The organism is Mycobacterium sp. UM_CSW, from assembly GCF_000455205.1.
Taxonomy (GTDB): Bacteria; Actinomycetota; Actinomycetes; order Mycobacteriales; family Mycobacteriaceae; genus Mycobacterium.
In genome coordinates this window covers 57,264-99,570 of record NZ_AUWQ01000035.1, presented here as the reverse complement: position 1 = coordinate 99,570, position 42,307 = coordinate 57,264, and the positions used below count along the sequence as shown (strand labels likewise).

Annotated in this window: 37 protein-coding genes (1 of these 37 running past the window's edge); 17 read left to right on the top strand and 20 right to left on the bottom strand. The window is 64.3% G+C overall.

The features are described from left to right. The first annotated feature begins 163 nt into the window (after nucleotides 1–163). On the top strand, nucleotides 164–1,618 hold the full coding sequence (locus N415_RS14400; protein WP_068182745.1) for a serine/threonine-protein kinase: 1,455 nt from the start codon (nucleotides 164–166) through the stop codon (nucleotides 1,616–1,618). Here N415_RS14400 and N415_RS14395 read toward each other — a convergent pair. The 3 genes from N415_RS14395 to N415_RS14385 form a co-directional block, all read right to left on the bottom strand. Beyond that, nucleotides 1,615–2,994 (bottom strand): FAD-binding oxidoreductase, encoded by a 1,380-nt coding sequence (locus N415_RS14395; RefSeq protein ID WP_068182741.1) that lies wholly within the window; start codon nucleotides 2,992–2,994, stop codon nucleotides 1,615–1,617. The genes N415_RS14400 and N415_RS14395 overlap by 4 nt on opposite strands. Nucleotides 2,995–3,235: 241 nt before the next feature. Further along, nucleotides 3,236–3,478, bottom strand: coding sequence for a DUF6400 family protein (locus tag N415_RS14390; protein WP_068182737.1), 243 nt, complete (start codon nucleotides 3,476–3,478; stop codon nucleotides 3,236–3,238). A gap of 234 nt (nucleotides 3,479–3,712) precedes the next feature. Next, nucleotides 3,713–4,399 carry a cupin domain-containing protein gene (locus N415_RS14385; protein ID WP_068182734.1) on the bottom strand — a complete coding sequence of 229 codons (687 nt, stop codon included), beginning with the start codon at nucleotides 4,397–4,399 and terminating at the stop codon, nucleotides 3,713–3,715. 195 nt (nucleotides 4,400–4,594) lie between these two features. Here N415_RS14385 and N415_RS14380 point away from each other — a divergent pair, with 195 nt between their 5' ends. The 3 genes from N415_RS14380 to N415_RS14370 are packed head-to-tail and all read left to right on the top strand — an operon-like array spanning nucleotide 4,595 to nucleotide 6,842. Next, nucleotides 4,595–5,488 carry an NAD(P)-dependent oxidoreductase gene (locus N415_RS14380; RefSeq protein ID WP_068182731.1) on the top strand — a complete coding sequence of 298 codons (894 nt, stop codon included), beginning with the start codon at nucleotides 4,595–4,597 and terminating at the stop codon, nucleotides 5,486–5,488. 19 nt (nucleotides 5,489–5,507) lie between these two features. Continuing rightward, entirely contained in the window at nucleotides 5,508–6,281 is a 774-nt protein-coding gene (locus N415_RS14375; protein WP_068182728.1) for an SDR family oxidoreductase, read from the top strand. 24 nt (nucleotides 6,282–6,305) lie between these two features. Continuing rightward, complete coding sequence (locus N415_RS14370; protein WP_068182724.1) at nucleotides 6,306–6,842, top strand: VOC family protein; 537 nt, start codon at nucleotides 6,306–6,308, stop codon at nucleotides 6,840–6,842. 71 nt (nucleotides 6,843–6,913) lie between these two features. On the opposite strand, the gene N415_RS14365 is transcribed toward N415_RS14370, so the two are convergent. Beyond that, nucleotides 6,914–7,768 carry a phytanoyl-CoA dioxygenase family protein gene (locus N415_RS14365; RefSeq protein ID WP_068182720.1) on the bottom strand — a complete coding sequence of 285 codons (855 nt, stop codon included), beginning with the start codon at nucleotides 7,766–7,768 and terminating at the stop codon, nucleotides 6,914–6,916. Between the two features lie 125 nt (nucleotides 7,769–7,893). Between N415_RS14365 and N415_RS14360 the strand changes: the two genes are divergently transcribed. Then, nucleotides 7,894–9,303 (top strand): CehA/McbA family metallohydrolase, encoded by a 1,410-nt coding sequence (locus N415_RS14360; RefSeq protein ID WP_068182716.1) that lies wholly within the window; start codon nucleotides 7,894–7,896, stop codon nucleotides 9,301–9,303. On the opposite strand, the gene N415_RS14355 is transcribed toward N415_RS14360, so the two are convergent. Together N415_RS14355 and N415_RS14350 are read right to left on the bottom strand one after the other, a co-directional pair. Continuing rightward, nucleotides 9,287–10,108: a phosphotransferase gene (locus N415_RS14355; protein ID WP_161630309.1), complete on the bottom strand. Its 822-nt coding sequence runs from the start codon at nucleotides 10,106–10,108 to the stop codon at nucleotides 9,287–9,289. The genes N415_RS14360 and N415_RS14355 overlap by 17 nt on opposite strands. Before the next feature lie 25 nt (nucleotides 10,109–10,133). Continuing rightward, on the bottom strand, nucleotides 10,134–11,405 hold the full coding sequence (locus tag N415_RS14350) for a cytochrome P450 (protein WP_068182783.1): 1,272 nt from the start codon (nucleotides 11,403–11,405) through the stop codon (nucleotides 10,134–10,136). Nucleotides 11,406–11,492: 87 nt separating this feature from the next. On the opposite strand from N415_RS14350, the gene N415_RS14345 reads away from it, so the two are divergent. The 3 genes from N415_RS14345 to N415_RS30710 all read left to right on the top strand — a co-directional run bounded on the left by N415_RS14345 (nucleotide 11,493) and on the right by N415_RS30710 (nucleotide 14,229). After that, nucleotides 11,493–11,945, top strand: coding sequence for a VOC family protein (locus tag N415_RS14345; RefSeq protein WP_068182706.1), 453 nt, complete (start codon nucleotides 11,493–11,495; stop codon nucleotides 11,943–11,945). 400 nt (nucleotides 11,946–12,345) lie between these two features. After that, on the top strand, nucleotides 12,346–13,371 hold the full coding sequence (locus tag N415_RS14340) for an AAA family ATPase (RefSeq protein WP_068182705.1): 1,026 nt from the start codon (nucleotides 12,346–12,348) through the stop codon (nucleotides 13,369–13,371). After that, entirely contained in the window at nucleotides 13,372–14,229 is an 858-nt protein-coding gene (locus tag N415_RS30710; RefSeq protein ID WP_081665251.1) for an SIR2 family protein, read from the top strand. Nucleotides 14,230–14,683: 454 nt separating this feature from the next. Here N415_RS30710 and N415_RS14335 read toward each other — a convergent pair whose 3' ends face one another. From N415_RS14335 to N415_RS14325, 3 genes are read right to left on the bottom strand one after another with little or no spacing between them, the layout of a single operon-like run. Beyond that, entirely contained in the window at nucleotides 14,684–18,007 is a 3,324-nt protein-coding gene (locus N415_RS14335; protein WP_193376452.1) for a Swt1 family HEPN domain-containing protein, read from the bottom strand. A gap of 1 nt (nucleotide 18,008) precedes the next feature. After that, a complete protein-coding gene (locus tag N415_RS14330) occupies nucleotides 18,009–20,810 on the bottom strand; it encodes a DUF1156 domain-containing protein (protein ID WP_068182697.1) in 2,802 nt (933 codons plus the stop codon). After that, complete coding sequence (locus N415_RS14325; protein ID WP_068182696.1) at nucleotides 20,810–24,220, bottom strand: helicase-related protein; 3,411 nt, start codon at nucleotides 24,218–24,220, stop codon at nucleotides 20,810–20,812. Before N415_RS14325 ends, N415_RS14330 begins: the two co-directional genes overlap by 1 nt. Before the next feature lie 125 nt (nucleotides 24,221–24,345). On the opposite strand from N415_RS14325, the gene N415_RS14320 reads away from it, so the two are divergent. After that, nucleotides 24,346–26,985 carry a DEAD/DEAH box helicase gene (locus tag N415_RS14320; RefSeq protein ID WP_068182694.1) on the top strand — a complete coding sequence of 880 codons (2,640 nt, stop codon included), beginning with the start codon at nucleotides 24,346–24,348 and terminating at the stop codon, nucleotides 26,983–26,985. 24 nt (nucleotides 26,986–27,009) lie between these two features. Here the strand turns inward: N415_RS14320 and N415_RS30705 are convergent, their stop codons facing one another. Beyond that, the gene (locus N415_RS30705) at nucleotides 27,010–27,894 is read right to left on the bottom strand and encodes an HNH endonuclease (protein WP_081665250.1); all 885 of its coding nucleotides are present in this window, start codon (nucleotides 27,892–27,894) and stop codon (nucleotides 27,010–27,012) included. A 118-nt stretch (nucleotides 27,895–28,012) separates the two neighbouring features. Here N415_RS30705 and N415_RS14310 point away from each other — a divergent pair, with 118 nt between their 5' ends. Continuing rightward, entirely contained in the window at nucleotides 28,013–29,233 is a 1,221-nt protein-coding gene (locus tag N415_RS14310; RefSeq protein WP_239645550.1) for an endonuclease/exonuclease/phosphatase family protein, read from the top strand. A gap of 111 nt (nucleotides 29,234–29,344) precedes the next feature. Then, complete coding sequence (locus tag N415_RS14305; RefSeq protein ID WP_081665249.1) at nucleotides 29,345–30,304, top strand: SMP-30/gluconolactonase/LRE family protein; 960 nt, start codon at nucleotides 29,345–29,347, stop codon at nucleotides 30,302–30,304. Here the strand turns inward: N415_RS14305 and N415_RS14300 are convergent. The 3 genes from N415_RS14300 to N415_RS14290 all read right to left on the bottom strand — a co-directional run bounded on the left by N415_RS14300 (nucleotide 30,301) and on the right by N415_RS14290 (nucleotide 33,437). Then, nucleotides 30,301–31,149 (bottom strand): SDR family oxidoreductase, encoded by an 849-nt coding sequence (locus tag N415_RS14300; RefSeq protein ID WP_068182678.1) that lies wholly within the window; start codon nucleotides 31,147–31,149, stop codon nucleotides 30,301–30,303. The genes N415_RS14305 and N415_RS14300 overlap by 4 nt on opposite strands. 124 nt (nucleotides 31,150–31,273) lie before the next feature. Next, nucleotides 31,274–32,074, bottom strand: a complete 801-nt coding sequence (locus N415_RS14295) for an alpha/beta hydrolase (protein ID WP_204366825.1) — start codon at nucleotides 32,072–32,074, stop codon at nucleotides 31,274–31,276. 115 nt (nucleotides 32,075–32,189) lie between these two features. Further along, on the bottom strand, nucleotides 32,190–33,437 hold the full coding sequence (locus N415_RS14290) for a hypothetical protein (protein WP_068182672.1): 1,248 nt from the start codon (nucleotides 33,435–33,437) through the stop codon (nucleotides 32,190–32,192). Nucleotides 33,438–33,665: 228 nt separating this feature from the next. On the opposite strand from N415_RS14290, the gene N415_RS14285 reads away from it, so the two are divergent. From N415_RS14285 to N415_RS14270, 4 genes are all read left to right on the top strand, one after another. After that, nucleotides 33,666–34,490 carry a DUF3060 domain-containing protein gene (locus N415_RS14285; RefSeq protein ID WP_068182670.1) on the top strand — a complete coding sequence of 275 codons (825 nt, stop codon included), beginning with the start codon at nucleotides 33,666–33,668 and terminating at the stop codon, nucleotides 34,488–34,490. A gap of 284 nt (nucleotides 34,491–34,774) precedes the next feature. Then, complete coding sequence (locus N415_RS14280) at nucleotides 34,775–35,224, top strand: DUF5994 family protein (protein ID WP_068182668.1); 450 nt, start codon at nucleotides 34,775–34,777, stop codon at nucleotides 35,222–35,224. A 33-nt stretch (nucleotides 35,225–35,257) separates the two neighbouring features. After that, nucleotides 35,258–35,890, top strand: coding sequence for a TetR/AcrR family transcriptional regulator (locus N415_RS14275; RefSeq protein WP_068182667.1), 633 nt, complete (start codon nucleotides 35,258–35,260; stop codon nucleotides 35,888–35,890). Continuing rightward, a complete protein-coding gene (locus tag N415_RS14270; protein WP_068182665.1) occupies nucleotides 35,887–36,543 on the top strand; it encodes an enoyl-CoA hydratase-related protein in 657 nt (218 codons plus the stop codon). Before N415_RS14275 ends, N415_RS14270 begins: the two co-directional genes overlap by 4 nt. 3 nt (nucleotides 36,544–36,546) lie before the next feature. On the opposite strand, the gene N415_RS33230 is transcribed toward N415_RS14270, so the two are convergent. Both N415_RS33230 and N415_RS14260 read right to left on the bottom strand, forming a co-directional pair. Continuing rightward, nucleotides 36,547–36,912, bottom strand: coding sequence for a ClpX C4-type zinc finger protein (locus N415_RS33230; RefSeq protein WP_068182661.1), 366 nt, complete (start codon nucleotides 36,910–36,912; stop codon nucleotides 36,547–36,549). 98 nt (nucleotides 36,913–37,010) lie between these two features. Further along, the gene (locus N415_RS14260; protein ID WP_068182658.1) at nucleotides 37,011–37,874 is read right to left on the bottom strand and encodes an alpha/beta hydrolase; all 864 of its coding nucleotides are present in this window, start codon (nucleotides 37,872–37,874) and stop codon (nucleotides 37,011–37,013) included. A gap of 215 nt (nucleotides 37,875–38,089) precedes the next feature. Between N415_RS14260 and N415_RS14255 the strand changes: the two genes are divergently transcribed. Then, nucleotides 38,090–38,851: an Rv3717 family N-acetylmuramoyl-L-alanine amidase gene (locus N415_RS14255; RefSeq protein ID WP_068182655.1), complete on the top strand. Its 762-nt coding sequence runs from the start codon at nucleotides 38,090–38,092 to the stop codon at nucleotides 38,849–38,851. A 4-nt stretch (nucleotides 38,852–38,855) separates the two neighbouring features. Here the strand turns inward: N415_RS14255 and N415_RS14250 are convergent, their stop codons facing one another. From N415_RS14250 to N415_RS14235, 4 genes are all read right to left on the bottom strand, one after another. After that, nucleotides 38,856–39,584, bottom strand: coding sequence for a cutinase family protein (locus N415_RS14250; protein WP_068182652.1), 729 nt, complete (start codon nucleotides 39,582–39,584; stop codon nucleotides 38,856–38,858). An 85-nt stretch (nucleotides 39,585–39,669) separates the two neighbouring features. Further along, on the bottom strand, nucleotides 39,670–40,551 hold the full coding sequence (locus tag N415_RS14245; RefSeq protein WP_068182649.1) for an alpha/beta hydrolase: 882 nt from the start codon (nucleotides 40,549–40,551) through the stop codon (nucleotides 39,670–39,672). Further along, nucleotides 40,551–40,880: a DUF202 domain-containing protein gene (locus N415_RS14240; protein ID WP_068182647.1), complete on the bottom strand. Its 330-nt coding sequence runs from the start codon at nucleotides 40,878–40,880 to the stop codon at nucleotides 40,551–40,553. Before N415_RS14240 ends, N415_RS14245 begins: the two co-directional genes overlap by 1 nt. Beyond that, complete coding sequence (locus N415_RS14235; protein WP_068182645.1) at nucleotides 40,877–41,230, bottom strand: DUF202 domain-containing protein; 354 nt, start codon at nucleotides 41,228–41,230, stop codon at nucleotides 40,877–40,879. The genes N415_RS14240 and N415_RS14235 overlap by 4 nt, the downstream gene beginning before the upstream one ends. Nucleotides 41,231–41,288: 58 nt before the next feature. Between N415_RS14235 and N415_RS14230 the strand changes: the two genes are divergently transcribed. Then, complete coding sequence (locus N415_RS14230) at nucleotides 41,289–41,996, top strand: haloacid dehalogenase type II (RefSeq protein WP_081665247.1); 708 nt, start codon at nucleotides 41,289–41,291, stop codon at nucleotides 41,994–41,996. An 8-nt stretch (nucleotides 41,997–42,004) separates the two neighbouring features. Here N415_RS14230 and N415_RS14225 read toward each other — a convergent pair whose 3' ends face one another. Then, nucleotides 42,005–42,307: the 3' portion of an ester cyclase gene (locus N415_RS14225; RefSeq protein WP_068182643.1), read on the bottom strand. Its footprint extends 237 nt past the window's final position; the window shows 303 of its 540 coding nt (coding positions 238–540); its start codon lies off the right edge, out of view; it ends in the stop codon at nucleotides 42,005–42,007.

Genomic DNA, 42,307 nt, shown 5'->3' with positions numbered 1-42,307 from the left:
CCTCTGTGCCCGCCTCAGAGCGACAAAATTCCGAGGGCGCCGTCGGTTGTCGCTACGAGGCGGGCAGTTTGGCATATCCCTGACTTCTTGTGACTCGAGCCGGCGCCGTTATCTGCACGCTCGATGTGGGAATCCTCCTGCAGGCCGAGCGAAAGGATGTCGATTGTTTACGCCGTATCGTCGCTCGCGCGTCGGCACTCGGTTCGGGCCCTACGAGCTGCGATCACTGATCGGCGCGGGCGGAATGGGCGAGGTGTACCGGGCCTACGACACGCGCAAGGGCCGGATGGTCGCGCTCAAGCTGTTGCGCCCCGAGATGGCGGCGGATCCGGGTTTCCAGCAGCGCTTTCGGCGCGAATCCCAGCTGGCGGCGCGAGTGCAGGAACCGCACGTCATCCCGGTGCACGACTTCGGCGAAATCGACGGGGTGCTGTTCATCGACATGCGCCTGGTCGATGGGGGCAGCCTGAAGGATCTGCTTCGCGAGCGGGGCCCGCTCGATCCCGGGCAGGCGGCGGCGATCACGGCGCAGGTGGCGGCCGCGCTGGACGCCGCCCATGCCGAGGGCCTGGTGCATCGCGACGTGAAGCCGGAGAACGTGCTGCTCACCCGCGACAACTTCGCCTACCTGGTCGACTTCGGCCTCGCGCAGGCGCACGGCGATCCGAGCCTGACGGCGGGCGGACCGTTGATCGGGTCGTGTGCCTACATGGCGCCCGAACGATTCGACGGCGGCCCGGTGGGACCGCAGACCGACGTCTACTCGCTGGCGTGCGTGCTCTACGAGTGCCTCACGGGTCAAGCGCCGTTCGAGGGCGCGGAGATCCCGGCGCTGATCACCGCGCACCTGCAGATGCCGCCGCCCCGGCCGAGCATCATGCGCCGGGGCATCGATAAGGCGCTCGACGGCGTCATCGCCCGCGGGATGGCCAAGGACCCGGCCGCGCGGTTCTCCTCCGCGGGTGAACTGGCGACTGCGGCGTTCGGGCTCACGCCGTCGACCCCGGAGCCGTCGCCCTCGCGCACCCGGGCGTTCTCGACGGTCTACCCCAACCCGGACGACACCGGTTACAGCCCATATCCGCCGCCGGCGCCGGAGCCGCCGCGGACGGGCAATTCGGTTCTCCGGCGGGCACCCGTCCTCGTCGCCGGGGCGGCGGCGGCCGTGTTGATTGTCGCGGCGGTCATCGCGGTGACGCTTGTTCTCTTCGGCGGCACGCGCAACAGTGCATCCCCTCAAACGACGGCGCCCCCGACCCCATCGACGACGAAGACGCCGTCGCTGTCGCAGCCCGTCCAGGGTGCCGACGGCCTGGGCTTCGTCGGTGAGACGGCGCGGTGCGACCCGGGCAATCCGCCGGCCCTGGTGGTGCGGACCGCCCAGTCGCTCGCGGTGGTGTGCCAAACCGCGCCCGGCAATTTCTACTACCGGGGCGAGCGCATCCGCGACGGCGCCCACATCGAGCTGACCGACGCGGTGCGGTCATCCGACGGGTTCGACGTCACCAATCCGGAAAACGGGGTTCGCTACGAGGTGCGCCCGGAGCGGCTTCGGATCATCAGCAACGGTCACGTCGACTCGTCGGAGCCGGTGCTGCAATACGCAAGCGCCACTTAGGGTTCGGCGAACAGCACGTCGGGGTTGAGGATGCCCGCCGGGTCGAAGCTGTGCTTGATGCGGCGCATGAGATCGACCTTGACCGGGTCTTCGAGCTGCAGGAAGTACGGGGTCTTGGCGCGGCCGAGGCCGTGTTCGCCGGAGATCGCGCCCCCCAATTCCATTGCCAGCGCGAGGATGTCGGTCATCAGCTGCTTCTTTTTCGCCGGGTCTTTGCAGATGATGGCCAGGTGCACGTTGCCGTCGCCGGCGTGCCCGCAACCGGCCGCCGCGCCGCCCGCGGTCGCCGCCAGTTCGCGCGCGGCGGCGAGGAACTTCGGCATCGCCGAGCGCGGCACGACCGTGTCGATGATGTCGTCGGCGCCGATCGCCTTGGCGGTCCAGAACGCCTTTTCGCGCGCCTCGATCAGCTTGCGCGCCGAAATCCCTTCCAGCACATAGGCGTCGACGGCGCCCAGCTCGACCACCAGCTCGCCGGCTCGCTCGACGTCCTCGTCGAGCCTTTCTGCGGTGCGGTTCTCAAGTGCCACAACGAGATACGCCTGGCAGCTGTCGCGGACGTTGTCGGGGACACCAAGCTCCAGGTTCTGGGTGTGGACGAGCGCGGCCATCGTCATGTTGTCGATGTATTCGACGATGTAGGGCGCCAGCCCGCTGGCGAGGACCTGGGGCACCGCCTCCATGACCTGGTCGAAGTCGGCGAACGGGGCGAGCACGGTGGCGGCGTGGTCGAGGCGCGGGTGCAGCTTGACCGTCACCGCGGTGGCCAGGGCCAGGGTGCCTTCGGAGCCGACGATTAGCTGGGTCAGGTCGTAGCCGGTGGAGACCTTGGCGATCTTGCCGCCGGTGCGGATGATCTCGCCGGTGGGCAGCACCGCCTGCAGGCCGAGCACGTTGTGGCGGGCGATGCCGTACTTGACCGCGCGCATCCCGCCGGCGTTGGTGCCGACGTTGCCGCCGACGCTGGAGGACAGCTCGCCCGGGTGCACCATGTAGCTCAGCCCGGAGTCGACGGTCGCGGCGTCCAGTTCGGTCAGCGTGACGCCGGGTTGGACGACGGCGACCTGGTTGGTGGTGTCGACCTCGAGGATCGCGTTCATCCGCTCGAAGGAGATCAGCAGCCCGTCTTCGCGCGGGATCGCCGCGCCGGAAAGGCCGCTGCCGGAGCCGCGGGCTGTCACCGGGATTTTGTTCTCGCTCGCGGCCTTGAGCAGCCGCGAAACCTCTTCGGCAGTGGCCGGTTTGGCGACATATGCCGGCTTCTGCGGCGCCGACGTCAACACCTCGTCGTGCCAATAGTCTTCGGGGATCGCGTCGCCCGTCAGCAGGTTGTGCTCGCCGACGATTTCGGCGAACCGCGCCGTCATATCGCTCATCGCTGGCCTCACCTTCCAAGGTGCCGGACAGCGATTCACTCTAATAGGCGGTTACCGGGTATCGGCGGACCAGAGGTGACCGCAGGTGGGGCACTGCAGATGGACCACCCAGGCGCGGTTGCTCAGCAGATACTGCCAGTGGTTCGTGCAGTTGCGGGGGCCGCGGCAGTCGTCGCAGTGCCTGGCGTGATCGCACTGCGGGCAGGGCAGCCAGGCGCGTCGGCCGCGGTCGGCGTGGGGATCAATCGGTAACACGGTTCGCCGCCCGATCCGGGAGAACTCCCGCGTCGACAAGCTCGTCGTAGATCCGCTGCTGGTCGTCGTCCAGCCCGCTGTACAGCAGGTCCCAGGCGCGCTCTTCCTCCGCGAGCACCTGAACGGGATCCCAGTCGCCATCGATCGCCTCGAGAACCGCCGCGCGCCGACGCGCTTCGTCGAGCGTCAGGTCATATTGGTACGCGAAATCGCCTCGTTTTTTGGACATGGGTCTCCCACAAATTGGAATTATGATTCCGGCGCTGGCGCCGGTGCACTGGCCGATCGGGCCGAGAGGTTTCGGAGAGACTAACCGGACGCGACGGGTCCGGAAACTTGAACGCGAGCCAGATCACACCCGTCCGCGTCGCCTGTGGGGTCGCAGCTGGGCGTTTCCGGTGTCGCTGTGCACAACATCACACTCGCGCGGGCGGCGGGTAGTACCCGCGCAGACGCGGACGCCTCACCTCGTGGGAGTGTGCACGACGACGGATAAAACGCGGGCGATTTCGGTTGTGCGATTGCGGTATTGGTGTGGCGTCGCGGGGTCGAAGGCCAGCGAGTCGCCCTCATGCAGTTGCAGGGTGTCGAAGCCGATGACGGCTTCCAGCTCTCCCTGCAGAACATAAAGATATTCGCGGCCGTCGTGACGTACGGCCTGACCACCGTCGCTGGATTGGCCACCGGGGGCGTAGATCACCTCGAGAAAGTCGACCCGGTCGTCGTGCGTGAGTGTGAGTCGCTCCCAGCGGACCCCCGTCGAGAGTTCGATGACGCTGCGATCGCCGGCTCGTTGCACGATCCCCGCTCCGTTGGCGCCGCTGGCGCGACCCCATTGGTGGAACGCAGAGGGTGGGGCCGCGAATGCATCGCCTACCGCCGACGATGTGTGCGGGGAATTTAGCGGGTCGCCGGCGCCGAACAGGAAGTCCAGCGAGATGCCCAGCTCGTTGGCCAGTGCGTAGACGACGCTGGCGGACGGTGTCGTCACTCCGCGTTCCACCTGCGAGATCAGGCTCGCTGAGCAGCCGGCCCGGCGCGCCAGTTCCCGCACTGAGATGCCCCGCGCATTGCGGAGCTGCCGAAGCCGCGGGCCGAGGCCCGTTGCGCCCTCGGCTACGTGAGGCGTTGATCCGTCTTCTTTCACCATTGCTCCGAACGTCCGCTAAATTGTACACCTCAGGGTACACAACAGCGGCCATAGTCCGCGCGAAATGTGCCGTCAGCACCAGAAAGTCGCGTTTGGCACAGCATCATCAACCGACGTAGTGTGCATTATGCTGCACAGTTGCGTACTGTAAAACAGACAAGCACGACAGCAACTGACGAGGAGTTGAGGGCAAGCATGGATCCTGACATTCGGATCGGTTGGCTGGGCACCGGCCGATTGGGGAGTGCTCTGGCGGCCCGCCCGATCTCGAGTGGCGCCGCAGTGACCGTCTGGAATCGGACGGCATCGAAAACCGCGCCGCTGGTGAACCTGGGCGCCTCCCACGCGGACACGCTGGGCGCGTTGGGCCGCTGCGACCTGGTGTTCGTCACCGTGATGTCTTCACCAGATCTTCTGGCCGTCGCACTCGGCCCCGATGGGTTGTTGAGCAGCCAGCCCGCGCCGCGCATCATCGTGAATTGTTCAACGGTGTCCGCCGAGGCCGCCGCCGAGGTCAGAACCGAGGCCGCACGCCACAACGTCGGGTTTCTGTCTGCACCCGTCAGCGGCAACCCGGACGCGATTGCCGGTGGATCCGGATCCATCGTCGCTTCGGGCCCAGCGGAGGTCTTCGATGCCGCGCTGCCCTATCTGGAGGCGATCGCATCCGCGGTGACCTACGCCGGTACGGGCGAGGAGGCGCTACTGGTCAAGCTGGCCCATAACTTGTTGGTGGGCATCATCACCCAAGCGTTGGCCGAGGCGACGACTCTGACGGAGAAGGGGGGCGTGGCACCCTCGATGTTTCTCGATTTCGTCGACGGCTCAGTGCTGGGCTCGAAGTTGATTTCGGCCAAGGGCAAAGCGATTCGCGCCCGCGACTACGAACCCACCTTCACCACCGCGGGCATGCGCAAAGACTTCGATCTTGGGCTGGCGGCGGCACGGGCGCTGGAGGTTCCGATGCCGATCGCCGCGAGCACCCACCAACTGCTCCAGACCGCAATCGGCAACGGATACGGCGAGTCTGACTATGTCGCGCTGTACGCGATGGCGGCCCACGGCGCCGGACTTGCCACCGGCTCGTAACCCGAAGGGAGAACTGATCATGAACGAGGAAGCAGTCAATTCGCCTGGTGGCGTTGCCATTGCGGGGGCGCGCGCATTGGTGACCGGGGCTAACCGGGGTCTCGGGAAGGCGTTCGTGCAAGGGCTGCTCGACCGGGGCGCGGCCCGCGTTTACGCGGCGGCACGAAATCCTGACGCGGTCGACTTCGACGATGCCCGGGTCATTCCGATCGGCCTGGACATCACTAACTCGGATGACATCCGACGCGCGGCATCCGGGTGCCCAGACGTCACAGTGCTGATCAACAACGCCGGGGCGATGCTGCGAAGTCCGCTGCTAGCCTCGCCGGACCTGAGCGCGGCGCGCAGCGAGATGGAAACCAATTACTTTGGCACACTGGCGATGTGCCGCGCATTCGCACCCGTGCTTGCCCGTCAAGGCGGCGGCGCGCTGGTCAACATGCTGTCGATCGCCAGTTGGTTCGCCAATCCGTTCAACGGTTCTTACGGGGCGTCGAAATCTGCCGAGTGGGCCCTGACCAACGCGATTCGCGTCGAGCTGCGCGCGCAGGGAACCCTCGTCGTCGGCGTGCACGCGGGGTGGATCGACACCGACATGGCGGACTCCGTGGCGGAAGCGAAGCTTTCACCCGGCGACGTCGCTTCCCAGACGCTGGCTGCGATTCAGCACGGTGACGAGGAGGTGCTGACCGACGACAGGACCCGGCGCGTCAAGGCGTCGCTGCCCCACGACCTCGCTTCGCTGTACCCCGACGTTCAAAAACGCTGGGACGCCGGCGATGTGCCCTGGTGACTACTCAGGCGAAAGGAATCACTGATGTCGCTCGAACCAATGGCCGGCCTTGCCATCAATCATGTGGGGGTGACCGTCCCTGATATCAACGCGGCTATTGACTGGTATGAGGCAGTCTTCGGCTTCCGCTGCATCATGGGCCCGCGCGAGCTTGACTCCGGCGGACACCCAGAGGCCGCCGGGGTGTTCGGCAGTCGGTTTCGCCGAGCCTGGCAGGCGCATCTGCTGAGCGCGAATTCGGTTGGTATCGAGCTCTTCCAGTTCGTTGACCCGCCCACGCGCGGACCGCGGTCGTCGGAGGAGTCGATGCCCTGGCTCGATCGCGGCCTGTGGCACTTGTGCATCACTCACCCGGACGTCGCGGGCATGGTCGACCGCATCGTCGACCGGGGCGGCACGTTGCTGGCGGCGCCGTACCATTTCGTGCCCGGCCGGCCCTGGATGCTGGCGTACACCACCGATCCGTGGGGCACCGTGCTCGAGGTGATGAGCCACAGCTACGCCGAGGCGTTCAGCAATTGGCCTCAGCCGGGGCAGTTGTCGCCACCCACGCTCATGTGACCGCCGTGCCTAGCGCTGTTCGACGTGCCGGCTCAGGGTGGCGATCGTGCGGCCGCTCTGTCCAGAGCGTCTCATGGCTGATCCAGCAACCGGATGGGGTGCAGGCCGTCGACGGCGCCGACGAACGGCGGGTGGATGCTGTAGCCGATCATGCGTTGCAGGTCGGGTGAGAGCGTTCGCGCTATGTCGCGCGGGATCGACAGCGTGAAGGCCTCCATCGGGCGTAGCCAGGGTTGGCAGTATTGGGCCGTGATGGCAAGCCGTGAGCGGTCGGTCGTGTTGGCGCCGCCGCCGTGCCACAGGGTTCCGACGAAGAAGACGCACGAGCCGGCGGGCATGACGACGGGCAGCGCGGGATCGTCCGGGCCGGGCGGACGCCTGCCCCAGCGGTGACTGCCGGGCAGCACCACGGTGGCGCCGTTGTCGGCGGTGAAGTCGTCGATCGCCCAGATTGTCGCGGCGGCCAGGGGATCCCGCGGCCGCGGAATCGGGTAGAACCCGTCGTCGTGGTGGGGCAGCTGCGGCGACTCGCCGGGTTGAATGTTGATGGCCTGCAACGCCGAAAGCAGGTAGTTGGCCATCAGCAGTCGATCGAGCACCGCGAGCACCCGTGGATGGTCGGCGAGCCGGTCGCACACGCGGGTTCGGCTCAGCACGCTGTAGATGCGCTGGGTGCGGCGTCCTTCGAAGGAGTTGCGTCCGGTGTGTGCGAGCCAGGGGGTGACTTCGTCGCGGATGCGCCGGCATTCGTCGGGGCTGAGCAGGTTTTCCCAGATGACGTAGCCGTCGCGGTCGAGGGCGGCCATGTCGGCGTCGACGATCGCGGGGTCGACGGACGCGCCGCCGCTCGCTGTCCACTTGTGCCGGCCCGCTAAATCGCTTTTGAGGTCGTCCAGCGTCTTGACGGGTTCGTCGTCGATGCTCATACCCCGACCCTGAACCCAACTTGGCCACTGGTCAAGTAATCGACGGCGGGCGTTCGCGTCGAAGTAACGGGTGGTTACTCCTTGGTGCGGGATGCTGGCCGTGTACCGAAAAGGGGAGGACGGCCGTGAGCATCGCGACCGAGCAGCGCGAGGGCCAGGCGATCCACCTGTCGTTTTCTGGCCGGTTCGGGTTCGGCATCGACCAGTGGGCCTATCTGCCGTTCGAGGTGCCGTTGGGCGTGCAGCGAATCCGGGTCAGCACGTCGCATGACCGGTTTGCGGTGGGCGGGCCGATCCGAAATGTGTTGGATCTGGGCATGTTTGGGCCCGCGGGCCACGAGCTGGGCAATGCGGCCGGATTCCGCGGATGGTCCGGCGGTGCCCGCGACGGCTTCGTGATCTCCGCCGGCCACGCCACGCCGGGTTACCTGGCGGGCCGCATCGAGCCGGGCCTGTGGGCGGTCGCGCTCGGTCCGGTGGTGCTGAGCCCGTGGGGGATGGCCTGGGAGGCGCGCGTCACGCTGGAACGCGGGCAGTCCGGCCCGGAAAGCGGGCCGATGATCGCGTATCCGGCCCCGGCCGTCGGCCGGGCGGGCTGGTATCGCGGGGACCTGCACCTGCACACCGTGCACTCCGACGGCCAACGCCATCCGGGTGAGCTGGTGGCGGCAGCTCGCGACAGCGGGCTGGACTTCATCGTCTCCACCGACCACAACACCAATTCCGCCAACCGGGTATGGCCGGCGTGCCGCACCGGCGGGTTGTTGGTGATTCCCGGCGAGGAGGTCACGACGAGGCACGGGCACTGGCTGGCGGTGGGGCTGCCGCCGGGTGGCTGGGTTGATTGGCGATACGCGCCGCGCGACGGGGTGTTCCCGCGTTTTGCGGGTGAGGTTCGCTCGGCCGGCGGGCTCGTTATCGCCGCGCATCCGGCCGCGCCGGTGCCGGGGTCGTTGTGGGAGTTCGGTTTTGAGCACGTCGACGGTCTCGAGGTGTGGAACGGCCGGTGGAACCTCGACGACGAAGTGTCGCTTCGCATTTGGCAGCGGCTGCTGTGCGAGGGCCGGCGAGCGGTGGCGGTCAGTGGCAGCGACTCGCACACGCATCAGCAGCCGGTTGGTTCGCCTCAGACGGTCGTGTACGCGCGCGGACTTTCGACGCCGGCGCTTTTGGATGGGTTGCGTCGGGGCCGGTCTTACATCGCCCGATCACGTGCTGTCACAGTTGAACTCACGGCGTCGTGCCGCGGCCGGGACGCGGGTATTGGCGAGACGCTGCCGGTGCCGCCTGGGGCCCCGGTCACCGTCACGGCGATGGTCACCGGGGCCGCCGGGACGACCGCCGCGTTGATCACCGCGGAGGGTTGCGTCGGCCGGGTCGCCGTGACCGGGTCGGCGCGGACCATGCTGCGGTGGGAAATCGACGCGGCGTCGGCGCGCTTCGCGCGGCTGGAAATTCGCGAGGCGCAGCGGCGCCCGCTCGGCACGATGGTCGCGCTGACGAATCCCGTGTGGCTGGCTACGTCGCCGCTTTGAGGTAGTTCATGGCGCCCCGCAGGGTCGCGTCGACATTGTGCCCGTGCCGGTTTGCGACGTTGGCGTCGACAAGCATCCACAGCGCTTGGTAGAGCGAAAGGCGCCAATCTTCGGTGGTGGCGCCGTAGCCGTCGAGCAGGAGTACGAGCGACGACGCGGGGGAGCGGTGCGCGAACCGGGCGATGTCGAACCACGGATCGGCGACGAGCGCGTCGCCCCAATCGATCACGCCGGCGAGCCGCCCGTCGTCGACCAGGATGTGTGCGGCCTTGAGGTCGCCGTGGCATAGCACCCCGGTCGCGTTAGTGCCGAGCGTGTCGGCGTGCTCGTCGATCGCGGATTCGGCGGCGTCGGCCACATCGGGTGCCAGTTTCCTTGTGTTGTCGCAGATGGCTTTTAGGAAGCTCGGCCACGACGGGTGCTTGAGCGATCCTTCTGACAGCCAGCCGAAGCCCGACAATGTCACGCCGTGCAGGCGGCGCAGGTTGGCGGCGACCTGGTCGAACGCGGGATCTTGGGCGGAGATGGGCCGGCCCGGCACGCGGCTCATCATCAGTGCGTTTACCCCGGTGTCGAGGCGAGCGAAGCGGAGGATCGCCGGGGCGGCGCAACCCGCGTCCGCGGCCTGCGCGCACGCCCACGCCTCCGCGCGCAGTGCCGCGTGGTTCGTCGACGCCTTCACGATGAGGCGCTCGTCGACTTCATAGACGGTGTTGCCTGGGAAGGCGTCGAGCTTGACGATGTGGCTAGGCGACGGCCCAGTTCGCTGGTTACGAAATCCACGATGTCCTGCATTTGGCCTCATGGTCATCATGACGGCCACGCGCAAGTCATTTACCGGGACGCGACGTGCCCGTGCTCTCTCCAGGGGTAAAGGTGACGGGCAGCTTGGCAAGGCCGGTCATGCTCGGGTTGCCCAGGTATTGGTGGACGTTCTGGACGTCGACTTGGTAGTCGGGGATGCGGTCGAGCACCGCCTTGACCATCACCTCGGACATCAGGCGCGCCAGGTGCGAGCCGATGCAGCGGTGCGGCCCGAGCCCAAAGGCGAGGTGGCGGTTGGGTGTTCGGTCCAGGATGATCTCGTCGGGTCGGTCGAATTCCTGCTCGTCGTGGTTGGCGGAGAGCCAGCTGATGACGACGCGGTCGTTTTTTCGCAGGTGTTGGCCGTTGAGCTCGACGTCTTTCGTGACGGTGCGGCTCAGGGTTTGGTTGACCGAGAAGTAGCGCAGGAATTCGTCGGTGGCGGTGCGGTAAAGCTCGGGGTGGTTGATGAGTTGTTGGCGCAGCTGCGGGTGGGTGCCCAGGTGCAGCAGGGTCAGCGCAGTCTGCGAGGTGGTGGTGTCGACGCCGCCGGCGATGAGGTTCCAGAGGATGTTGAGTAGCTGTTCGTCGGTGAGGCGCTGGCCGTCGAATTCGAACTGGATGAGGAAGCTGGTCAGGTCGTCTGTCGGGCTGCCGCGCCGGGTGGCCGCGAATTCGATGACTTCTTGCATCATGGCGGGGACTTGGGCGATGGCGTCGAGGTACTCGGGGCTGTCCTGGGGGATGGCCATCATGGAGTGGAAGACGTTGGCGTAGAGGTGCCAGTTGTCGTAGGGCAGGCCCATCAGCTTCATGGTGAGGATGGCCGGGACCGGGCTGGCGTAGTCGAGGACGAGGTCCATCTGCCCGTCGGCGATTTTCTGGTCGAGGAACTCATGCGCCTTTTGTTCCATGAACGGCTTCAGTTTCTGGACGGCTCCGGGGGACAAGAACGGGGCCAGCGCGTGCCGTAGGGCCAGGTGATAGGGACCGTCGATCTCGCCGATGCCCAGGGCCGGGTGGCCTTCGGGCCGGGGGACGCCCATCTCGCCCTGGTAGTCGACGCCGTCGTCGGCGTTGGGCTCGTATTTGTGGGCGAAGGTATCGCCGTCGCGGGCAGCCTGGCTCACCGCGGCATAGCTGCTGAGGAACCAGAATCCGTCGTAGTTCGTGTTCCAGGCGACCGGGCACTTTTGCCGCAGGTCGGCGTTGATGGCCAGTTCGTCGAGGTTGAATTCGTCGGAGTGATGGTCGAAGTCGACTACCGCGTCGTCGGTGACGTCGGGACGGGTTGTCATCTGGAAGTCCTCCACCGCGACGAGAGCTCGGCTATCTGCACTATCTTTGCATTATTACGCGCTTGGGTTCCGTCGAGAAAGGCCGCGATGAGTAGTCACCGGACGACCTTCAACCATGTCGGATTGTGTGTCTCCGATCGCGAGCGGTCGCGGCGGTTCTACGAGGGCGTGCTCGGGTTTCAGTTCTGGTGGGAGCTTGATCCCCCCGACGGACCCACCGCCCAGCTGGTGCAGCTTCCTGAGCCGCTCGGGGTGCACGCAACCTACTTGGTGCGCGACGGCTTTGTGCTCGAACTCATGGACTATTCGAAGCGTCAAGTTCACGCCGGGTCGGAACGCGTCATGGATCAGATTGGGCTGACCCACATCTCGTTTTCGGTGTCCGATCTTCCTGGCGCGTTGAAGAAGGTCGAGGAGTTCGGGGGAGCGGTGGTCAAGGAGACGGTGACCGAGGCGATGGCGATGATCCGGGATCCGGACGGGCAGCTGTTGGAGCTGCTTTCGGGTGGGTGGCTTGCGGCACTGCCGCTACGGTCGTAGCGGTGGTCAATCCTTGGCAGCCTGACCGGTGGTCACGCCGGGCGCGTGTGACACGGTGATAATGCCGATCGGCCCGGCGGCGACGGCGCTGCGCGCCGATACGACGACTTCCTTCGAAGGAAAGCGACATTTCCCGGCGCCAGTTTGGGCTGTCTGAGGAAAGCCGTTGGGCGTTGAAGCCGTAGCGTCGCATCCGCGCGCAGACCGGCCGACTAACTTCTTTCTGCGTAGTCGGTAGCCATGGCTCTCGGGAGCCCACGACACGCGGCCTGTTGCTTCAGTTTGCCGTCGGGTGCACGCTATGCTCCGCCAACGACACTGCTAGAGACGCGACCGCCCCGCTCGGGCGACCGAACAGAAATAGTCGCGGACGCGAGGAATGCTAGAGGAATAGCAATTGATGAAAAGCGTGGTCTTTTTTAATAATAAGGGCGGCGTCGGAAAGACCACTCTTGCTTGTAACGTTGCCTCGCACCTGTCTCGGGTTCGAGGCCTTCGTGTTCTTCTGGTCGACTGCGACCCGCAGTGCAATACCACTCAGCTTGTACTGGATAACGATCAATGGGTCGAAATGTACTGGAACGGGCAGGCATCCGCCCAGCCGACAATAAACGACATAGTTCGTCCGATCGAACTTGGCGACTCGGACATAGAGCTCGATGTCGAACCAGTAAAATCCTCACTCAACCGCTTCCGGGTGGACTTGATGCCTGGTCATCCGAGGATGTCCATAATTGAGGACTTGCTAAGCCGGTCTTGGAGCGAGGCTGCGGGAGGGGACATCGGAGGAATCCGTCGCTCGAATTGGGTTAAGTTTCTAATTCGTGAGTATAAAAAGCGGTATGACCTCATTTTCTTTGATGTAGGACCGAGCTTAGGTTCATTGAACAGAACTGTGCTGATCGGAGCGGACTTTTTTGTAACGCCGATGGGCGCAGACATTTTCTCAATCGTTGGCATTAGGAATATTGCAGAGTGGCTGCGCAATTGGAAAGGCGTATACACCACAGGTATTGAGTTGTGTCAAGGAAGGCACCCCGGAGCGCTCGAAAAGTTCGGAATTTCGACCGAATCCGCATCGGCAGCAATGTTTGTCGGATATACCGTCCAGCAGTATATTACGAAGTCGAAAAAAGGCGTCCGCAGGCCAACTCTTGCTTTTGAACGGATCCTCTCCGAGATCCCGGACGAAGTTGCCAACAGTTTGGGTGAGTTCATGCCCGCCGAACTGGACATTTCGGCTGCACGGTTAGGAGACGTTCCCAATATGTTCAGTCTCATCCCGCTTGCTCAATCAGTGAACGCTCCGATTGCGGACTTGCAGAGTTCAGACGGATTGGCGGGAGGACAGTACGGCCAACAGCAAAACTACATTCGCACGATCGAGGCGGTCAGCGAAGCGCTTGCCCAAAACGTAGGAGTTTAGATGGCGATCCCATGGTCGCAATCTCTACTGACCGAAATTGCCGAAAGGCGGTGCGTCCTCGTCCTAGGCTCTGGCGCCTCCGCCTCATCGGTAAATGTAAATGGAGTCCGGCCGCCGGGCTGGGTGGACTTTCTTCAACGAGGCATCGACAGGATCGATAACGGTGATGATCGTAGTGCCGCCGAAGAGCAATTGCAGCAACGCGCCTTTCTTGATGCGGCACAAATCTTAGTTGACGCTCTCGGTTCAGCAGACTTCGGCCTCTTTCTGCGCCAAGAGCTCGAAGATCCAGGCTTTCAGCCCTCGGAACTTCATCAACTTGTGTTGAGAATCGATCCGAAGATCGTAATAACAACCAACTACGACCGCATATACGAGTCCTTGGCTACGCAGGGCGCAGCGGCTGCCGGATACAACGTGTGCCGTTACTACGAAGGTCACCTCGTTAATGATCTCCGGTCCACAAGGCGACTGATTGTGAAGGCTCATGGGTGCGTCTCCGATCCGCAGAAAGTCGTGCTTACCAGGCGGCAATACTTCACTGCGCGAAGAGATTATCCGCAATTCTTTGCAGCCCTGGACGCGATCTTCCTGACAAGCACGCTTTTATTTATTGGCTCAGGCTTCAACGGAGATCCAGATATCGAGTTACTACTGCAGAATGTGAACATTTCAGCTCCGAGCCAGCATACGCACTTCGCAATCGTAGAAGCCGGTCGGCATCTATCGGTGCGCCGGGCGATAGAAGAAACGCACAACATAAAATTTCTTGAGTACCCGGCAGGTCAACATGGAGAAGTTGTTGCAGCCTTACGAGACCTAGCCGACAGCGTGGATTCGTACCGGGCGGTCTCGTAGCATTTCAGTTCTATCTGCCCGGACGCAGGGTACTCCCGCTTCTCGAGAAGCTCATCCTGGCGTGCAATCAAGCGATCCGTTGCGGCGACGGGACGTCCCCGAATGGTCGCAAATTTCGACTTGCCGGCATTGCCGAACAAGTAGCATTGGTCCCGTCACTTTTACACCGGGCCACGAAATGTGGATACGCAACTTATGCAATCTCTTTACGATCGGGATGACCATGGGTCTGTCCGGAGCTTCGTCCGAGATCTACGAGACAGGCCCGGGGGGTGAATCAGCGCGTCTGGAGCGGACTACGCTGTCGTCGTCTGAGGCCAACTCCAACGGTTGCGTCTAAGACTCATGCACCAACAACGGCGGATATCTGCCGTTGTTGGTGCATGAGTAGCGCCCGATGGAAAACCTACCTAGGTCAAGGGGTTGGGTCCGGTGAGACGTGCTCTGCGCGACATCAGTCCTCTTCAAAGCCTGACTGATCGAACTTCAAGGTTCTGGCGTTCTCCGACACGGTGCGAATTTTGCTTTCGTCGAAGCCGGACGCGTCCGTGGCCTCAATCTCGATCTTGACTACGAGGCTGGTGCTCGGCTCCCGAAGATTCGAAATGATCTCGTCTGCGATGTTTTTGAAGTCCAGGGCAATTTTGTCAGAGCTAAGCGTTTTGACTCCGTAGAAGCGCTTTTTCGCGGGCGGAAACGCGACGTCAATCGAAGGGGGTTTCGCCGACCCTGGCTCGCCGCCATATGGAGGCTTATCACCACCACCGTGTGGGGGTTCTTCTTCACGTTGCTTGAGCGCCACCTCCGGTTGCACCAGCAAGACCGCATCGGTCGGCGCAGGGGCGGCGTTCTTGTCCCCTGAGATCCACAGATTGATGTACCGGTGCGCCGATTTGTCGAAAGCTGTGGCCAAGGCGAATGCTTCGACGTCCCAATGCATCGGCATGTCGACGATACCCTCGTTTAGTACGGTGCGGTCGCGCAGCCGCGGCATGTACGGGTACTGGCAATACAGCGCCCACAGTGACCCGAGGGAGACGTGGCCGTCCTTCCAGATTTGCGGAACCTTATTAATCGCCAACCGAATGGTGGCCGCAGCCTGCCGGATTGAAAGATCTCCGTCGTTGCCGAGGCGTCGAGAGACCCGTTCGGCCAGCGATTCCGACTGCCCTTCGACCTTGGTCTCGCGGATGATAAACGGTGCACCGGGGTCCGGCTGGGCAGGAACCAGCGCCCAGGTGAAGGTCTGCAGTAGTCGGGCGGTCACGGTCTGCTCAGCCGTCGTTTGACGTTGACAGGCTTGGTTTTTCTGGTTCTCGGTGAGGTCGAGGTCCGCTGCATTGTTCAGGACATGTGTCCAGCCGAGATAGTCGCGGGCTGCGGTATCGAGTTCTTCCAGCCGCGCTTCGTCGGCCGCGAGGTAGACGAGCGTGTTGCGGTTGGTGCGGTTGGCGCTGCCGCGATGCTCGGTTGCCATGTGTGCGAACTCTTTTGCTGGGGAGTCGGTGCCTTTCTTATGGGCGACCTTCGGGTGCAGGATGACCAGGCGTGCTTCGTCGGTGTCGGGAATGTCGCCGTTGGTTTCCGGGCAGACATGCACGCCGGTGAAGTCTCCGCGGCTGCGGGCTTGGCTTTGCAAGCGGCGGACGATTTCGGCCCAGACGTCTTCCTTGTGTAGCCGTTCAGCTTGGTCGCGCGCGGTGCGGGTGATGTTGGCCTGCAGGTCATACCAGTATTTGCCGGAACCGGTGTAGAAGTAGGTGGCGCGGTCGGCGAGTTGGGTGAGTGCGGCGTGGAAGTTGCCGGGTACGTCACCGGGGATGGCGGTCCCGAGGAATACGCGCTGTGTTTCCAGGCCTTTGTGTGCGGCGCCGATGGTCGGGGCGGCTCCGAAGAACACTGTGCGGGCAAGACGTTTGGTCAGTGAGCGTTGCCCGAATAGCGGCTTGTCTTTGTCGATCCGAGCAGGCTCCGAGTTAGGACCGTCGACGTCGGCGTCGATGATAGCTTTCCACGAATCCTGCAGGTATTGGGTAAGTTCGGAGTTGACGCTGCCTGTGGCCAGGGGGACGGATCCGGGCATGATGAGCGGTGAGGCGTCTTCGCCAACCCACAGGGCGTGGATGACGGTGCTCATCAGTCGCAGCACGCCGCGAGTGCGCTGGAATCGCTCCAGCGATGACCATTCCTCATAGAGCCGGTCGAACAGTTCGGGGTGGATGGGGTAGGTGCGTTTGATGCGGTCTTCGTATGCGGTGTCGCGGGATTCGCGGGGGAAGTCGTCGGTGTATTTGCGGTACATGTCGACGTAGGCGCGGGCGGTGGCGTTGATCGAGGCGAGCGCCACAGCGTCGGGCTGGGTGAAGAGTCGCTGCTTGACGATCTGGTATGCCTCGGTGGAGGACGCGGGGCGCCACTGATCGGCGACCCGGCGGACGACATTCTGCAGGCGTTTGAGTGCTTCGAGTCCGTGGGCGCCGCCGACCTCTTCGGCGTTGCCGGCGACAACCCTGTCGGCGGCGTCGCCGCTTTCCGAGGCGGGAATCGAGATCACCACCAGCACACCGGATGTGGCTTTAGCGGCTTCGGTGAGCAATTGGGCGAAGGTGAATTGGTCGTCGAAGGTGCCGCCGGCCAGGTCGTCACGACCGACGAGGGAGCGTGCGTAGGCGACCCATTCGTCGATCAGGATGACGGTGGGGGCGTAGGCGGCCAGGAGCTTGGCAAGTGCGTCGCCGGGTGGGGTGCGGTCGGCGTCGGCTTTAGCGACGTAGGCATAGGCTTCCGGGCCTCCAAGCTGCCAGGCTAATTCACCCCACGTGGTGTTGATGTGGGTGCCGTCCCGTTCGATCCCGGCGGGGCTGAAGTGGTTGCCGACGATGGCGACGCGGTTGACGTTGCCGCCGCTGTACTTGTTCGCGGACAGGAGATCTTGTGTGGCTTGCGGGAATTCGCCAATCGGCAGGCCAGCCGCGACGTGCCATAAGGCGAGCATGGAGTGTGTTTTGCCACCGCCGAAGTTGGTCTGCAGGTTGATGACTGGGGGAGCGTTGTCATCGCCGGAGAGTCGTCGAACCGCGCGGCCAATGAGGTCACTGAGGCCTTCGGTGAGGTATGTGCGTTGGAAGAATTCGACAGGGTTGGCATAGCCGGAGTCCTGTTCGCCGCCGAAGGCGACTTTGTAAAGGTCGGCGGCGAATTCGGAAGCGGCGAAATTGCCTGTTGCCACGTCATCGTGGGGTGGTAGAACATCGCGCCAGGCCTTTAGCCCGGCAGCCTCTGGGTTGTCGACGGCGGCCCTGAGGACTTTTTTGTCTTCTTTGTCGGCGGTGACACGGCGGAGATTGAGCCGCATGCTCCGGACTTCGTCGGCTTCGTTGGCCGCGCCGATAAGTCTCAGCAGACGTTCGCCCGTGTCCAGGGCGCGGTACGCGTCGTCGTCCGTGAACATGCCGTTGTGGGCCCAGTTGTTTCGGACTTCGCGAAGTTCAATGGCGAACGACTCGCCAGCCTTGCCCAGAGTCTTATTGAAGGGATACCAGCCCTTCTTGAATCCAGCGGTGATGTTCGACTCGGTGAGCATCCGGAACTGCACCTGCGGGTCGTGAGCGTTGTACGTCTTAGCGCTAGATGTCCCATCTTTGGCCCGCACGAGTTTCGGCCAGGCCGCGCCAACCGCTGGGTCGCCCTGTCCGATCACTAAGGAGATGTAGTCATCCAGAGGAGGGGCGACAATCTCGAACATCTTATTGATGCGGTCACGGTTGCTCAGCGCCATGTCAGTCTGCGTCTTCCTCAAAATTAAATGAACCTTGGGAGGTTCTTGGAGTTTTCGTATGTGCGGTGTCCACGATTTCCGGCCAGCTCGTGACGAGGCCGTTGAAGCTCAGCGCGTCTTTGGTCCAGCCGTTCGTCTCGGCGACCCGGAACAGCAGATGCGCGAGCTCCTTGATGAGGTCGGCATCGATGATTCCGTCTGTTCGACCAAGCGCTGCTCTTAGGAATTCACCAGCTCGTTCAATGCCTTCCGCATCAAGCACTCTGACAAGGTGATGCAAAGCCTCCCAATTACTTGTATGCAAATCCGCTACCACGTCATAGTTCGGACCAAGATCATTCGGCTTGAGAAGGTTGACTCTGCCCGCGCGGCTGATGAGTACACCTGCTCGATCAAGCGCCTGGACGACGACTCCGCGCGCGTTCGCCAACAGTTCCGCGTCTCCGTACTTGCCAAAGTTGTACCCGTGCGCGCGATACCACGCGATGGCGAATCGGCTGGTGGGGTCGAAGTCGGCTTCTTGCTCATTCAAAACACGGTCGAGAATCTCATTAATGCGGGCAAGCGCTGAGCGGACACTCATGTGTTTGCCGTCAGGCTCAAGCACCGCCGCATAGCGGCTGAAGACAGCCATTCCGGGACCAATAGTTGCTTGCGGCAAATCCACTGGCGCGATTCGCCCCTGCTGCAGCTTGCGAAGCGCGTCGGGAAGTTCGGCCTCCAGTGCTGTGATGAAGCTGCGTTTGTCCGTCGTGGGAGCGTCAGCCCTACGTGGCCGCAAGGAAAGCACGATCGATGACGCGAGCGCGTTGGTGCCGCTTGCCAGCATCCGATTGCTGAGCTCACTTCGCATCGGCCAGGTCGATGTGATCTCCCAACCGCTCTGGATCATGCCTTCGAGCAAAGTTTCCCAACCGGTGGATGCCTGGCCATCATCGTCAGATTCGGATTGCTTAAAGGCGTAATACACGGTAATCGGGAAGTCCGCGGTCGCAGTCGCCCTCGCGCTGGCGAAAACGGATTTGAAGCCGTCCTCGAAGAACTGTCGGGCGCCTTCCCTGCCGTCGTGCCGATGCGGATTCGCGACGAGTTCATCCGCTTTGGGCACCAACATGGTCGATAAAAGGTCCGGATAGATGCCTCGAAGTGAGCGGCGGAGCCAGACGTAGAAGAAATCCGAAAGGTCCGAATAACCTATGTTGTCGTAATAGGGCGGATCTGTAGAAATGAGAGTGTTCGCTGGCATCACAACGCGACGTGCGTCGGCCTGTTGAGCGAAGCCGGGTCTAGTCGCGGGTACACGTTCGACGGCACGCGCCACCCACTCAACGTCTTCCAAATAATCGCCACCTGAGCCGCCCCAGGGATTCGCCTCGGCGAAATCCCATGTCATAGGTAGGGCTTGACGCGCGAACACGCCGCGCACCGCCTCCATCTTGGTGCTGGAATCCCAGGAGCAGGTTGAGGATGACTTGTTCGCAAGTCGGCTAACCGCGAATCCCAGATACGTAGCGACTGCATCGGCGTAGTCGGACGGCCCGCCGTCGGCGAGGACACGGTCGTGGGCCACGGCGACGAGGTCGCTGAAGGTGGTGAGCGCGACGAGTTGGCGGTTGGTGAAGAGGTCGGCCCACTCATAGAATCCATATATTCGAATCGTCTGGTGACTATCCGGGCTCAGGCCGTGCGGTGGCAACGAGCCTACCGGCACGGATGCAGGACGCCCGATCCTCGCCGCATCTGATTGCAGAGCAGTCGGCGCCAGGTACACCCGCCGGCGTTGCCCCTCAGCAACGATTGCCATTAGCTCGGTACGCAAACGACCTTCCCGACCTTCGGCGCGAACGTACGGCAGCGGAACGGGTGATTCGCACGCTACGCACGTGGCGGTTGTCCTCGCGACTGTTCCGTCGTTGGATGACATCGGCCCCGTCGAGGGATCATTACCGATCTCAAACCGAACACGACGCCCGCCAGGCGCCGTTCTGTCATCCACGATCGTTGGAACGATGTACGACTCTTTGCCCTTCTTTTTACCGAGCCACCACGACCGAACGAGCGGCATGTCAATTCCGCATGCTGGGTTGGGACAAGTCACCGTGCGTGCCCAAATCCATGCAATGACAGTTGCATTTGATCCGTCGGGCAGCGTGGCTTTCGGGTACAGGTGTCCGATGCGTTTCTCGGCTTCGTCTCGAGCCCACCGGCCGTACGCTCGTACGTCTGCAGCAAGCCCCTCGGCACCTTTCCACGATCGGATTTCCGAGTCTGCGAGCCCGGGGAACACTGGCGGTTGGCCGCGGAATTTCGGTGGGATCTCGATGAGCGCCTTATTGATCAGTACCGCAACCGGATTCAGGTCGGAGGCGTAGGCTTCCATCCCGAGCCGCTGAGCTTCCAGTGGAATCGTCCCTCCGCCAGCGAACGGGTCGAGGATCGGCGGAGGGTTGCCATCAGTCGATTTAAGAATCTCGGCATGCGCCTCGGCGAAAAGCTCTTCGTTCCGGATGCTTTCCCACACGACAAGCCGCTCGATGAGCTTGTGGAGCCGGTTGCGTTCTTTGCGCTGAAGTTCCTCGGTGGGGAACTCGTCGGGTCGGGCAGAGGGATCGTCTACGAGTTGCGCGAACAACACAGCGCGGGCGGCGGCGAGTGGTCGGCGCGCCCACCAGAGGTGAAGTGTTGAGGGATGGCCGTGTCGAATCGACTTTTCCCGAGCCGACTCTCGGTTGATCGCCTCAAGCGGCAGCGCCACCTCGATAAGCTTCCGCTTTGGCGCACTATCGGACAACGTCCCCTCCATCAGAACGGTTCAGTTCCCTTGGCCCACATTTTGTTCCAGTCGCCGCGTATGCCGGTGGCTTCGAAGTCGCCGAGTTCTGTTGTGGCGAAGGGATGGTCGAGGTAGCGGACTTGGTCATGCTCAGGTCCGCGTGGGTCGACTTTGACGAGGGCAAGTCGGTAGCGAGGGACGGCGTTCTTGCCGAGGAGGACTTCGTTGTGGGTGACGTAGAAGTCGGTGGCACCTTCGAGGCGGGCTTTGACCTCGATGCGGTAGGTATCACCGTTCGGTGTGGTGGACAGGATGTCGAATCCTTTGTTGGTGAACGTTTGTTCGGCCGGTTGGCGGCCAAGTGCTTTCTCGTATGCGAGGACCAGGTCGACACCGCGGCGTTCGACGTCTTTGGTCTCTTTGGCGTGCACTGGCGCTGAGGCCGGTATCTCGTGTTCGAGCATGCTGATGGGCAGCACGAGGGCAGCGGTGATGATACGCGGTGGTTTGGTGGACATGAGTTCTTGTTGGTCGAGCAGCTCGAGACGTTTACGTAGTCGCACGTCGAGGTCAACGGCTTTGCGGTTGAGGCTTTCTGACGATTCTTTGGGCTTGTCGCCGGCGTGCTCTTTCTCTGCTGCGATGGCTGAGTCGAACAGTAGCCGGTCGCGTTCGCCTTCGAGCCGTTTGATGACCAGGGCGCGAGTCTTGGCGAGTTCGGCGGCGCGGCGGGGTTGGACTTCGGCGAGGTAGCCGGGGAGTTGGTTAGTGATGATCCAGCTCATGGCGCGGTCTTCGGCTTCGGCGAGCCACGGCAGCTGGCGGGCGGCTGTGACGGCGGGGGTGTCGGGTGCGGCGACGCAGTCGAGGTAGGGCGCAGGGCCGGCGTGGCTGACGGTGCCGTAGCTGTCGACGAAGGCGTAGCCGAAACGTCGGGAAATGCTGGCGCCGGTGGCGTCGCAGACTTCTTCGATCACGCCGACCAGGAGATGCGGCTCTTCGAGGGTGGAGGAGACCAGCACGGTCCCGTAATTCAGTGCTCCGCCAAGCAGTTTGGTAGTTTCCTCCATGACGGCGTCGTGCAGTGGGTGGCCGGGGGCGAGCAGATCTGCTCGGGTTTGGCTTTCGGGTCGGACGTGTTCGAGGTCGAAGGTGACGCGGTCGTATTTGGTGGCGATGGGCTGATACTTGCTGGCACGGATCTGGGGGGGCACGTGGGGGATCTCGTAGCGGCCGCGTTCGCGTTTGGCGATGCGCCCGCCGAGGCGGGTGAAGGCGGCTTTGAAGGCCAGTTCGATGTAGTGGGGTTGCAGCCGGCGTGCGCGGGCTTCGTCCATGGCGGCGCGCAGTTCGGCGAGGTCGGCTTCGGCGAGGTGGTCGGCGGCCAGGGCGCGTTCTTTGAGTAGTTCTGGTAGACCTTCGGAGACGGTTGCGTCGACGACCTCGTGCATCTTTTCGCGGACCTGGGGGTCGTCACCGTAGCGGATGGCTTTCAGGAGCAGCTCGCGCAGCGGGGTTTCGTGGAATGCGTCGCCCAGGACGTCGAAGACTTTGCCGCCATAGGCTTTCCGCTGTTCTTCGATCTTGATGAGCAGGCGCGTGTAGACGTCGCCTTCGCGGGTGTTGGAAGCGACGATGTTCCAGAGTCGGCAGACTTCTTCTTGGCCGATGCGGTGGATGCGGCCGAAGCGCTGTTCGATGCGGTTGGGGTTCCAGGGCAGGTCGTAGTTGACCATGAGGTGGGCGGCCTGCAGGTTGAGGCCTTCGCCGGCGGCGTCGGTGGCGATGAGGATCTGGGTCTCGGGGTTTTTGGTGAATTCCTCGGTGATTAAGCGCCGTTCGCCGCGGCGTACGCCGCCATGGATGGCTTTGACAGCGTCGGGTTTGCCGATGAGGGTGCGGATGCGGGTGGTCAGGTAGTCAAGTGTGTCGCGGTGTTCGGTGAAGATGATGAATTTGCGCGGCGCGCCGTCGTTGTCGGTGATTAGCGCGTGGTCTTCCAGGATGGTGCGCAGTTCGCTCCATTTGCGGTCGGTGCCGCTGTCGCGAACCTGCTTGGCAAGTGCGGTCAGGTCGGCGAGTTCGGCGAGTTCGGCGTCGAGTTCCTCGACAGTTTGGGAGGCGGTGGCGGCGTCGAGGAGTTCTTCTTCGAGTTGCTCGACCTCTTCGGCGTTGTAGTCGTCAGCGTCGAGGCCTTCGAGATCGACGGTGGGTTCGGTTTCGCGGTAGGTGCCGTTGAGGATTTCTTGCTTCTTGCGATGCAGGCGTTGGGTGCGTCGCACCAGGCTTTTGTAGATGGCTTCGGGGCTGGACGCCAGGCGGCGCTGTAGGACGGTCAGGGCGAATCCGACGGTGTTCTTGCGTTTGCCACCGACCCGGTCGGCGCGGTTCATGCCTTCGCGGACGTAGTCAGTGACCTGCTCGTAGAGGTTTTCTTCAAGTTGGGTGAGCTCGTATGGAACGGTTTCGGCCTTGCGTTCGGGAAAGAGCCGCTTGCCGTCGAAGGTGAGCAGGTCCTCTTTGATCATGCGGCGCATGATGCCGGTTGTTTCGGGGTTTTGGCTGTTCTTGCCTTCGAAGCGGTCCCGGTCGAGCAGCGTCAGGAACAGCTGGTAATCCTCCACTTTGCCCGAGTGCGGGGTGGCGGTCATCAGCAGCAGGTGGCGGGTGAGTCGGCCGAGCAGTTCGCCGAGTTGGAAGCGCTTGGTCTTTTCGAGTTTGCCGCCGAAGTAGTGGGCGGCCATGCGGTGCGCTTCGTCGATGACGACGAGGTCCCATTCGGTGTCTTGGATTTGGATTTGCAGCTCCTGGTTACGGGAAAGCTGGTCCATCCGCGCGATGAGCAGGGGGTGGGTCTCAAAGACGTTGTCGTTGATGTAGGCGTCGATGGCCTGGTTGGTAAGTAGGTCGAACCGCAGCCCGAATTTGAAGAATAGTTCGTCTTGCCACTGTTCTACTAGGCCGCCGGGTGCGACGACGAGGCAGCGTTTGATGTCGTCGCGCAGGATCAGTTCTTTGATGTATAGCCCGGCCATGATGGTTTTGCCGGCGCCGGGGTCGTCGGCGAGCAGAAACCGCAGTGGGGTACGGGGCAGCAGTTCGCCGTAGACGGCGCTGATTTGGTGGGGCAGGGGCCGCACGTCGCTCGTTGCGACGGCGAGCATCGGGTCGTACAGCCCGGCGAGGGTGATGCGCTGAGCTTCAGCGACGAGTTTGAATTCGGACGCCGGGGCTGAGAAGGGGCGGCCGCCGGTCTGCGCGACGGATAGCTTGTTCTCGTCTTTGCGGAAGATCAGCTGCTGGTCGAGGCCGCCGGAGGCAGTCTTGAACGTCAATTCAACAGTGTCGGCGCCGTGGGACTGCGCGAAGATGACGGTGACGACCTGACCGGGGATCAGCCCGGCGATGCGCAGTCCTGGCTTGAGTTCTTCCAATAGCATTTGTAACTCTCCCCACCTCGATAGCCGACCCACGTTAATCGATCGGTCCGACACATGTAAGGGGTTTTTCCAAGTCCGTTTGGTCGGCTAATGTTCGCGGCGATTGTGCTCGAACGATGAGAACCATGAAGCGCGACGAACGACAACAGCTACGACAGCTCACCGACGAGGTTGCCGCCTGGGTGGCATCGGGCACGCGGGTGCGCGCGCAGCGTAGCGCGGTCGCTGCGGCGTCTCTGGCTGCCCGTGACGCATTACGCACCCGGCTTGTCCAGGTCGCCGAGCGGGAGGGCGAATGGGCCTGGCGGGTCCTGCCGCTATACGGGCGGGATGCCGCCCTGCTGCGGGATCTGGCTCGCTACGACGCGCTGCCAACGATCAGCAATGACTTCTTGACAGCGTTAAAGCGGCTGACGACCGAGGTGCCTGCCGCGCTGCACGATGTGCGTGCACTGACCGGAGCGACCCGCTTCTTCCGCGGCGGCACCGCACGCGATAAGGGAACTCAAGCGGCGCAGTTCCTGACGGCGTTCCGCGACTACTTCGTGGCCCACGGGATGGCCGACACACTGGCGAGGCTGGCCGCGGCTCCGCCGGCTGAGCCAAGACCGATCGCGGTCACCGATGCGCTGGCTGATTGGGTGGGCCTCGGCGCGAGACTGGCCGAGCTGGGCAACTCGCCGCAACTCTTGGCCGCGAAAGCGTTGGCCGCGCTGCCGGACGCGATCGCGAAGGTCCAAAGTGCCCTGGCTGAGGAGGCCCGCTGCCGCGCGGCCGCGATGGAGGCTGGGATGTTGGTCCGGAAGGCTGAGACGGAGCGGTTGATCGTGGGCATGCCGGTGGACCGGCTGAAGGAGGCCACGCGGGAGAGGATTCGCACCGCGCCGCTGACCGACGCGGGTCTCAAAACGGTGGCGGAGGTCTTGCGATACCCGGGGTTGCACCGTCTTCCCGGCATCGGTGGTGTCTCCGCCACCCGGATCCGGGGTGCGGCACAAACGTTGTGGCAGACCACCTATGACGAGATGCCGGTGCGCATCGACATCAAGAACCGCAGCGCCAAGGCGACCGCGTTGTTGCGGCAGCTGCGTGTGTGGGACGCGGTGCGCAAGTCGATCGGCACGGCAGCCGACCTGGATCGAGCCAAGGGTTTCGCCCCATTGGGCAGCGCCTTGTACGGGCAAGTGGTGAGCGTCGTGGTGCTGTGTGCCGCCGGACGCACGGTAGCCGAGTTCGAGGAGACGGCCCGTGCTGTCGTCGAACAGGCCCGGTTGATGTCCGATGCCCGCGCGGCAGCGCGGGGCGGGGATGTCTGGGAGGACTTCCTGGGCCGGCCAGCCGATTATTTTGCACTGCTGGCCGAGCTCGGCTTTATCACCGAAGACGCGGCGAAGGCGCACGGGGATCTGCCCGACGAGATCGTGGCGGCGGTGCGGGCACAAGAGTTGCGCACCGACTATCTATTGGCGTCGCTGCGCGGCTATCAGAGCTTCGGCGCCCGCTTTGCGTTGGTGCAGCGCAAGGTGATTCTGGGCGACGAGATGGGTCTGGGGAAGACGGTGGAGGCGCTCGCGGTAGTGGCGCATCTACGGGCCAAGGGTTCTCAGCATTTCTTGGTGATCTGCCCGGCAGCGGTGGTGACGAACTGGGTGCGGGAAGTCACCTCCAAGTCCAAGATGCGCCCGTACCGCCTGCACGGTTACGAACGGGGCGCGGCGGTTCGGGCGTGGGACCGCGACGGCGGGGTCGCGGTCACCACTTTCGAGACGTTGCCGTGGCTGCACGCCCAGCGCAATGTGCCGTCTGACATCGGCTGCGTCGTGATCGATGAAGCCCACTACATCAAGAACCCTGACGCGGCCCGCACCCGCAATTCACGGCTGTGCCTGGACGGTGCGGACTGGGCGGTGCTGCTCACCGGGACACCGCTAGAGAATCGGATCGAGGAGTTCCGCAACCTGGTGCTGTACCTCCAGCCGAAGTTGGTGATCGACGCAGACGAGTTGGCGCCGCGCAAATTCCGGCGACAGGTCGCACCGGCCTATCTGCGGCGCAACCAGGAAGACGTACTGACCGAGTTACCGGATCTGGTCGAGGTCGATGAGTGGCTGGCAATGTCGAAGGAAGATGCCACCGCCTACCGGGAGGCTGTGCAGGGCGGGAACTTCATGGCCATGCGACAAGCGGCGATGACCCAGGGCGGCATGTCGAGCAAAATGCAGCGGCTCATCGAACTTGTCAAAGAAGCTGAGGACAACGGTCGGCGGGTCGTCGTTTTCTCCTACTTCCGCAATGTTCTGGATCAGGTAGCCCGCGAGATGCCAGGCCAGGTGTTCGGTCCACTGTCCGGATCGGTGCCGGCGACCAAACGCCAGACCATGGTCGACGAGTTCTCCGCCGCCGGGCACGGGGCGGTGCTGGTGGCCCAGATCGTGGCCGGCGGGGTAGGGCTGAACATTCAGGCCGCCTCCGTGGTGGTGATCTGCGAACCACAAGTCAAGCCGACCATGGAGTGGCAGGCGGTGGCCCGGGCCCGCCGCATGGGCCAGCTGGAGTCGGTGCAGGTTCATCGCCTGTTGTCGGAGGAAGGTGTCGACCAACGGATTCGGGAGATCTGGGCCCGCAAGGCCGCGCTGTTCGCAGAATTCGCCCGCGAGAGCGAGACCGCCGCGAGCGCCCCAGAGGCCTACGACATCTCCGAGGCTGAGCTAGCCCGCGAGGTGATCGCCGCCGAGCGGGAGCGGTTGTTCGGTCAGAGCGCATAACCGTAGCCCTATCGCGGCTGCGTTCTAACCTGCTGCTAGAAACTCGTCGAAACGTTCCGCTAGCCGTTCTTTGGAGGGTCGATCAGCACGTCGCTTGGGCAATGTGATCAAGCGCTGGTTCATTTCCTGCAGACCATGTAGAAGCATCGGGCCGTCAACTTCGCTCATAAGCTCATCTCTAATTTGGACGGTGTAGTCAGGCGAAATGCCCAGCAGGTTTGCGTCGTAGGCCGCATGGTGGATCTTGCACAAGCTCAGTCCGTTTTCCACCGACGGAATACCGTGCGGTTTATCGTCACCGACGATGTGCGCGGCGTCGAGCAGTCTGCCGTGTCTGAGTTTGCATATGGTGCACTGCTGTCGGTACGCAAGCATGATTCGCCCTCGAAATTCGGGCTGGTGCAGCCGCTGCTTGATCGAACGCTGCGCATACTCACGCTCGACCGGATCGAGATGGAGGGGATCGGCTACCGACCTGAAGCTTTCGTCGAAAGCGATTAAGAATCGTCGGTTGGCTCCATCATCCTTGATGACATACGCCGGGAAAACTGGTACGTACACGGTGGCTCGGATCTTGCGCAGCAGGATGATCGGGAGCCCCAGCTCGACTGCTCGCCGCAACTTCCGGTTGTCTCCATCGTTGCTGCCTTTCCTGTAGTCATATGCAAGAAGCCCATTACCAATTTGAGTGTCCGAGTATGGGCCGTCAGGGCTTGATACAACCGAAAGCGTCGCGAGCATGTCCTTGGGGTTTCTGATGCCGCGGCCTTGATCAATGAGTCGATACGTGTCATCTCCGACCTGCAGAGATTCGAGTTCGGATCTCATGACAACACCGTTTTCAGCGATAAGTTCGGCCAATCGGTCGAAGATGAGTCGACGCAGATGCAGCTCGACTTCGCTATCCATGGTCGGAGTTTGTCATAGAACGTACTCGCAAAGGGCCGGTTTGCAACGCCCTTGTCGCGCTGACGGTTGGTAGAGTCCGCTCGACAAGGCGTGGAATGACCAAGCGGATGGTGAGGAAGTGCGCGTTCTTAACTGGAACATCAGCCACGGCGGCGGTTCGCGGGTCCAAGCAATCTGCCAACACATCGAAGATGTCCACCCAGACTTGTTGGCCCTCACCGAGTTTCAGACGCGAAACGAAACATTGCTGCGCGCCCATCTGCAGCGTCTTGGCTACCCGTTTATCGCGACGTCGAACCCAACGGGCCATCAGAATGGTCTACTCGCAGCTTCGAAGTGGCAGATCGACCATACTGATGATCAGCACTCTCCCGACATCGATCGCGAACGGTGGCTCGCTGTTTGCCTCAATGCGTTCGACCTGGACGTGCTTATTCTGCACATCCCGGGTACTCCGGACCACAAGTTCCAGGATGGGTACGGGATCTCGGGCGCTAGGCGCAAAGAGTTGCTCTGGGAAAGCACTATCAACTATGCAGTCGCCCGCAAGGATCGGAGGGCAATCATCATGGGCGACTTCAACACCGGATTTCGGATCGATACCGAAGGTGAAATGTTTGCGATGTCGAACTACATGACAAAGCTAATTGACATCGGGTTCGTCGATGGGTGGCGCCACCTTCACGGCCAGGCCCGTGAGTACACGTGGTATTCGAAAAGAAAAGACAAGGCAACAGGGAAGTCCCAAGACCTCAACGGATTTCGGTTGGACTACATCTTCCTATCCCCAGCACTACAGCACGCGATAATGGATGCCTCGATACTACACAAGCCCCGAACGGCCGGGGTGTCAGACCACGCCAGTGTGGTCGCGAACATAGGTCTATCAGAAAGAGTTGCTGGCTCTGAGATTGGCCTACAACGTGAATTGACAACAAGCAGTGCGGAACCCAGCGGAGCCGAGATCGGCGAAACCATGGGCGAGGGAGGTTGGCCGGCGGGCACGGAGGTCGCCATAAATGGGAAGTTCCTCGTACACTTCGACCTCGCGCCCGGAAGTCTCTGTGACATGAAGTGCGGCCTCAACGGCGAAGGGTTCGTGCAGGACTTCCGCCCCACGTATGTCACTGCGGAGTGGGCTGGCTCTGTGCTCAAGGAAGTTCAGATCTGGGGACCCCGCATTCTCCGAGACGGATCGCTTGGCAAGCGCATCCTCGATCATCAATGGAGGAGGCCTGTCGCAGATGGCGGAGTCAAGTACAGCGAATTGCCGCCGTCAGTCGCCGCGCAGCTCAGGTCACACATCGCTCGGAAAGGGGTCGATGCACCACCGCAATAAACCCTAGAGGCACACCGGTCGTATCCGACATATGGCTTTGGTCAGAGGGCCTGGATCTGCCAGCCCGTACCTCCGCTAGCCTGACGTGGGACAAGTCCACAAGGGGCATCGATGAGCGAAACAGCCGAGACGCCCATCGGGGTAACCGGTCTGCACCCCGTCGGGCGCGGGGTGGATCGCCCGGAACACATTGTGGTGGCGGGTGGTGGTCGGGTGTTCGCATCCGACAAGGGCTCGGCTGTCGCAGAACTCGTTGATGAGGACACCGTTCGGCGAATCGGGCAGGCGGGCGGCGAGCCGAACGGAATTGCGCTCGACAGCAACGGCCACTTCCTGATCGCCAATTGGGGCTTGGGTGTGCTGCACGATCTCGACCCGCAGACCGGCGCGATCACGGCGGTCTTAAGCGAGCAACTCGATGGACGTCCGCTGCGGTGGCTCAACATTGTTCTGGTGGATTCCGTTGGGGCGTTGTGGTGTTCGGTGAGCACTATGACAGATGATCTTATGGATACCATCGCGCGCGGCACCGCCGATGGTTTCATCTTTCGGGTCGCGCCGGATCGCCAATCGGCGCACGTGGTCGCCAACGGGGTGAGCTTCCCAAACTGCATGGCGCTGGACCGCGCTGAGGATTACCTGTATGCGGTCCGCACGCTGACCGCGGACGTGGTCCGATTCCCGATCCAAGGCGAAACACTCGGCCCCCAAGAGCGGTTCGGCCCGGCGCTGGGGGACCGGCGCCCCGACGAGTTCGGTCCCGACCAGGCCCGGCTCATGGCCGACCCGCAAACAGCACGCCGGTGGGGGATGGCCGACGGATGCGCGTTCGACGCCGACGGAAACCTCTGGGTGACACTCGTTCTAGCCAACAGGATCGTGGCGATCAGCCCGGACGGCCAGGCGACAACCGTGATCGAAGACCCCGATGGCGAGTTGTTGAGCGGCCCGACCAGCATCGCCTGGGGTGGGCAGGACATGCGCGACATCTACATCGGCTCGATCACGACCTCCTACGTGCTCAAGGGAAGAAGCTCGGTACCTGGCCAGCCGCTAGTTCACCAACGCTAGCCGCCCGATGGACCGGGCCGCATAAAGTCGGGCAGCGCCTGACCCGGGTCCGAAGGGATCATCGACTCCGGCAGCCCCCACAGCTGTCGAATCGTCGCACCGCCGTCGACGACGAGCGTCTGACCGGTGATGCGGGCGGCCAGCTCGGAGGATAGGAACAACGCGGCGTTGGCGATGTCGTGGGCGCGGGGCGCCGCCAGTGGGTTAATTCCGTTGACGGCGTACTCGTTTGGCGGCTGGTCCTCGTTGCCGGTGCCCACATTGCCCGGCGCGACCGCGTTGGCGCGAATGCCGTACCGCCCCAGCTCGTCGGCGAAGGTCTTGACCAGCGAGATGACGCCGGCCTTGGCGGCGCCGTAGGCGGCGTGGTAGGCCGCCGCCGCGATGCCGTCGACCGAGGCGATCGCCACCAACGATCCACCGGTGCGCTGGGCGATCATGTGCTTAGAGACGGCTTGAAATAGGTAGTAGACCTGGGTCAGGTTGTAATGGATTGTCGCGTCCCACATTTGGGTGGTGAAGTCCTCGACCTTCGACCACGTCGCACCGCCGATGATGTCGACGCAGACGTCCACACCGCCCAGCGCCGCGACAGCGTCGTCGATCGCCCGACCGACCTGCACGACGTCGGTCATATCGGCGACGATCGGGACGGCAGTGCCTCCCCGGCCGACGATTTCGTCGGCAATCCCTTTCGCGCGCTGCTCGTCGATGTCGATGCAGGCCACCGTCGCGCCCGCCGCGGCGAGGGCCAGCGACGTGAACCAGCCATGGCCCGCGCGCTCCGGGATGTACCCCGCGCCCGACACCACGGCGCGCTTGCCGGACAGCCCCAAATCGATCACGTCCGACCTCCATTGCGCCCCAACGAGTCAGCCAGTGCTGGCCGACGGTCGTACTGGGGCAGTATCGAGACGGCGTCGACCGCTGTCAATGACGCCCAACGAGCCCGACCCGCCAGCAAGCCGTTTATGCCGGCCGCTCGTCAGCGGATCGTCGCATCGGCTCCCAGCGTCCTTCCGGTTGCGCGAGGCGGTCGGCGATCACGTAGAGGGTTTCGAGGTTGTGGCCGTATCCGAAATGGCTGCTATGGACTTCGATGTTTTCGGTCCGCGGCGCGGGCAGGCTGGTGCAGCACCGCCAGGCCACGATCCCGTCGGTCTTGCTGTAGATGCAGGTGGTTGGCACCGTCAACGGCTGCTCGCGCCTGATGCGGGCGGCTTCCGAGACGGCCGCGGTGGCGCTCGCACCCCGGTTGAGCAGCTGCCACATGCGCCAGGCGTGGGTGGCCCGGTGATCGCCGCGGAACGGGGAACCCAACGTGATCACCGAACGCACATCATCGGGGAATGCGCGCGCCAACTCGCGGGCATAGATGCCGCCCGCACTCCAGCCGATGACGCTGACCCGCCGTCCGTGGCGCGACCGCAGCTGGTGAAGACGCGCCGGCAGCTGCTCTTTCATGCTGGGCCGGTACCCCAGGTTGACACCGAGGCGCCAGTCGTGAGCGTGATATCCCAGCTCGCGCAGCACACCGCGCAGGAACTGAGTTGATCGCGCACCGGCCAGAAACCCCGGAAGTACCAGCACCGGGTGTCCGTCGCCGTGGGGCCAACGGGCGATCACGTCACGGGAAAGCTGCGCCACCAGATATTCGGGGATGGCGCGCAGTTCTAGCGCACGCAGCCAGCTGCCTGGCGCCGTCGCGCCAACGGCATCAGGCACGCCATTGGCTTTGGGGCTGCCCACTCGATCAGAAACAGAGGGCATAGGTGGTGTCTCCTTACTGCACAAAACTTGCCGGCGCGTCACGACCAGCATCGCACTCACACACCTGGATCGTCACCAAGCTCGATGACAAGTCTCGACGGCTGCCAAAGATGGCTCAATGCGCCGCCGGCATTGACGCCGAGCCGCTGTCGGTCTGACATTGAGAGTCGTTGAAGTCGCCGATATCTGGCTCGCCATCGGTGACATTGCCCCGGAATGGACTCGCGACGTGTGCGCCCAAACCAACCAGCCCTCGGCCGACGGCAGCCAGGGCGCGGCCCGTCGTGCTGCCAACCGCCCCGATGGTGGCGAAGGCGGCGTCGAACACGCTCGGGATGTGGAAGTCCTCCCAGGTGTCGACCTGGTGGTGGCGCGCCTCGGCGAAACGGTCGAGCTCGTCGCGCAGTGCGCAGCGCTGTCTGGCCAGCTCTCGCACCGCCCGGAACCGGAAGCCGTCGAGCACCGCCGGCTTGGCGAACCGGTCGAGGACCTCCGTCGCACGCCCGTAGATGTCGACGTCTTCGCGAAGATGATGGTCGACGAGCTCGCGGGCTTCGTCGATCGCGCGCAGCAGCTGCTCGGGTTGCGTCGCCTCGATGCGCGCGAGGTTCAGCCGCTGCCATTTGTGCAGCGCCCCTTCGGCGATCACCAACAGGCTCAGGGTTTCCCCAAGCCGGTTGTCGCTGACCGCGTTTCGCAGCTTCTCGGCGCGGTGCTGCACGCCCAGGGTGTGATCGAACGACGCAACGACGCGCCGGACATGGTTCCGCAGTTGCTCGACGGTGACGTTGAGCGCCGGGCCCAGCGCGGCCACCGAATCCCAGTACGCGTCGGGGAGCGACCCATATTTCTCCAGCGAGTCGACCATCCGCGAAATCGTCAGGCTGTTGCCCAGCACGTCGCCGGCGCGCTGGGCCCGGGCGACCTCGAGCACCGATTCGACCTTGTCCTCCACGCGCCGGACGGCCTCTTCCACCTGCGCAACAGCGGACGTCAACGCCATCTGCACCGCGATCAGCTGCGCCGACGCGATCGCTTCCGGGCCGAGCAGCGCCGGTCGCCACTGCAGGGGCGCGAAGAACTCAGCGTTCGTCACTACCCGAAAGACGCCGTCGCTCAACGGAACGAGGTTGCCGTCCTGCAACGCGTCGAGGCTCTCGCGGTGCAGCTGGACGTACTTGCCGGAGTCGGCCAGCAGCGAGGCCAGCCCGGCCAGCGAGCCGCCGTCGATCCCGGCGACTCGCATCGCCTGCCCGGCGGCCGCGCGCAGCCGTGCCAGGTAGGACTCGACGGCGGCGGCGTCACCGCCGACCAGCAGGGCCTCGTCATGCAACGACACCACGACCTCGTCGGTGTCGGTCATCTCGGATGTGCTCACGGGGCACCCCCAAAGATCCGTCGGCGCGCAAGCAAGCAGGCCGAGATGGGCGGCTAGAGAGTGCGGACGTTACACCGGGGTGTCCCCTCGAACTCTCGCTTCGCTGCCTATTCAGGAGGAATTCATCGGGTACGTGAAGTGGTTCCAGTAACCGCCAGACCCCGGCAAATTGAGGGCTGTCCGCCCAGCTGCGGATGTGGAACCATTTGGCAAATGAAAGACGACGATCCCGAAAAGCGGATCCGCGAGTTGGAACGCGAGCTTGCCGACGTCAACCGGCCCCCGCAAAGCCCGCCCCCGTACACGGGGGGCGAGACGTACACGGAGAACCCGCCGTACACGGGCGGCGCGACCTACAGCGCCCCGACCTACAGCAGCGGCCCCAGCTACAGCAGCGGCCCGACCTATACGAGTGGCGGGCCATTCCCTTGGGGCGCCCCGCAGCCGCGGCGCAGGTCCTACCCCTGGTACCTCGTCCTCGTTCTGCTGGCGGTCGTGGTGCCGATCATCATCAGCCTGGTGATGATGTTCACCAGGTCGTCGATAAGTAGTTCGATCTCGAGAGGCGGCGCCGGCAGGACGACGTCCAGCGGTCCCACCGCGGTGCCATGGGGCGGCGAGCTGCGCGTGAGCGACAACTCGCAGGCCAGGACGATCTCCTGCAACAACGGCAAGCTCACGCTGGCCGCGTACGACAGCAAGTACGTGATCACCGGCCACTGCGCCAGCCTCACCGTGGGCGGCTACGACAACAACGTCACCGTCGACAACTCCGACGCCATCGAGTCGACCGGATACAGCAACGTGGTCCGCGTCGACACCTGTAACGACGGCAACCTGAAGATCTCGAGCTACGGCAACGAATTCAACGTCACCGGCCACTGCGCCGGCCTCGCGATCTCGAGCTACAACAACAAGGTCAACCTCGACAGCGTCGACGCCATCACCGTCTCCGGATACAGCAACAACGTCACCTATCACACGGGCACGCCGAAGATCACGAATTCGGGCTACGACAACAACATTCAGCGGGGCTGAACCGGCGACCCCGTAGGTGATCGGCGGAATTGATAGCGCATGCGCTATCAATTGCTGGAGGCGCCACAGGAGCCGCTGAATAGCGACGGCTCCTGAAATCGGACCCACGCCGCCCCGCGACGACGCGGAGGCGTAGCGTCTGAGAACGAGCCGTTTCGTTGTCAGCGGTGCTCTCCGCGGCATCCACAGGCAATGCGATTCCTCCGTCGCCCCAGCGCCCGGGGCGGTCGACGCCGACCGTGAAGGAACTGCCTGTGGAAACCGCAACTAATCACGCGGTACCGATGCACCTCCTCCGGGGCCGGCACGGAACCAACCCGATACGGGTGTGCGTGGCGCGCGAATTGGGCCACGACATCGACGGCGCGTGGTGGCCGCGGGTCGACCGGATCGCGAACGAGCTGCCCTCCCTGGTCGCGGTGCTGACCCCGCTGCTCGGGGACATCAAATCCATCAACGTCAACTGGTCACCGCTGCAACGGCCGCCCGACCTGAACTGGCCGGGATGGGAGCACAAGCGCCAGCACGTGATGACGATCAACGGCTGGGACGCCTGTGCGAAGCTCCTGGTGGTCCCGTACGCGACCAACTCCGCGCTCGCCCAGATGGTGCTGCGCCTGGCCGCCGATCTGCCCATCGACTGCGCCGACCGCAACAAGCGTGCGTTCGTGACCGCCGGCTGCGTCCTCTCTGCTGCGCAACGGCAATGTGACCAGGCAGCGCCAACCGCGTAGATAACAGAGCAGGCGCTCTGTTATGCTGCCGGGGTGCCCCGCCCACGCGTCCACGACCAGGATCGGATCCTCGATGCCGCGGAGCTGCTGGCGGCCCAGTCCGGGCCCGCCGCCGTCACCATCCGCGCGATCAGCGACGCGACCGGCGTGTCCAACGGCGCGCTGTACCACACGTTCGGCTCCCGCGCGGGCCTGGTGGGCCGCGCCTGGCTGCGGGCCGGGCACCGATTCCTCAGCGCGCAAGGCGAATTGATCGACGCTGCCCTCGACGGCGACGCCGCCGAAGCGGTGGTGGCGGCGGCCGAGGCGCCGGCGGTGTTCGCCGAACAGTTTCCGCACTCCTCTCAGCTGATCCTGACCGTGCGCCGCGACGAGCTGCTGGGCCCCGAGACGCCGGCCGACATCGCCGCGCAGCTGCGCGACCTGGACCGGCTGCTGGTCGAGGCGATGATCCGACTGGCCCGCGCCCTGTGGGACCGCAAGGACGCCGCGGCCGTCGACGTCATCACCATGTGCATCGTCGACCTGCCCACCGCAATCCTCTTGGAACGCAAACGAATCCACGATCCAGACGCGCGGGAACGCCTGCGCGCCGCGGTCCGCGCCGTGCTGGCCGTGGGCCCACCGCCGTTGCGGCGCAGAAGCACAGAAAGGAACAGGAAATGACACCGACACTGGCCTGGGACGACAAGATTGCCGTCGTCGACCTCGGCGAGGACGAAAACCGGTTCTCGCCGGAGTTTCTCGACGCCATCAACGCCCACCTTGACGAAATCGAAAATGCCGGCGCCCAGGGCTTGGTCACCACCGGGCGCGGCAAGTTCTACACCAACGGGCTGGACCTGGACTGGCTTTCCGCCCACGCCGAGCAGACCCAGTCCTATGTCGGACGGGTGCAGGCCCTGCTGGCCCGCGTCCTAACCTTCCCGACGCCGACCGCCGCCGCCATCACCGGGCACGCGTTCGGCGCCGGCGCCATGCTCGCGATGGCCCACGACCTGCGCGTGATGCGCGCCGACCGGGGCTACTTCTGCTTTCCCGAGGTCGACATCCGGATCCCGTTCACCGACGGCATGGCGGCGCTGATCCAGGCCAAGCTCACCCCGCAGGCCGCGATCGCGTCGATGACCACCGGGCGACGCTTCGGCGGGACCGAGGCCGTCGAGTTCGGCATCGTCGACGCCGCCGCGGGCGAGGGCGAGGTGACCGCCGCGGCCACCGACCTGTTGCGCCCGCTGTCCGGCAAGGACCCCGGCACGCTCGGCGCGATCAAGCAGACCATGTTCCGCACCGCGGCGCAGGCGCTGACCAACGCCTGAAATCTATTCGCCGGCGAACCGCTCCCACGCGGACTGGCGCGTAATGCCCAGCGTCTGGCCGATTTTCGCCCAGGTGACCCCGCGCCGGCGCAGCTCGCTCACCCACGAGCGCAGGTCGGCCTCGACCCGCTGGGCCACCACCGCCATGCGGGGGATGTGGTCGAGCATCTGCTGATCGCTCCACGACTCCCAGATCGGCATCCGAAGCTCGTTCGGCTTGCCCCGGTACTCGTCGATGATGGCCTGCGACAGGTCGATGCACTCGTTGCAGATCTGCACGCCCGGTCCGGCCACCAGCTTGTCGACCTCGGTGTTGGACTTGCCGCAGAACGAACACCAGATCTGGGCGGTCTGCTTGGTGGGGCTCATCGGGACTCCCTGGTTGTCAGGCTATGCCTGACACACTACGGCGTCAGGGCCGCCCTGACAAGAGGCGTGGGCTGGTGCTCAGGTGTCGTGGCCGGCGGTCAGCGACTGATGTGTTCCAGCAGGTGCTTGGACCAGGTGTCGGGCGACTCCAGTGGGCTGAAATGGCCACAGTTGTCGAGGAATTCGAGGGTGAAGTCCGCGTAGAAGTCATCCAGGGTGTCGCTCCATGTCTGCGGAAACAACGGATCCTGGTCGGGCCACAAGATGGTCACGGGCGTGGAGAACCTGTCTTCGCGGGCCGGTGTTGTCTCGTTGGCGTAGTAGGTGATGGGGTTTCCCTCAGCGTTGCGGAACCACAGAACGCCGGCCAGGAAGGCTCCGGGTGCGGAGTGGTTCGCGGTCAAGTGGTCCAGGAGGTCGTCGACGACGGTCGATCCGGGTGCCGACCAGTTCACCAGGTTTTCCTTGAGTGCCGCGCGGACGGCGTCGGGCTTCCCGTCGATGATTTCCTCGACCAGTTCGGATTTGTAGAAGATGGCGTGCACGAACGCGTTCACCGCGTCCTCTTCGAGAATCCGTCTCCCTACCCCCATGGTGGGCGGTGCGATTACCAGCGATCGCACCAGATCGGGCCGGGTGGCCGCGATCGTCTGGGCGGTGAAGCTGCCGATGTCGTACCCGCCCAGCACGGCGTTGCTGATACCCAGTTCTTCGAGCAGTGCGATGACGCTGCCGACCTGGCGATTGAGTGCGTAGGCGGTCGGGTCTTCCAGGTGCTTGTCCGACTTGCCGTACCCGCGCAAGTCGATGACGGTGATGTCCGCCCGTGCCTTGAGCTGGGGGACGACCCTGGAGTACTCCGTGTGGTCGCCGGGATTGCCGTGGATCAGGACGATCGGGACACCCTGCCCGCAGCGCTCGTAGTAGAGCTTGAACCCGTCGTGTTCGGTTGAGTAGGGCACGGAGCTTCTCCTTCCTGAAACTCACACCAGCGTTGTTCGATCGCCTGCGTGACGGTGTCGCCGCGAAAAGGGTTTACCCGGAGACTGTTTCGACTCCCTTCGGTGATGCTAATAGCCCAGTTTGTCAGCCGGAGTTGCTGGCCGATCGCGGCGGTTGTCAATCTTTGCTGCATCGAGACGGGGTGCGGCCGAGACAGGTTGTTACTATCGCGCGGGTGGGTGCCCCGGGGTCCGTTTCACGGCGCGACGTGTTGAGATACGCCGCGGTCGCACCGGCGCTCGTCGGGGTCGCGCTGGCGGACGCGCCACAGGCACGCGCCGGCATCGCAGGGATGGGCGTCTTCCTCGACCCGGGCCACAACGCCGTCAACGACGCCTCGATCAGCCAGCAGGTTCCGAACGGCCGCGGGGGCACCAAGGAATGCCAGACGTCGGGCGCCGCCGCCGACGACGGCTACCCCGAGCACGCGTTCACCTGGGCGGTGGTGGGACTCATCAGCGGTCAACTCAACTCGATGGGGGTCCACACGCAGCTGTCGCGCGCCGACGACAACTCCGTCGGCCCCTGCGTCGATGCACGCGCGGCGGCCGCGAACGCGATGCACCCCGACGCGATCGTGAGCATCCACGCCGACGGCGGCCCCGCCTCCGGCTCGGGATTCCACGTGAACTACTCCAGCCCGCCCCTGAACGACGTCCAGGCCGGCCCGGCCGTCCAGCTCGCGCGCACGATGCGGGATGCCCTGGTGCAGGCGGGCTTTCACCCGTCCACCTACGCCGGCGCGGACGGCCTCTACGGCCGCGCCGACCTCGCCGGGCTCAACCTGGCCCAATACCCGGCCGTCCTGATCGAGCTGGGCAACATGAAGAACCCGGACGAGGCCGCGCGGATGCAAACCCCCGACGGCCAGGCGAAGTACGCCGCCGCCGTCACGGCGGGGATCGTCGCGTTCCTGAACGCCAAAGGCCCCGCCTAACGGCTCAGGTGCCGAAGCCTCCGCTGGGCGCCCCCGGCGTCGCCGCGTTGCCGCCGAGATGGCTGGCCGCGAACGCCGCGCCCTTGTCGATCATCTCCCCGTCGGAGGCGTAGGTGTTGTGCGCCGCGAAGTTCATCCCGTCCGAGCAGACCGGGTCCTCCGGCGCGCACACCTTGATGGTCTTCGCCTGATACAGCGGGCCGATGGCGACCGGGGGCTGGTTGAGGAAATTCATCGCGCGGACGTTCGGCATGCCGAAGAGCACCACCGACGAGACGTGGTCGGCCACGGCGGGGTCCATCGGTTTCGGCACGGTCGCGGGGTCGACCCCGTCCGGTACCGCCGACGAGGTGACGAAGCCCATGACGGCCGCGCCCTGGGAGTAGCCGCCCAGCACCATCTTGGTGTTCGGGCAGGTCTTCGCCATGTCCTCGACGTGAAAGCCGGCGTCCTTGATGCCGTCGAGGCCGGTGGCCCATTCATTGCTGGCGGGGTAGTTGACGGGGTAGACGTCGAGCGAGCGTCCGCCGATGCGCGAGCGCAGGTTGTCGACGAACGCCTGGCCGGTCGGCCCGACGCCGGGGTCCTCGCCGGTGCCGCGGGCGAAGACCACCTGGACGTCCGGACATTGGGCCAAGGCTACGGGGATGGCGGGCGCGACAACGGTGGCGCCAATGCCCGACACCGCCGCTGCCGCGGAAACAGCGAAGCGAGTGAAGTGACGTGCGATCATGCCAAAATTTTGCCCAGTTGAGCAGGGCCCCAAACCTGGGAATTTGCTTGAACTTTCATGAAATTTCTCTGGTAACGCAACCCCGTCAGACGTCGAGGAATTGGTTCACCGCCTGGACACATTCCGTGGGGCGATCGCGCACGAGCCAGTGCCCGCAACGCTCGAGGACCCGCACCTGTCCGTCCTGGACGAGCCGCGAGGCCCGAATCGAATCGGCCACCGGCACAAGCCTGTCGTCGCGCCCGGCCAGTATCAGCGTCCTGGCCGTGATGCGCGGCAGCTTGGACACCAGCGACAGTCCCTCCGGTCCTGCGCCGAATGCCCATCGTTGCGTGGCGGCGAACGCTTCGCCCGCATGCGGGAGCTTGCCGCTGATGATGACCGCGTCGATCAAGTCGTCGGACAGCGCCGAGGCGTTCTTCATGCCGAGGCTGGCGTGCAACTGCGCGCGAACAAGCCCGCGACCCAGGCTCACCGCGAGCTTGTTCATTCGCTTTCCCAGGCCTGGATGGTGGGCGACCCACTCGGCGGTGCGCATGAACTTGAACTTCTCGGTGATGCCGCCGGGATTGATCGCGACGACGCGGCGCACCATATCGGGGTGGGTGATGGCCAGCTCGAGCGTGATCCAACCCCCGAGCGACAACCCGCCGAGGTCGACCCGATCGAAGCCGTAGGCGCGAATCAGGTCGGCGACCCAGTCGCCGTACCACGGGATGGAGAACGACGACTCCGGGAACTCGGTTTCGCCGTATCCCGGGAGGTCGGGAGCGATGACGCGCCGGCGCTCGCCGAGCGCAACCAGCGCCGAACCAAACGACACCAGCGCCGAGTCGAGGCCACCGCCGTGCAGCAGGATCAGCGGGGTGACGTCGTTGTGGGGATCGACCTCGAAGACCCGGGTGCGGATTCCCTGAACGACGACGTCGCGCTTCTCGACCCCGGCGGGGACGGGCAGGGCCTTCATCAGTAGACCAGCTGGGCGACAGTGGTTACGACGATGAGCACCAGCACGGCGGTCCCGATGCCGTACACCTGCCGGCGCGGGGTGACCTTTGGCGGCAGTGGTTGCCGCTGCAGCGTGCGCTGGCGTTGCGCCGCGATCAGGTAGGTGCCCAGCGCGACGACGGCGGCGAGAAGGGCGGGGACCAACTGCCACGGCCCGACGGGGCCGTGCAGGTTCCTGATCATCAGCAGCGCGCCGTTGGCCAGGAACGCGAAAGCCGTTCGCGTCCACGCTAGTACCGTGCGATCGGCCGGTTCGTTGGGCGGGGCTGTCGCCGTCGAGTCACTCAACCCATGACCGCCTTGGCGATCACCAGCCCGATCGCGACCAGCCCCACCACGCTGAGGCCCACCGCGAGGTAGGCCGGGGTGGGATGGCGGGGTAGCGGATCGCCGTGGCGCATGGCGACGTCCGCCTGCCGCCAGCGCACCAGACCCATTCCGCTGGTGAGGGTTGCCAGCACCGCGAGCCCGACGCCGAGCGCGCGCCGGGCCCCGGGCACGGTCAACTCGGGAACCAGCTGCACCAGCGCGACCGCCGCGGCGAGCAGCCCCAGCGCGGTGCGCTGCCAGGCCAGGAAGGTTCGCTCGTTGGCGAAGGTGAAGCGGTAGTCGGGCTCGCGCTCGTCAGGTTCGGCCACGGACTACCCGCCTCGGCATGGATGGTCAAGCGTTTCGACGTGGCAGATTTTAGCCTGCATGATGAGGCTTGTGGTCAAGGCGCTGTTGTTCGACGTGCAGGGCACGGCGACGGATTTTCACTCGACCGTCTGCGACGAGGCGGCGCGGATCAGCGCGGGCCGGCACCCGGGCGCGGACTGGGGCGACTTTGTGCGGCGTTGGCGCGCAGGCTACTTCGCGGCCTTGGACGGCGCGCAGGGGAGTGGCTGGGTGTCCGTGCACTCGGTGTATCGGCGCGCTTTGGATGCCGTCCTGGACGACGGCGGCATCGCGGGCTTCTCGGACGCCGAACGCGAGGAGCTCACCCTGGCCTGGCAGCGGCTGAGGCCGTGGCCGGACGTGGTGCCGGGGCTGACGCGGTTGAAGCGCTTGTACACGCTGGCCACCCTGTCGAACGCCGACGTGTCAGCGGTGGTCAACATCTCCAAGCGCGCGGGCCTGCCCTGGGACGCGATCTTCGCCGCCGAGATGGCCGGGGTGTTCAAGCCGGACCCGGCGATTTATCGCATGGCCGCGACCTATCTCGGCCTGCAGCCCGCCGAGATCATGATGGTGGCCAGCCACAAGTACGACATCCGCGCGGCGGCCGGGCTGGGTTTTGCGACGGCCTTCGTCGCGCGCCCGTTGGAGTTCGGGGCCGACGGCGACGCCGACGTGGCCTACTCCGACGAGTTCGACGTCAACGCGGCCGACTTCCTGGACCTGGCAGCACAACTGGGCTGTTAGCGGCCGGTCTATGCGGAAGTCAGTGCGGGGTCCGGCTTTTCCGAGGACATGGACAGGAAGCCGCGCACGCAGCGCGCGGCGAGCAACCAGTTGCCCGGCTTCTTCATGTCCAGCCCGCCCAGCAGCTGCTTGATCATGGTCAGCGTGTCGAAGTAAATGCGTTCGCAGACAAGCGTTTCGGTGTCGTCGAATACGAAGTAGGCGTTCATCCGGACCCGGAAGCGGCTGCCGGTGGGCGGGACCTTGCCGAGGTATCCGCGGTGGGTGCCCATCAGCCAGAACTCGACGATCACCGCGTCGGCGCTGTGCCG

Excerpts from the sequence above, each read along its gene's own strand:
- N415_RS30710 (WP_081665251.1), top strand. The coding sequence starts at position 13,372 with ATGGCGATCCCATGGTCGCAATCTCTACTGACCGAAATTGCCGAAAGG.
- N415_RS14280 (WP_068182668.1), top strand. The coding sequence starts at position 34,775 with ATGCACCTCCTCCGGGGCCGGCACGGAACCAACCCGATACGGGTGTGC.
- N415_RS14340 (WP_068182705.1), top strand. The coding sequence starts at position 12,346 with ATGAAAAGCGTGGTCTTTTTTAATAATAAGGGCGGCGTCGGAAAGACC.
- N415_RS14325 (WP_068182696.1), bottom strand. The coding sequence starts at position 24,220 with ATGCTATTGGAAGAACTCAAGCCAGGACTGCGCATCGCCGGGCTGATC.
- N415_RS14335 (WP_193376452.1), bottom strand. The coding sequence starts at position 18,007 with ATGGCGCTGAGCAACCGTGACCGCATCAATAAGATGTTCGAGATTGTC.
- N415_RS14350 (WP_068182783.1), bottom strand. The coding sequence starts at position 11,405 with ATGACAACCCGTCCCGACGTCACCGACGACGCGGTAGTCGACTTCGAC.
- N415_RS14390 (WP_068182737.1), bottom strand. The coding sequence starts at position 3,478 with ATGTCCAAAAAACGAGGCGATTTCGCGTACCAATATGACCTGACGCTC.
- N415_RS14305 (WP_081665249.1), top strand. The coding sequence starts at position 29,345 with ATGAGCGAAACAGCCGAGACGCCCATCGGGGTAACCGGTCTGCACCCC.
- N415_RS14375 (WP_068182728.1), top strand. The coding sequence starts at position 5,508 with ATGAACGAGGAAGCAGTCAATTCGCCTGGTGGCGTTGCCATTGCGGGG.
- N415_RS14290 (WP_068182672.1), bottom strand. The coding sequence starts at position 33,437 with ATGACCGACACCGACGAGGTCGTGGTGTCGTTGCATGACGAGGCCCTG.
- N415_RS33230 (WP_068182661.1), bottom strand. The coding sequence starts at position 36,912 with ATGAGCCCCACCAAGCAGACCGCCCAGATCTGGTGTTCGTTCTGCGGC.
- N415_RS14380 (WP_068182731.1), top strand. The coding sequence starts at position 4,595 with ATGGATCCTGACATTCGGATCGGTTGGCTGGGCACCGGCCGATTGGGG.
- N415_RS14355 (WP_161630309.1), bottom strand. The coding sequence starts at position 10,108 with ATGAGGCCAAATGCAGGACATCGTGGATTTCGTAACCAGCGAACTGGG.
- N415_RS14245 (WP_068182649.1), bottom strand. The coding sequence starts at position 40,551 with ATGAAGGCCCTGCCCGTCCCCGCCGGGGTCGAGAAGCGCGACGTCGTC.
- N415_RS14320 (WP_068182694.1), top strand. The coding sequence starts at position 24,346 with ATGAAGCGCGACGAACGACAACAGCTACGACAGCTCACCGACGAGGTT.
- N415_RS14395 (WP_068182741.1), bottom strand. The coding sequence starts at position 2,994 with ATGAGCGATATGACGGCGCGGTTCGCCGAAATCGTCGGCGAGCACAAC.
- N415_RS30705 (WP_081665250.1), bottom strand. The coding sequence starts at position 27,894 with ATGGATAGCGAAGTCGAGCTGCATCTGCGTCGACTCATCTTCGACCGA.
- N415_RS14285 (WP_068182670.1), top strand. The coding sequence starts at position 33,666 with ATGAAAGACGACGATCCCGAAAAGCGGATCCGCGAGTTGGAACGCGAG.
- N415_RS14370 (WP_068182724.1), top strand. The coding sequence starts at position 6,306 with ATGTCGCTCGAACCAATGGCCGGCCTTGCCATCAATCATGTGGGGGTG.
- N415_RS14330 (WP_068182697.1), bottom strand. The coding sequence starts at position 20,810 with ATGGAGGGGACGTTGTCCGATAGTGCGCCAAAGCGGAAGCTTATCGAG.
- N415_RS14365 (WP_068182720.1), bottom strand. The coding sequence starts at position 7,768 with ATGAGCATCGACGACGAACCCGTCAAGACGCTGGACGACCTCAAAAGC.
- N415_RS14295 (WP_204366825.1), bottom strand. The coding sequence starts at position 32,074 with ATGCCCTCTGTTTCTGATCGAGTGGGCAGCCCCAAAGCCAATGGCGTG.
- N415_RS14385 (WP_068182734.1), bottom strand. The coding sequence starts at position 4,399 with ATGGTGAAAGAAGACGGATCAACGCCTCACGTAGCCGAGGGCGCAACG.
- N415_RS14345 (WP_068182706.1), top strand. The coding sequence starts at position 11,493 with ATGAGTAGTCACCGGACGACCTTCAACCATGTCGGATTGTGTGTCTCC.
- N415_RS14250 (WP_068182652.1), bottom strand. The coding sequence starts at position 39,584 with ATGATCGCACGTCACTTCACTCGCTTCGCTGTTTCCGCGGCAGCGGCG.
- N415_RS14230 (WP_081665247.1), top strand. The coding sequence starts at position 41,289 with ATGATGAGGCTTGTGGTCAAGGCGCTGTTGTTCGACGTGCAGGGCACG.
- N415_RS14270 (WP_068182665.1), top strand. The coding sequence starts at position 35,887 with ATGACACCGACACTGGCCTGGGACGACAAGATTGCCGTCGTCGACCTC.